This window comes from Herbaspirillum sp. NPDC087042 (assembly GCF_044745245.1).
Taxonomy (GTDB): domain Bacteria; phylum Pseudomonadota; class Gammaproteobacteria; order Burkholderiales; family Burkholderiaceae_D; genus Herbaspirillum.
Map to the genome: position 1 here is coordinate 731515 of NZ_JBIUZW010000001.1, position 57671 is coordinate 789185.

Below are 57671 nucleotides of genomic sequence, written 5' to 3' on the forward strand. Positions count from 1 at the left end.
ATCAGGGTGACCTTGTCGCCCAGGCCCACACGCAGGCCACGCGCCAGTTCGCCACCGATGACGATATTGAATTCACCGGCCTTGAGCGAATCGAAACTGCCCTGCTTGACCTGCTTGGCCACATCCGAGACCTTGGGTTCTTCCTCGGGCATGACGCCGCGCACCACCACGCCGCGCAGCGTGTCGTCGCGCGTGATCATGGCTTGTGCCGCCACGTAGGGGGCCGCGCCCAGCACTTCCTTGTTCTGGAAGGTCTGCTTGGCCACCGCCTGCCAGTCATGCATGGAGCCGGAGGCATCGAACACCTCGATATGCGCCAGCACCGAGAGCATGCGGTCACGGACTTCCTTCTGGAAGCCGTTCATGACCGACAGCACCACGATCAGCGCGGCCACGCCCAGCGCGATGCCGGCCATGGAAATGAGGGAAATGAAGGAAATGAAACTATTGCGGCCGCTGCGCTTGCCGGCCCGCGTATAGCGGATACCGACCAGCCATTCGAACGGCAGGTTTTTAATCAGACTCAAAAATTGCTCCGAGAGTGGGCCTGGAGAAGCACGGCCAATCATGTCATAGAGACAAGATCATGACCGCACGCCAACACGGGCGAAGCGCGAAGTTTGCCACAGAATGTGCAGGCGGCCCATCCCCGGCCACCACCCTCTACACCTCCTGTCAGCGGCACGCGCCCCGACGTGCAGCTAATAGATTCACTTCCCCGGCAGAGGTTCTGCATAGATACCAAGGCTTACATTCCTGCGCATTGACGCCCATTTCATCCATGAAGTTGCGCGCATGACTGGTTATATATACAGTATGCGTTTTCCCGCCTTTGCCATCTGAAGCTTCCTGCCATGCCGCCCGAACTCGCCCAGGACGATCCCCACGCCAGCAGCGCCACCGAGCAGGCGCCGGAGAAGGATCCCTTCGCCCGCCTCAATGCCGAGCAGCGTGCCGCCGTCGACCATGGCAGCGGCCTGGCGCCGGCGCAGCAGGCACCGCTCTTGATCGTGGCCGGGGCCGGTTCGGGCAAGACCAATACCCTGGCGCACCGGGTGGCGCGGTTGGTGCTGGAAGGCGCCGATCCGCAGCGCATCCTGCTGCTGACCTTTTCGCGCCGTGCCGCCGCCGACATGGGCCGGCGCGTGGGCCAGGTGATCCGCCAGGTACTGGGGCTGGCCGCTACCGACACGCCGCCGCAACTGCCCTGGTCGGGCACCTTCCACGCCATCGGGGCGCGCCTGTTACGTGAATATGCCGCCCATATCGGGCTGGAAGACGACTTCACCATCCAGGATCGCGGCGACGCCGAAGACCTGATGGGCCTGCTGCGCCATGAAATGGGCTTGTCAGCCACCGACAAGCGCTTTCCGCTCAAGGCAACCTGCCTGGCCATCTACTCGCGCGCCGTCAATACCCGCCAGGACCTGGACCAGGTGCTGCAGGGCCAGTTTCCCTGGTGCCGCGAATGGGAAAGGCAACTGGGCGAACTCTTCAGCCGCTACGTGGACGCCAAGGAGGCCCAGCACGTCCTGGATTACGACGACCTGCTGCTGTTCTGGGCCGACATGATGTCGGATGCGCAGATCGCTCAGCTGGTGGGCGCGCGTTTCGATCATGTGCTGGTCGATGAATACCAGGACACCAACCGCCTGCAGGCCGAGATCCTGCAGCGGATGAAGCCCGATGGCGCCGGCGTCACCGCCGTGGGCGACGATGCGCAATCCATCTATTCCTTCCGCGGCGCCACGGTGCGCAATATCCTCGACTTCCCGTCGCTGTTCTCGCAACCGGCGCGGCTCTTGACGCTGGAGCAGAACTACCGTTCCACGCAACCCATCCTGCAGGCTTCCAACGCGGTCATCGCCGACGCCCCCGAGCGTCACTTCAAGAACCTCTGGAGCGACCGCCCCTCCTCGCAACGGCCGCAGCTGGTGGTCATTCCCGACGAAGCCGAACAGGCGCGCTGGGTCGCCAACCGCATCCTGGCCCATCGTGAGGAAGGGCTGACGCTGAAGTCGCAGGCGGTGCTCTTCCGTACCGCCACCCACAGCGCCGCGCTGGAACTGGAACTGGTCCGCCGCAACATCCCCTTCGTCAAGTTCGGCGGGCTCAAATTCCTAGAAAGCACCCATATCAAGGACCTGCTCTCGCTGCTGCGCCTGGCGCACAACCCGAGCGGGCGCATGGCCGGGTTCCGCGCGCTGCAGCTGATCCCCGGCGTGGGGCCGGCCACGGCCAGGAAAGTGCTGGACCTGATGGGCGCCGCCAGCGACCCGGCCGATGCCCTGCTGAACTTCGGCGCACCGGCCAGCATCGCCCTGCAGTGGCAAGCCTTTGCCGATACCTATGCCCTGATGCGCCGCGCCAGTGCCGCCTGGCCGACCGATATCAATGCCGCCCGCGACTGGTACCTGCCGCAGCTGGAACAACGCTATCAAGACGCCGACGCCCGCGCCGCCGACATCGAGCAACTGGCCGCGCTGGCCAAGGGCTATGCCTCGCGCGAGAAATTCCTCACCGAGCTGACCCTGGACCCGCCCGAGTCCAGCAGCGACTATTCGGCCCCGCCCTATCGCGACGAGGATTACCTGACGCTCTCCACCATCCATTCGGCCAAGGGCCAGGAGTGGCGCTCGGTGCATGTCCTGAACGTGGTCGACGGCTGCATCCCCTCGGACCTGGCCACCGGCAGCGAAGCCGAGATCGCTGAAGAACGCCGCCTGCTCTACGTGGCCATGACACGCGCCCGCGAGCATCTGCACCTGATCGTGCCGCAGCGCTTCTACATCACCCAGCAGACGCCGCAGGGCGACCGCCATGTGAACGGCATCCGCAGCCGCTTCATCACGCCCCGCATGCTGCCGCATTTCGAGGACAGCCTGTGGCTCTCGGCCGAGACCAACGGCGCCCGCACCCCCATGCCCGACAGCGTCAGGATGCTGGTGCGGCAACGCGCCAAAAGCGCCTGGAAAAAGCCCTAAGTGAAGTTCCGGGCAGGTCGGCCGGGCCAAGCGGCCCGCCAGCCGCTAAAATATCGCCCCATGAATCAACTCGACATCCTCATTCCCTTCGCGCTGCCGCCGGCCGAACTCGCGCGCGACCTGCTGCGCCAGTGCCAGGCGCCGGCGCTGGCCATGCTGCTGGGCCGTGGCAAGGCCGCCGCCCCGCGCCAGTCCCACGACCCGTTCTCGCGCGCCCTGCCGCATGAGCACTGGCTGGCACAACGCTTCGGCCTGCCCGCCCCCGCCCAGGACAGCAGCCCTGCCGCGGCCGCCGCCCTGATGCAGCAACTGGGCCACACGCCGCAGGCCGGACACTGGTTCGTGCTGCATCCGGCCCATATCCACGTCGCCCGCGACCATCTGGTGCTCACCGACATCGGCCAGCTGCAACTGGAAGAGGACGAATCCCGGCGCCTGTTCGCGGCGGCCCTGCCGCTGTTCACCGAGATCGGCCATGAGCTGGTCTACGGCGACGCCCGCACCTGGTTCATCCGCGCCGATGCCTGGGCCGGCCTGCGCACCTCCACGCCGTCGGCCGCCAGCGGTCGCAACGTCGACATCTGGATGCCGGAAGGCCCGGGCGAACTGGCCTGGCGCAAGCTGCAAAACGAAGTGCAGATGCAGTGGTTCGCCGAGTCCCTCAACGAACAGCGTGAGATGCGCGGCCAGAAGGCCATCAATTCGATCTGGATCTGGGGCGGCGCCGGCAACGGCGCCATGGCGCAGTCGGCCTATGCCGGCAGCTTCGGCCTGCGCGGCTGGATGCGCGCCTTCGGTGCTGAGACGGGCGACACCGGTGCAGCACAGGTCGTGCAAGGCAGCGGCCAGCGCCTGCTGGTGCTCGATGCGCTGGCTGAAGCGGCCCTGGCCGAGGAATGGGGCCTGTGGCTGCAACACCTGCAACACCTGGACCGCGACTGGCTGGCGCCGCTGCTGGTGTCGCTGCGTGCCGGCTCGGTGGATGCCATCGAACTGATCCTGAGCGGCCCCGACCGCCTCACCCGGACCGCGGTCACGCGGGGCTCGCTGCGCCGCTTCTGGCGGCCCGCGTCGCTGGCGGGGCTGGCAGCATGATCCGCGTCACCACCCGCTCCTATTCGCCACAACAGGCCGACCAGCTCATCGCCGAGGGCGTGCATCCGGTACTGGCGCGTGTCTATGCCGCGCGCGGCCTGTCCAGCGCGCGCGAACTGGCCAGCGAACTCAATGCCCTCTTCGCGCCCTCGGGCCTGCTGCATATCGAAGCCGCCGCCGTCTACCTGGCCGACGCCATCGCCGCCGGCAAGAAGCTGGTCATCGTCGCCGACTATGACTGCGACGGCGCCACCGCCTGCGCCGTGGGCCTGCGCGGCCTGCGCCTCCTGGGCGCGCAGGTCGACTACATCGTCCCCAACCGCTTCGAATACGGCTATGGCTTGACGCCCGAGATCGTCGAGTTGACCGTGCGCGAAAAGAATCCCGACATCATCGTCACCGTCGACAATGGCATCGCCAGCATCGATGGCGTGGCCGAGGCCAAGCGGCGCGGCATCGATGTGGTCGTGACCGACCACCACCTGCCCGGCGACACGCTGCCCGAGGCACGCGTGATCGTCAACCCGAACCAGCCGCAATGCGGCTTCCCCAGCAAGAACCTGGCGGGCGTGGGGGTGATGTTCTATGTGCTGCTGGCCGTGCGCGCCGAAATGCGCAAGCGCGGCCTCTTCGATGCCCAGACCCAGCCGCGCCTGGATACCCTGCTGGACCTGGTGGCGCTGGGGACCGTGGCCGACGTGGTCAAGCTGGACGCCAACAACCGCATCCTGGTGGCACAGGGCTTGAAGCGCATGCGCAGCGGCAAGATGCATCCCGGCATCGCCGCGCTGTTCCGTGCCGCCGGCCGCGAGGCCCGCCGCGCCACCCCCTTCGACCTCGGCTTTGCCGTCGGCCCGCGCCTGAACGCGGCCGGCCGCCTGGCCGACATGGCCCTGGGCATCGAATGCCTGACCACCGACGACGAAGGCCGCGCCTGGGCCATCGCCCAGCAGCTCGACGCCATCAACCGCGAGCGCCGCGACATCGAGGCCGGCATGCAGGACACCGCCATGCTGCTGCTGGACGACTTCAATCCCGCCGACCGCCGCACCATTGCCGTCTTCGACCCGTCCTGGCACCAGGGCGTGATCGGCATCGTGGCCTCGCGCCTGAAGGACAAGTTCTATCGCCCCACCATCACCTTCGCTCCCGGCGACGAGGGCTTCCTCAAGGGCTCGGGCCGCTCCATCGCTGGCTTCCATTTGCGCGATGCACTGGACCTGGTCTCCAAGCATGCCCCCTCGGTGATGACCAAGTTCGGCGGCCACGCCATGGCAGCCGGCCTGACCATCCACGCCGAGGCTTTCGATGCCTTCTCGGAGGCCTTCGAGGCGGTCGGTCGTGACTGGCTCACCCAGAACCAGCTGGAGCGCGTCATCGAGACCGATGGCGTGCTGGAAGACGAGTATTACTCAGTCCCCTTCATCACCCTGATGGACCAGCAGGTCTGGGGCCAGGGCTTTGCGCCGCCGGTGTTCTGCGATCATTTCCGCGTGCTCAACCAGCGCATCCTCAAGGAGAAGCATCTCAAGCTCCAGCTGGAAAAAGAGGGCCGCAAGTTCGACGCCATCTGGTTCGGCCACACCGACTCGCTGCCGGAGCACGCCCGTGTGGCCTTCCGGCTGGACGCCAACGAGTACAACGGCAAGACCACGGTGCAGCTGATGGTGGAGCACGCCGAAGGCGCCTGACATCGCCCTGACGCACGACTGACAAGCCCATGGCAGGAAGCGACGGTGATGCGAAAAAACCGACAAATCCTTGCCACAGTGGCACAATGCCGGCTTGGAGTACCTTCCAGCCGGCAATTGCACTGTCATTGGTAGCGCTCCCGTTCCCATCAATAACAAGAAGATCAAGTCGTCGATGAAGATCAAGCGCATCAATTGCAGCCTGGTGACTCGCCTCGTCCTGTTCGGCGTCGTGCTGATCGCGGTGAGTGCTGCCCTGCGCTACACCATCCTGATCGACTTCCTGCAACGCGACCAGGCGCAAGTGGCCGCCGACCAGCAAAACACCATCGCCAGTTACCTGGCTCAGGATATCGGTTACCGGGTCCAGGAGCGCGCGCGTTACCTGGAGCGCCTGTCGGCCCACGTACCACCTGATCTGCTCAATGACCACGCCGGCCTGACCGACTGGCTGCGCGATCACCAGCAATTGCAGCCGCTGTTTTCCCAGGGCCTGTTTACGGCCGATGCAGAAGGCAACATCCTGGTCGACTACCCCCGCATCGAGGGTCGGCGCAAGCTGACGCTGGCCGACTTTCCCGATTTCAAGCGCGTGCTGCAGGGTGCCACCCTGATCTGCCCGCCCATGCACAGCCCCGCCACCGGCAAGCCCGTGCTGGTCATGCTGACTCCGCTGCGCGATGGCAGTGGCCGCATCGTGGGCATCCTCGGTGGCAGTACCGAACTGACCGCGCCGGGCTTCCTGGACCACCTGCAACAGGCCAGGCTGGGGCCTTCCGGCAGCTTCCTGCTGATTTCTCCCGGACAACGCCTCATCATCGCCTCCAGCGACGAGGTGCTGGTCTATACGCAATTGCCGCCGGTGGGCAAGGATGTATTGATGGATCAGGCCATGCATGGCCTGCGCGGCAGCGGCGTGGGCGTGGCCGCCAATGGCGTGACCGAGATCAAGGCCTTTGCCTCTGTGCCGGACACCAGCTGGCTGGTGGCGGTGACCCTGCCCCTGGCTTCGGCCCTGCCCACCGTCGAGCGCATGCGCGCGCTGATCGCACGCGGCGCCGTGATCCAGGGCAGCATGATCGTGCTGCTGGTGATACTGGCCTACCTCTGGTTCTTCCGGCCCTTGCGTCGCGCCGCCGCGCTGGCCGAGCGCATGACCCGGGGCGACCTGCCGCTTTCGCCGCTACCGGTGGAACGGCGCGATGAAGTGGGCCACCTGACCATGGCCTTCAACGGCCTGCTGGCCCGGCTCAAGCTGCACCAGGCCGAACTGCAGCACCAGGCCCATCACGACATGCTCACCGGCCTGCCCAATCGCATGATGCTGGCCGAGCGCATGCAGGCCGCCCTCACCCATGCCTGCCGCGAAGGTAGCGGCGTGGCCCTGCTGTTCCTGGACCTGGATGGCTTCAAGCCCATCAATGACTCGCTGGGCCACAAGGCCGGTGACCAGGTCCTGCAGGAAGTGACCCGGCGCCTGCGCCAGGTGGCGCGCCATGGCGATACCCTGGCGCGCGTGGGCGGCGACGAATTCGTGCTGCTGGTGACCGACCTGGCGCAACCCTTCGAGCATGGCGCCCAGGTGCTGGCCGAGAAATGCATCAAGGCCGTCTCCGAACCGCTGCACCTGCTGCAGGGCGACTTCCTGCTGGGGGTGTCGGTGGGGATTGCGGTCTGCGATGGCAGCTGCGACGCCGATAGCCTGCTGCAGGCCGCCGACAAGGCCATGTATGCCGCCAAGAACAATGGCCGCGGCTGCTACGTGATCGCGCCCGCGCGCCCGGGTTGCAACGTCACCCCGTTCAGCGTACCGGAAGGAACTGCAGGAACGACCCGCCCAGCAGGTTCTGCACATAGCTGATGCCGGCACGGCGGTAACGTTCGGTGGTGAATTCGGCCATCAGGTCCAGGCGCCCGACGATCTTGCCGAACTCCCGCTCGAAACTGAGATTGCGCACGTCCCCGCCGATCTCGTCGGAGAACAGCAGCGGCGCACCCGCCGCATTGCGGCGGCTGGACAGGATCCAGGCGGCGATTTCGACATTGCGGGCGGCGTTGTAGAGATGCTGGGCGTCCAGCCCGTCGACCAGGAAGAACTCGATCTTGTTGCCATGGGCCACGATGATCATGTCGGCCGTGGCATCGATGAAGGCCGCCACCCTATCCCCCTTGAACTCCGGTGACAAGGCCAGCGCCATGGCCAGGATATCGCGCTTGCCCTGCAGCTCCGGCCAGGTCTGGCGCTGCTCGATGGCTTGCTGCACCTTCTTTTCGGCCTCCTCGCGGCTGGCAGCGGTCTTCTTCCACTCGGCCGGATTGCGCCGGTACAGCTTGGACATCAGCAGGTACAGGCTATCCAGATTGGCCCGCATGGCCAGGGTGGCCACGCGGTTGGTATCGGACTGCCCCATCTCGCGCGAGCTGGCATCGGCGCCACGAACCTCGCCGTGCGGCGCAGGTGAGCTGGCGCAGGCCACCATCAGCGCGGCACAGGGTAGCAGGAGAGGAAGCAGCTTTCTTCTTGTCATCGGCGGGCAGGACGAAACGAGCTGATAGGACCGATCCTATCAGAATGCGTTCCGCACCGGCCCGCCGTGTGCGGCAGCGATACGCCGGACTAGGCCCGGGCGGAGTAAGGCAAGCCGGTCAGGTAGCCGACGGTCGCGCCGAAGCGGTCCTTGTAGTTGGCCCGTACCAGGGGATCGAGCTTGTCCTTGACCTTGTCGTGCAAGCCCTTTTCCCAGTCGCCGGCGTGCTGGAAGTTGCTCATCACATAGGTCCAGCCATGGATCTCGTCGACCGCATGCAGGCCGGTCGACTCCGCCCCTGCCGGGCAGGACAGCACGCGCGTGAGCGCCTTGGTATCGACGTTGTAGGCCCACAGGAAGTTGTTGACGTGCATGCCGCTGTCTTCGCCGATGAAGAGCGTACGCAGCTTTTCAGAGAACTTGATGTTGTCCGGATTGGCGATGTGCTCCTGGTCGGCCAGGTTGCCCAGGGCGTCTGGCGTCTTCAGGTCCACGCCCACCAGCGCGGCCGGCGGGGCCATGTCGACCGGGACCCACTGGCTGTCGATGGCATGGCCGTTGAGGTCACGCTGCTCGCCGCGCAGGTTCAGCGCATAGACGGCGCCCGCCTTGGGGCCCTGTACCTTGATGTGGCCTGAACCGTCCAGCATCGAGGTCTGTACGTAGGACATGGCCGAATAGGCGATCTTGTCACGCGCATTGACGGTGGTGCCTTCCATCTTGGTGAAGCCCAGGCTGCCGCCGGCCAGCGCCGCATAGCGGTGGGTTTCCAGGAAGGCTGCGGCCTTCTCCATGCCCGGCTTGATGCGCACCCAGTTGGGCTTGCCGCCGAAGGGGATGCGGGTGAAGGACGCGTCGGCCGGATCGCTGGTGCGGATATCCATGATGTCGGCCGCCTTGTAGCGCTCCGCCATGGCCTGGATTTCCGCGCTGGTGGCACTGCCCAGGCGCACCCAGGAGAGCTTGCCGGCGCCCGGGCCCACGCCCGAGACCTGCTCCCAGCGCGCCACGAAGAGGCTGCCCGAGGACAGATCGGCGGCGCGGTCGGCGATGAACATGAACAGGCCGCCATTGGTAGCATCGTCACCCATCAGCACGGTACGCTGGTCGGGCATGACCTGCACCAGTTCGTGCGAGATACGACCCAGGCAATAATGCTTCTTGATCGAGCCGGTGCCATCCGGGTTGACGGTCACCTCCGGCAGGTGGCCGTAGTGGTAGGGATTGGCGCGCGTTTCGTCGCCGTACAGGTTCTTGCTGAAGGCCTTGAATTGCGGGTTGGAGGCAATGGCCGCGGCATCCGGCTCGTACTCTTCGGAAGACAGGTGGGTGTTCCACGGCGACAGGCTGGCGCCGCAGGTGATCCACAAGCCATTGACCTGGGCGGTATCGACGTTGTGGTACTTCACCAGGGTCAGCTTGCCCGAGGACGGATCCTGGTCCAGCGTCAGCACGGCGATCGGCGAAGGCAGCTGGCCATACATGGCGGCCTGCTTCTGGTCGCGGGTGGTGTATTCGAATTGCACCACGGCAAACACCGCATTGCCCTTCACGCCGGGTACACTGGCGCCCTTCACGGTCAACAGCGAAGAGCCGTCCGGGCAGTCCGAGTAGAACTGGCGCTCGCGCCCGGCCACCGAGCGGTCGATGATGGGACGGTTGTTGATATCGACGTAGCCGCCGGCCAGGATACTGCCCCCTTTGCCGTCCGGCACCATGTCGCCGGTCATGAAGAAAGGCTGGTAGGCCAGTTTGTAGCTCTGCTTGCTGCCATCGGCAAAGGTCACCTCCAGGGCCGAGCCCACGGTGGTGCTGGCCATGGCGGCCGGATTGTCCAGCGTGGGCGCGGGCATGCCGGTGAAGCGCGCCGAGGCGAACGGCTTGCTGCTGCCCGGGGTGGCGCAGGCCGCCAGCAGGGCCGAGGCCGACAGGCCGCCGGCCAGCGGCAGCAGCGGCGCGGTGGCAAAGGCCTTGAGCAGGTTGCGGCGGCCGGCCTGCGGCAGATCGGCGTCCGATGGGAGGGGGGTGTGGGCGGGCTGTCTCATCTAGTATTCTCCGGGTTGATCAGTAGTTCGCGGTCGACGGCTGGCGTATTCGTCAGGCTTTTGTCAGCAAAACAGGCGCGCCGATGGTAACGAGCGAAAATGACAGGCCCGTGACGGAGATGAAACTCCCCCTCTCCTCTTGTATAATTCGAGGTTTGATCGCAAAAGAAACCATCATGGAAGCAGAACGCCTCAATTCCCTCCAATCCCTGCTCGACGATCTGGCCACCCGCGCCACCGAGCTACGGAGGTATCTTTGACTTCGATGTGAAGTCGGAGAAACTCGAACAAGTCAACGCCGAACTGGAAGACCCCAACGTCTGGAACGACCAGAAACGGGCCCAGGATCTCGGCAAGGAAAAGAAATCGCTGGAAGCGATCGTCCATACCCTCATCAAGATCGACAGTGAACTGACCGATGCCCGCGACCTCTTCGAGATGGCGCGCGAGGAAAAGGACGAGGACACCATCGTCGCCATCGAAGGCGATACCGAAGGTCTGAAGAAGCTGGTCGAAGACATGGAGTTCCGCCGCATGTTCAGCGGCCCCATGGATGCCAACAACTGCTTCATCGACATCCAGGCTGGCGCCGGCGGCACCGAAGCCCAGGACTGGGCCTCCATGCTGCTGCGCCAGTACCTGCGCTATTGCGAACGCAAGGGCTTCAAGGCCGAGATCATGGAACAGTCCGACGGTGAAGTGGCCGGCATCAAGACCGCCACCATCAAGGTCGAGGGCGACTACGCCTATGGCTTCCTGCGCACCGAAACCGGCGTGCACCGCCTGGTGCGCAAGTCGCCGTTCGACTCGTCCAATGGTCGCCACACCTCCTTCTCGAGCCTGTTCGTCTACCCGGAAGTGGATGAATCCTTCGAGATCGAGATCAACCCGGCCGACGTGCGCGTGGATACCTATCGCGCCTCCGGTGCCGGTGGCCAGCACATCAACAAGACCGACTCCGCAGTGCGCCTGACGCACGCACCGTCGGGCATCGTCGTGCAATGCCAGAACGACCGCAGCCAGCACCGCAACCGTGCCGAAGCCTGGGACATGCTGCGCGCCAAGCTGTTCGAACTGGAACTGCGCAAGCGCATGAGCGAGCAGCAGAAGCTGGAAGACTCCAAGACCGACGTCGGCTGGGGTCACCAGATCCGCTCCTACGTGCTGGACCAGTCCCGCATCAAGGACTTGCGCACCAACTTCGAAACCGGCAATACCAAGGCAGTGCTCGATGGCGACATCGACGACTTCATCGCTGCCTCGCTGAAACAGGGCGTCTGATCCACGCCGGCCGCGCAAGCCTTGCGTGGCCGGCAGTTGCCTGACCGACCGTTCAACACTCAAGAATTCCAACCATGACCACGCAAAACACCCCCGCCGCCCAGCCGGCAGCCGACGAGAACAGCATCATCGCCGAGCGCCGCGCCAAGCTGGCCGCCATCCGCGAACAGGGTATCGCCTTCCCCAACGATTTCCGCCCGGCCAACACCGCCGCCGACCTGCACGCCAAGTACGACGGCGTCGAGAACGAAGCCCTGGAAGCCGAACCGGTCAACGTGACCGTGGCCGGCCGCATGATGTTGAAGCGGGTCATGGGCAAGGCGGCTTTCGCCACCCTGCAGGATGCCTCGGGCGTGCGCGCCGATGGCCGCATCCAGCTCTACGTGACCCGTGACGTCACCGGCGAAGAAGCCATGGCCGCCTTCAAGCACTATGACCTGGGCGACATCCTGGGCGCCGAAGGTACCCTCTTCAAGACCAAGACCGGCGAACTGTCGGTGAAGGTCACCAAGCTGAAGCTGATCACCAAGTCGCTGCGTCCGCTGCCCGACAAGTTCCACGGCCTGGCCGACCAGGAAATGAAGTACCGCCAGCGCTACGTCGACCTGATCATGAGCGAGGAAACCCGTCGCACCTTCAAGGCCCGTACTGCCGCGATGTCGTCGATCCGCCGCTTCATGGAAACCAACGACTTCATGGAAGTCGAAACCCCGATGCTGCACCCGATCCCGGGCGGCGCCGCGGCCAAGCCCTTCATCACCCACCACAATGCGCTGGACATGCAGATGTTCATGCGTATCGCCCCCGAGCTGTACCTGAAGCGCCTGGTGGTGGGCGGCTTCGAACGCGTCTTCGAGATCAACCGCAACTTCCGTAACGAAGGCGTCTCGCCGCGTCACAATCCCGAATTCACGATGATGGAGTTCTACGCCGCCTACGTGGATTACCAGTGGCTGATGGGCTTCACCGAACAGGTGATCCGCCAGGCTGCCATCGATGCCCACGGCACCGCTGTGCTGACCTACCAGGGCCGCGAGCTGGACCTGTCCAAGCCCTTCGACCGCCTGACCATCACCGGCGCCATCCTCAAGTACGCACCGGGCTACACCGCCGAGCAACTGGCCGACATCGACTTCCTGCGCACCGAACTGAAGAAGTTCGGCGTCAAGACCGACCAGGCCCCGCTGGCTGGCGCCGGCATCGGCGCCCTGCAACTGGCCCTGTTCGAAGAGACCGCCGAGTCGCAGCTGTGGAACCCGACCTACATCATCGACTACCCGGTCGAAGTCTCGCCGCTGGCGCGCGCCTCCGACACGGTGCCGGGCATCACCGAGCGCTTCGAGCTGTTCATCACCGGCCGCGAAATCGCCAACGGCTTCTCGGAGTTGAACGACGCCGAAGACCAGGCCGCCCGCTTCCAGGCCCAGGTGGCCGCCAAGGATGCCGGCGATGAAGAAGCCATGTACTACGACGCCGACTACATCCGCGCGCTGGAGTACGGCATGCCCCCGGCCGGCGGCTGCGGCATCGGCATCGACCGCCTGATGATGCTCATCACCGACTCGCCCAACATCCGTGACGTGATCCTGTTCCCGCACCTGCGTCGCGAAGACTGATCCGGCCCGCTGTGCTGTCTTGTCCGCATCCCGCCCGGGATGCGGATTTTCCCTCCCGCCTCCCTCCCGCCCTCCGCTTTCCTCTCCCTGCCTGCCTCACCGCCAGACTTGCCGACATGGCAAGAATGCTGCTGTCGCGCTGCAAACCCGCCTCCTGCGCCGCTGCGCATGGCATTACAAGTTTTTACAACTCTCACAGAATCGGGATTTTTTTTGCCCGATGAGCACTCCATAATCCAGTCATCCACTTAGGGTGGACACCAGAACAACTAGAGAGGTCATCATGGAAACCAACATTGTCACCAAACCCAGCGCAAATCGTCTGCATCCCCTCGTTGCAGGCGCCGCTATCGCCGTCATCCTGGTCAGCCTTCTGGGCGTGGCCGCCATGACCGGCTTGCTGCCCAGCTCCAAGAGTGCCAATTCGCCGCAGCAACTGGCGTCGATGGAACAAAATGCGCAACAGCCCGGCCAGCCGATGAACCAGCAACAGCAGGCCGCACTGATGCCGTCGCAGGCTGCGCCGGCCGGCCAGCAACAGCAAGCCTATCCGGCCCAGGCCGCAGCCCCGGTGGCCCAGCGTGCAGCGGCCGTCTGCAGCAGTTGCGGTGAAGTGGTCGCCGTGCGCGCCGTGCAACATACCCCCAGCACCAGCGGCGTAGGCATTGCCGGTGGCGCCGTGGTCGGCGGCCTGCTGGGCAACCAGATCGGTGGCGGCACCGGCCGTACCCTGGCCACCATCGCCGGCGCCGTCGGTGGCGGCTATGCCGGTAACGAGGTCGAGAAGAATGTCCGCACCACCACCACCTACATGGTTGATGTGCGCATGGACAACGGCAAGTCGCGCAGCTTCCCGCAAAGCGGTGCCAACTGGCGCGTAGGCGACCAGGTGCGCGTGATCAATGGCCACCTGGAGAGCCGCGGCTGATTACCTCGCCCTCCGCTCCCTCAACACCAGCCCTTCGAGTCCGCTCGAAGGGCTTTTTGCTTTCAGGGCGACATGCCAACGACAAGCAAAAAAAATTAACTCGGGGTAATATTCATGCTTGTGCACCGATTGTTGTAATACAACATTGGAACGACACAAAACTGTCATATTCCTGTCAAATGGGGCAACATTGACTCCTGTTCCTGACCTGGCGGGACGGAATTCGATAAATGCTGGCAACATTCCTCCCGGGCAGTTAGACTTTTGTAAATTAATTCATCTGCCGGAGACAGAAGCAGAATGTTGGTTGTCGGGATACAGAACGCATCCAAGCCAATGCGTCGGCCCGCATCCTCCTGACTAACGGGGGGCGAACGATTCGCCAGTACGGGCTTACCGGCTCGAATGCGTGTTTTTGATTTATGGACTCACTGTCATCCATCGACTCCAGCGGCCTGTCTACGGCCGCCCCGGCTGAAGAGCGCCATGGCGGCCCGCACAAGGACCATGCCGTCATCCTGCTGCACGGCCTGTGCGGTTCCCAGCTTGAGATGGGCTCCATTCCCAAGCAGCTCAAGAAGGCCGGCTGTACCGTCATTCCCCTGAGCATCGAGAATTACTCGGCCGCGCTGACCAATCCCCGCGTCTCCCCCAACTGGGAAGACTGGTGTGCCGTGGTCGAAAGCCGCGTGGCGCGCCTCAAGGAAGAATTCAAGACCGTCTCCATCTGCGGCCTGTCCATGGGCGCCACGCTGGCCCTGGCGGTGGCCGCGCGCAGCAAGGAACTGCTGTCGGTGGTGCTGCTCTCGCCGGTGCTGCAATACGACGGCTGGTCGGTGCCCTGGTACTGGAAGCTGCTCACCGTGGTCTATGACCTGGGCGTGCGCAACTGGTCCTACAAGGAAAGCGAACCCTACGGCATCAAGAACTACGAGATGCGCCGGCGCGTGGCCAGCGCCCTCGAAAAGGATGGCGTGGCCGCCGTGGGCGCCGCCTCGATTCCCGCCCGTCACCTGCGGGCGGCGCTGCACATGATCGATTTCGTGCGCAAGTCGCTGCCGCTGGTACGTGCCGACACGCTGATCATCCACTCCATCGACGACGAAACCGCCTCCCCGCGCAATGCGGAGGTGATCTTGCAGCACATCAACGCCGAGGTGCGCAAGGTGATCTGGCTGGGCGATTGCTATCACATCATCACGGTGGACAACGAACGCGAGATCGTCACCAACGAAACGGTGATGTTCCTCAAGCGCAGCATCGACATCCATGGCAACGAACTGTCGCGCAAGTACCTGGCGCACTCGTCGCCGCTGAAGGATCGCCGTCACTAGCCGCGCAGACAGATACGCAAATGCAACATCATGACGCAGATGTGTTGTGCGTCAGTGTTTTGAAAGACTGCTTCCTTAACATGAGGGCATTGCGCTGCGGTGCAACGCAAGAGAAGATGGATACGACCCACAACCATTCAACAACCATCATGGGATTGATCCGACTGAAGAACGCCAAAAGCTGGCGCCCGCAGGGTTTTCGCCCCCTGTATGTGAGCGCGCTCGGCTTCATTGCCGCCTTCGGCCTGCGCTACGCGCTGGCGCCGTTCGTGGAGGATTCACTGTCGATGCTGTTCTTCGCCATCAACAGCATCGTCATCAGCTACCTGTTCGGCTACCTGTACTCGCTGGGCCTGCTGGCCATCAGCATCCCGACGGCCATGTTCTTCTTCCGCAAGCCCTACTACACGATGGACGGGCTCAACGACAAGGACATCTTCCTGATCCTGGTCTACACCACCATCGTCGCCACCGCGGCGCTGATCATCGAGTGGCTGCAACGCGAACGCTATGCTGCCGTGCTGCAACAACGGGTCTCCGAGACCCGCTATCGCCTGCTCATCGAGTCCGACCAGGCCCGTCGCGCCGAGTACAGCAAGCAATTCGAAGCCAGCGCCGCCAGCGACCAGGGCTGATCCGTCCCGATATCGCCTGATGCGTGACAGGCGCGCATCAGGAAGCGCCTGATACCCAGCCGCACTCCCATCTGCGAAGATGGCCTCAACACAGCAAGGAGGCCATCATGTCCACATCTCACGCTACCCCCCGCATCCTCGTCATCGACGCCGATCTGGACGCCATCGAAACCGCCCGCTTCGCCCTGTGGCGCAGTCATACCGCCTGCCGCTTCGAATGGTTCGACGATGCCGAGGTGGCCAATGCCTCCCTGCTGACCCAGGCCCTGTGCCGCTCGCGCGACCTGCCGGCGCTGATCCTGCTGGATCCGCGCAAGTTCCCTGGCACCGAAGGCTATGAACTGCTGCGCACCCTGTGCGTGTACCAGCAGCTGGCCCACATCCCCCTGGTGCTGTTCACCGAATCGCCCCTGTGCAGCGACTTTGCCCAGGAGCAGGACAGCCGCATCTGGTATGCCGCCAAGCCCGCACTGGCCGCCGACCATATGGACCTGGTCACCCGTTGCGTACAGAAGCGCCTGCGCCAGCCTGAATTCCATTAACGTGGCGACGGCCGCAGCAGACGTGCCAGACGCCCGATGAGGGCATCGAACTGCTCCGAGGATGTATTGCCGTAACCGATCACCAGGCCATTGTTGTCGGCCTGCCGGCGCTGTGCCGAGAACGAGGACAGCGCCCCCACATTCATGCCCGCCGCGCGCGCCGCCGTACTGATGGCAACATCCTCCAGCGCCGGCGGCAACTGCACCGTCAGGTGCAGGCCGCTCTCCCCTCCCCGTACCGCATAGGACGCCGGCAAGTGCGCTTGCAGCGCCAGCCGCAAGGCCTGCTGCCGCTCGCGATAGAGACGCCGCATGCGCCCCAGGTGACGGGCAAACTGGCCCCCGGCAATGAATTCGGCCAGGGCCAGTTGCTCCAGCCGGTGCCCCCCTCGCAATAGCTCGGCCAATGCCGGATAGGCCCCCGCCCCCGCCGACGCCGGCAAGACCAGGAAACCGATGCGCAGGGCCGGGAACATGGTCTTGCTGAAGGTCCCCACATACAGCACCGGCGCATCGGCCACCAGCCCCTGCATGGCCGGCACCGGGTGGCCGCGATGGCGGAACTCGCTGTCGTAGTCGTCCTCGATGATCCAGCTGCCGGCCTGGCGCGCCCGGGCGATCAGCTCCAGCCGACGCGACAGCGACAGCACCGCCCCGGTCGGATACTGGTGCGACGGCGTCACATGCACCAGCCGTGGCGCTTGCCGGCGCCAGGCACGTGCCGGAATCAGGATGCCCTCGCCATCGACCGGCATGGCCTGGATCTTCAAGTCCCCCGCATGAAAGGCCGCACGCACACCACCATAGCCCGGATCCTCCATCCAGGCGCGCTCGCCCGGATTGGCGAACAGGCGCACGCACAGCGACAAGGCCCCCTGCGCGCCCTCGGTCACCACCACCTGGCCAGGTGTACAGCGCACCCCGCGCGCCACCCGCAGGTATTGCGCGATGGCCTCGCGCAGGGCTGGCTCGCCCAGCGGATCGCCATAGGCCAGCACTTGCGGCGATGCCCGCTTCAAGGCCCGCTCCTGGGCGCGCAACCAGGCGTTGAGCGGAAAGCGGCTCAAGGCCGGCATGCCCGGCGTGAGCGGCAGGGTGCGGTCGCCGGCATCGCGGGTCGGTGTCATGGTGCTGACGCGGCGCGACTGGCGCGGTGCGCTGACCGTGGCGACGTCCTCGCTTGCAGCACGCTGCTGCGGTGGCGGAGCATGGGCCAGCGAGGCGACCCGCGTGCCCTGGCGATCGGCCTGGGCATAGCCCTCGGCCACCAGTTGTTCATAGACCGCCAGCACGGTATTGCGCGCCACCTGCAGCTCGGCGCACAGGCTACGGGTAGACGGCAGGCGGCTGCCCGCCGGCAGCCGGCCGTCGAGGATAGCGTGCTTGAGGCGGGACAACAGCTGCTGCTGGCGCGATGCCGCGCCGGCAGCCGATTGCAGCGGGGAAGACAGCAGGGAAACAGACATGGTCGGCGAAATTCGTGGCTCCATCAAAATGGCCATCAATGGCACTTATGATGATGCCACGAAAACGCTATCGTCACGGCATCGGCAAGCCATCCACAGTACGACCCCACCCCTTCACGACCTTACGACCTCACAACGCCATGACCGAGCAGACCCCGCAACGCTACAACGAATTCCAGCAACCCATCGGCCCCGCCCTGCCCGACTGGCAAGCCTGCCCTTACCCGTCGGGCATCAGCCTGCAGGGTCAATACTGCCGCCTGGAGCACATCGACGTCGCACGCCACGGCCAGCAGCTCTACCGTGCCTACGCCCAGGCGCAGGACGGCCGCGACTGGACCTACATGATGAGCGGCCCCTTCCCCGACGAGGCTACCTACCTGCTGCATGCCCAGAGCCTGCAGGCCAGCCAGGATCCCCTGCACTACGCCGTCATCGACCAGGCCAGCGGCCAGGCCCTGGGCACCATGTCACTCATGCGCATCAATTCGGCCGGCGGGGGCATCGAGGTCGGGCATATCGCTTTCTCGCCATTGCTCAAGCGCACCCGCATCGCCACCGAGGCGCACTACCTGCTGATGCGCCATGTCTTCGACGACCTGGGCTATCGCCGCTACGAATGGAAGTGCGACAGTCTCAATGCCCCCTCGCGGCAGGCCGCACAGCGGCTGGGCTTCCAGTTCGAGGGCATCTTCCGCCAGGCGGTGGTCTACCGTGGGCGCAGCCGCGATACGGCCTGGTTCTCCATCATCGACAGCGAATGGCCGGACCTGCGCGTGGCTTTCGAAGGCTGGCTGGACGCGTCCAACTTCGACGCCGCAGGACGCCAGCGCCAGCCGCTGGGCAAGCTCACGGCTTGAGCTGCTTCAATTCCCACAGGGCATCGAGCACATGCTGGGTGGCTGGCTCCGGCCGGCCGGCGCGGTGGGCGATGCCCAGTGGCCGCCACAATGCCGGCCGCAAGGGCCGCATGGCGATACGCGGATCCAGCGGCACGGCCTGCCCCTGGGCGCTGGCCTCGTGCGGCAGCAGCGTGGCGCCATAGCCGGCTGCCACCAGGCTCTTGATCGCGTCATTGAAATTGAGCTGGATGCGCGCGGCCGGATGCTGGCCGCCACCGGCAAACCATTCGGTGGTCAGGCGCGACAGGCGTGTCTCGGGCGCATTGAGGATCAGCGGTTGCGCCGCCAGCCAAGCCGGCGTCACCGTGCGCGGTGCCTGCCATGCCGCCGGCAGGAAAGCCACCACCGGATCGCGTCGCCACGGCTTGACCGCCAGCCCGCCCACCGGCGTCTGCGGCAGCGCCACCAGGCCGATATCGAGCGCCCCGGCAGCCAGCCGCGACAGGGTTTCCTGCGAGGTCAGCACCATCACCTGCACATCGATGCCCGGGTGGCTGGCCCCCAGCCGCGCCAATGCCTGCGGCAGCAGGTAGGCAATGGCGCCGGTGGAGGCGCCCAGCCTGACCCGCCCTTCCAGCCCCTGCACCTGGCGCCCGACTTCTTCCAGCGCCTGCTCGGCATCGGCCAGCAACTGGCGCGCGCGGGCGATGAGCGTCTCGCCGATGCCGGAGGGCCGCACCTGGCTGCGCTGGCGCAACAGCAAGGGCGCGCCGATACGCTCCTCCAGTTCGCTGATGTGCAGGCTTACCGTGGGCGGCGCCAGGTGCAGGGCGCGCGCGGCAGCGGCAAAGGACCCCAGGTCGGCAATGGCCACCAGGGTGCGCAGACGGTCCAGGCTGAGTTCACGCATGGGTGAGCGGCTCCATAGACGAGAAAGTTGATTCAGAAAAACTGAATCATCTCTTTGTGATATTCAACTTTTCCAATTATACGGTTTACCGCAATATGGCACTCCATCGGCACTACCGCGCCATGCCGGCCTTTCCTTTTTTCCAAGGCGCGATCACAGGAGTCCTACCGTGAGCAATTCTCCCCTGATCTTCATCGACGGCGACCAAGGCACCACCGGCCTGCTGATCCACGAACGCCTGCGCGGTCGCAACGACCTGCGCCTGTTGAGCTTGCCGGCCACCGAGCGCAAGGACCCGCTACGCCGCGCAGAGGCCCTCAACAGCGCCGATATCGCCGTGCTGTGCCTGCCCGATCCGGCGGCCCGCGAAGCGGTGTCGTGGATCGAGAATCCCAAGGTGCGCGTCATCGACGCCAGCTCGGCCCATCGCACCAGCCCCGGCTGGGTCTATGGCTTCCCGGAACTGGCGGCCGGCCAGGCCGAGGCCATTGCCACCGCACAGCGCGTTACCAATCCCGGCTGCTATCCCACCGGGGCCATCGCCCTGCTGCGTCCGCTGGTGCAGGCGGGCCTGGTGCCGGCCGACTATCCGCTGGCCATCCAGGCGGTCTCCGGCTACTCCGGCGGAGGCCGCGCCCAGGTGGAGCAATACGAAGGCGCCGAGGCCGCCAGCGCCGCGCCCTTCGTGGTGTATGGCCTGGGCCTGCACCACAAGCATCCGCCCGAGATGCAGCTGCACGCGGGCCTGACGCAGCGTCCCATCTTTGTCCCCTCCTACGGTGCATTCCGCCAGGGCATCGTGCTCACCATTGCACTGCAGACCCGCCTGCTGCCGCCCCAGGCCAGCCTGGACAGCCTGCGTGCCGCATTGCAGGCGCACTATGCCGGCAGCCGTTACATCAGCGTGCTCGATGCCGCGCAGAGCGCCGCCACCGATCGTCTCGATCCGACCCGCCACAACGGCAGCAACGACGTGACACTGGGTGTGTTCGGCAATGCCGACGAAGGCCATTTACTGCTGTGTGCCGTCTTCGACAATCTTGGCAAGGGTGCCTCGGGTGCCGCGGTACAGAACCTGGAACTGATGCTGGGCCAGTACTGACTCGCGTCACCGGCTGCGGCGGCATTGCAATCGCTGCCGCAGCCTGACCGGCGCAATGCGGAGGCGAACTCGTAAAATCCTGAAAAGGCTTGATCCTGCTCAGGGCAGGATCAAGCGGGCTATGGCATCATGGCACCCTGATTCGCCAACACTGTCCCGCAGGCGCGGGCCCATTGCAGAGCTTGGGCCACACGCCTCGTCCCGAAGCACATGCCCACCATCATCGGCAAGATCGCCTGCCAGTTCCGAGGCGCGACCATCAACCTGACCCCGGTCCTGCGTACCGATGGCAAATGGAGCGCGTTCGTCCATATCGCCTTTCCTGACCGCACCACCCACGACTTCGGCGATTTCAAGGCCGGCAACACCAAGATGGAAGCCCTGCAGAATGCCGTCACTGGCGCCGAGGGCTACATCGCCCATCGCATGGGCTAACCGGGCCTGGGCCGCTGTCGCATAAAAAATGGCTCGCATCGGCGCGAGCCATGTTCTTCTCAGCCGGGGACCACGCGGCGCTCAATTGACCTTCACGCCGGCGGCCTCGCTCTCCTTGTAGATGGCATCGATCAGATCCTGCCCCACCCGCCCGGCCATGCTCTTGTGTACCGGCAAGAGGGCACGGCGCCATTCGGCCTTCTCGTCTTCGCTCAGGTAGTAGACCTTGGTCTTGCCACTGGCCTTGATGGCCTCCAGCGCATCGTCGTTTTCCTTTTGCGCGATGGTGTTGGCGTAGATCGTGGCTTCCTTCATGGCGCCCTCCAGCTGGCTGCGCACATCGGCCGGCAGGCTCTCCCAGAACTTCTTGTTGACGATCACCGCGTAGCCGATATACCCATGGTCAGAGACGGTCAGGTTGGATTGCACCTCATGCATCTTCTGCGTGTACACGTTGGAAGGCGTGTTCTCGCTGCCATCGACCACCCCGGTCTGCATGGCCTGGTAGACCTCGGAGAAGGCCAGCACCTGCGGATTGGCCTTGAGCGCGCGGAACTGCTCGTCCAGCACCTTGGAAGACTGGATGCGCATCTTCAGCGCCCGGAAGTCGGCCACCTTGTGCAGCGGACGGTTGGCCGTCATCACCTTCATGCCGTTATCCCAGTAGGCCAGGCCCTTGATGCCCTTGCTCTCCAGGCGCTGGAACAGGCCCTGCCCGATCGGCCCCTCGGTGACCCGCTTCAGCACGGCCTTGTTGGGGAAGATGTAAGGCAGGTCGAACACCTCGAACTCGCGGGCGCCCAGCGGGCCGAACTTGGCCAGCGAAGGCGCCAGCATCTGCACCGACCCCAGTTGCAGCGCCTCCAGCTCTTCCTTGTCCTTGTAGAGCGTGCTGTTGGGATAGACCTCCACCTTCACGCGCCCCCGGGTCGCCTTCTCGGCCAGTTCCTTGAAGCGTTCCGCGCCCTTGCCCTTGGGCGTGTCATTGGCCACCACGTGGCTGAACTTGATGACGATGGTCTGCTGGGCCTGCGCCATCGTGGCCGATAGCGTCAGTGTGGCAAAGGCGCAGGCGGTCAGTGCCGCCCGCATGGTGATGATGGTCATGCGTGTCTCCTCCGGGTGAAGCCGGAGGCCGATGCATTCGGCCCTCCGGCGTTAAAAGACGATCAGGTCGCGCAGCCCCTCCCCGCTATGCAGGCGGTCGAAACCGCGATTGATATCGGCCAGCGCCAGGCGCTCGCCCATGAGCTTGTCCACCGGCAGGCGACCGGCCTGGAACAGGCCGATGTAGCGCGGGATATCGCGCAGCGGTACGCACGAGCCGATGTAGCTGCCCTTGACGGTGCGTTCCTCCGCCACCAGGCTGACCTGTTGCAGCGCCCAGTTCTGGTTTGGTGCCGGCAGGCCGGCCGTGACCGTCATGCCGCCCCGGCGGGTCATGCGATAGGCGGCTTCCATGGCCTGCACCGAACCGGCCATCTCGAAGGCATAGTCGACGCCGCCCTTGGTCAAGGCCTTGACCTTTTCCACCGCATCGGGGTCGCGGGCGTTGATGGTGGCGGTCGCACCCAGTGCACGCGCCACTTCCAGCTTGCTGTCGTGCAGGTCGACCGCGATGACCTCGCGCGCACCAGAGGCCAGCGCGCCCAGCATGGTGCACAGGCCCACGCCACCCAGCCCCAGCACCGCCGCCGTGGTACCGGCCTTGACCTCGGCGGTATTGACCGCCGCCCCCACACCGGTCAGCACCGCGCAACCGAACAGGGCCGCCTGCACCGGATCGATATCGGCCTCGATCTTCACGCAGGAGCGACGCGAGACCACCGCATGATCGGCAAAGGCCGATACGCCCATGTGGTGATGGACGTGCTGGGCATGATCATGCAGGCGGCGCTGGCCCGACAGCAGCTCCCCCAGGGTATTGGTGGCCGCACCCGGTTCACACAGCGCCGGTCGCCCCTCCATGCAGGGCATGCAATGGCCGCAGCTGGGCACGAAGACCAGCACCACCAGGTCGCCGGCACGCAGGTCGGTCACGCCACTGCCCACCTCCACCACTTCGGCCGAGGCTTCGTGGCCCAGCGCCATGGGCACCGGGCGCGGACGCACGCCGGTGATCACCGACAGGTCCGAATGGCACAGGCCGGCGGCCTTCATCTTGACCAGTACCTCGCCGGGGCCGGGCGGATCGAGATCGAGCTCCTCGATCTTCAGTGGCTGGCTCACGGCAAACGGATGCGCATCGGTCATCTCGCGCAGGACGGCGGCCTGGATCTTCATGTGTCTGTCTCCCTTGTGGTTGGCAAAACACCTAGATTACACGACCACCGTCGACCGGAACTTCCATCCCGGTCAAGAAATGCGAGGCATCGGTGGCCAGGAACACGGCCACATTGGCCACATCGGTAGCCTCGCACATGCGGCCCAGCGGAATGGTGGCGACGAAACGCGCGCGGTTCTCGGGGGTATCGGGTACGCCCATGAACTGTTCCAGCAAGCCGGTGGCCCCCATGACCGGGCAGATCGCGTTGACCCGGATGCGATCCGGCGCCAGCTCCACCGCCATCGACTTGGAGAGCATGTTGACCGCGCCCTTGGAGCTGTTGTACCAGGTCAGCCCCGGGCGTGGACGGATCCCCGCCACCGAGCCGACATTGAGGATCACGCCACCACGCCCCGGTTCGGCCTGGTTGCGCTCGCGCAGCAGCGGCACCACGGCATGGGTCATGTGGAAGATGGACTTGACGTTGATCGCGAAAACGCGGTCGAAGGTCTTTTCATCCACCTGCAACATGGGCTGGTTGCGATGGGTGGCGCCGGCATTGTTGACCACGATATCGGGGATACCGAAGGCCTCGACGCATTGGCGCACGGCCGCCTGGACGGCCTCGGCGCTGGTGACATCACAGAGCGCCGCGGCGGCCTTGGGGCCGAGTTCGCGCGCCAGCGCCTGCGCGCCTTCGCCATTGATGTCGGCGATCAGTACGCTGGCGCCTTCGCGCACATAGGCACGGGCGATTTCCGCGCCGAATCCTCCGGCCGCGCCGGTGACGATGGCGACCTTGCCTGCAAGTTGCGACATGACTTCTCCTGATGAGTAACCGGGTAACTACCGGTCATTATTGGTAGTGGTGGACGATGGTCTTGGTGGTGCTCATCTCTTCCAGCGCCAGCAAGCCCTTCTCGCGGCCATGGCCGCTCTTCTTGACGCCACCGAAGGGCAGTTCCACCCCGCCGCCGGCGCCATAGCAATTGATGAAGACCTGGCCCGACAGCACGCGCCGCGCCAGCCGCGCCTGGCGACCGCCGTTCTCGGTCCAGATGCCGGCGGCCAGCCCGTACTCGGTGGCATTGGCCAGGGCGATCGCATCTTCCTCATCCTTGAAGGACATGGCCGAGAGCACGGGACCAAACACCTCACGGCAGGCCAGCTTGTGATCGCGCGGCACGCGCCCGAACAGGGTCGGCCGCACGAAGTAACCTTCGCCCGGCACGTCGCTGCCCAGCCCGCCCTGCGCCAGCACCGGCACACCCGACGCCACGGCCTCGTCGATGAAGGCCTGCACGCGGTCACGCTGCTTGCGGTTGACGATGGGGCCGCAATCCAGGTCCATCTCGGGTGTCCCCACCTGCACCTGCTGGAAGCGCTCGGCCACGCGTGCCACGAAGCGCTCGTAGATGCCTTCCTGTACCAGCAGGCGGCTACCGGCCGAGCAGGTCTGGCCGGCGTTCTGGGTGATGGCCTTGACGATGATGGGCACAGCCTTGTCCATGTCGACATCATCGAAGACGATCTGCGGCGACTTGCCCCCCAGCTCCAGCACGCAGGGAATATGGTTCCTGGCGGTGGCTTCCTGCACCATCACGCCGACCTCGGGCGAGCCGGTGAAGGTGGCGAAGTCGATGCCCGGATGCGCCGTCAGCGCCGCCCCCGCTTCATGGCCATAGCCGGTGACGATGTTGAGTGCGCCCGCCGGGAAGCCCGCCTCCAGCGCCAGCTCGCCCAGCTTGATGCCGGACAGGCAGGCATCTTCCGAGGGCTTGAGCACGGTGGCATTGCCCATGGCCAGCGCCGGCGCCAGCGAACGGCCGAACATCTGGGCCGGGTAGTTCCAGGGGATGATGTGGGCGGTCACGCCATGCGGCACGCGCACCAGGCTGACGTTGTAGCCATCCAGGTAGGGAATGGTCTGGCCATGGATCTTGTCGGCCGCGCTGCCATAGAACTCGAAATAGCGCGCCACCACCTTGACGTCATTGCGTGCCACCGTGATGGGCTTGCCGGTATCGCGCGCCTCCAGTTGCGCGATGTCCTCGGCATTGGCCAGGATCAGCTCGCCCAGGCGCATGAGCAGGCGGCCGCGTTCGGTGGCGGTCAGCCGGCCCCAGTCGCCGGAAAGCGCACGCCGCGCGGCGGCCACGGCCAGGTCGATGTCGGCCTTGCCGCCGCGCGAGATCTGCGTAAATACCTTGGCATGGCTGGGATCGATGACATCGATCGCCTGCCCGTCCTGGGCCGCCTGCCAGCGGCCATCGATCAACAGGGTCTTGGGGGATTGCATGGTGTCTTCCTTTGTAGGGTCCGGTCTGGGTAGAAATGAATGCGTCAATGCGTGGCGGCGTGTTCGCCGGTGGCGGTGAGTTCGCCACGTTCCAGCGTCAGGGTGTCGTCCGGCAGGTCGCGCAGGAGGCTGCGGTTGGATTCGGTCACCACCACGCAGACCTCGCTGTCGATCTCGCGCAGGCGGCGCAGCGATTCGCCATATTGGGTGGCCAGCACCGGCGCCAGGCCCTGGAAGGGTTCGTCGAGCAGCACCAGCCGGGTGCCCGCCATCAGGGCCCGGCCCAGCGCGGCGATCTTGCCCTGCCCGCCCGAGAGTGCCGCGCCTGAGCGCGGCAGCATCTCCTTCAACTGCGGCACGACCTCCACCGCCTTCTGCAGGCGGCGGTCGATCTCGCTGCGCGGCAAACCCAGCACGTCGCAGGGCAGGCGCAGGTTTTCCTCCACCGTGAAGGTCGGGAACATGACCCGGTCCTCCGGCGCATAGCCGATGCCCAGCGCGGCGCGGCCATGGGCCGGCAGCGTGGCCAGGTCGCGGCCATCGAAGCTGATGCTGCCCTCCTGCAGCGGCAGCAAACCCATGACGGCACGCAGCAACGTGGTCTTGCCGGCGCCGTTGCGGCCCACCACGGCCAGCAGGGCGCCGGCCGGGAATTCGGTCTCGATGTGGCGCAGTACCGTGATGCCGGCGATGCGTACGCTGATGCGATTGATCTTCAGCATCTCATTCCCCTAACACGTTGCGACGGATGTCCGGATTGCCCAGCACCTCCTGCGGCTTGCCATCGGCGGCGATGCGCCCGGAGATCCAGGCCGCCACGCGGGTGGCGTAGCGGGTCACGATATCGACGTCGTGCTCCACGAAGATGGAGGTGATCTTCTGCTCGTCGAGCACGCGCATGATGATGGCCATGAGGCCATGCTTTTCTTCGGTGGAGACGCCGCTGGTGGGCTCATCCATGATCAGCAGCTTGGGCTGCAGCACCAGGGCCATGGCGATGTCGAGCAGCTTGCGCTGGCCTTCGGGCAGCAGCGCGCAAGGGTCGTCGGCGCGCTGGCGCAGGCCGACCAGTTCCAGGATGCGGTCGATCTCGCTCTCCGGCAGCACCCGCGCCAGCGGCGTCCACAGGCGCAGCACGCCGCTGCGTCCGGCGGCGGCCAGGCGGATGCAGTCACGCACCGAATGCTCCAGGAACAGCTGCGGCAGCTGGAACGAGCGCCCGATGCCACGCTGGACGATGGCACGCGGCGTCATGCGGGTGATGTCGCCGCCATCGAAATGCACGCTGCCGCCGGTGGGCCGGATGAAGCCGGTGCAGATATTGATGAAGGTGGTCTTGCCGGCGCCGTTCTGGCCGATCACGGCCAGGCGCTCGCCTGCCTGCAGTTCGAAATCGATGCTATCGGCCACCACCACCCCGCCGAAAGCCAGTTGCAGGCCCCGGGTCTGTAACAATGCACTCATGGGCGCAACTCCTTGATGACGGCGCTGGCCTGCTCGCCCTTGTCCTCGTGCTGACGACGCGGCCTGGCCTTGGGAAACAGCAGGCCCGACAAGCCGCTGGGAATGAAGAACACCAGCCCGATCAACACGAAGCCCAAGACCATCTGCCAGGCGCCGGTAAAGAGCGCGGCCGAGTAGAGCTTGACGAACTCGAACACCACCGCGCCCAGGAAGGCGCCGACCGGATGGCCCACGCCGCCCAGGATGGCGATGAAGACGATCTCGCCCGAACGCACCCAGTAGCCCATCTCGGGCGTGACCAGGCCCTGCATCAGCGCAAACATGGCACCGGACAGACCGCACAGCGCGGCCGAAAACACGTAGCCGATCCACAGTGCGTGGTTGGACGAGAGACCGATGTATTCCAGGCGCGTCTCGTTGGTCTTGACTGCCGCCAGCGCCTGGCCGGCGATGGAGCGCTGGTAGCGCTGCACCAGCGCCGCCACCAGCACCGACAGCAGCACCGCCACCACCAACAGTGCGGTCTCGAAGCCGTCGCGGTCGAGCTGCATGCCGAAGAAGCTTGAGCGCGCCAGGCGGATGCCATCGGTGCCGCCGGTCCAGCTATAGAACTTGCCGAGGATGGAGAACAACACCATCGACAGCGCCAGGTTGAGCATGCCGAAAAAGATGGCGCGATAGCGCACCACGAACAGGCCGATCACCATGCCCATGAGCGCGCCGCACAGCGCTCCGGCCAGCAGCAGCACGGCACTGTCCAGCTGCGGCACGGCACGTGCCAGGAAGGCCGCCACGTAACCGGCGGCACAGGAAAACATCGCATGGCCGAACGACAGTTGGCCGGCGCGGATCAGGATCGAGACCCCCAGGGCCGCCACGCCGAAGCTGGCGGCGATCACCACCGGCGTCTTCAGCCAGGGGAAGGCCAGCGGGGCCAGCAGTGCCAGCAAGGCCAGCACCAGGCCGGCAAGATTGGCTCGCGTCATCACACCCTCCTCGCTTGTGCCACGGAAAACAGTCCCTGCGGACGCAACAGCAGCACCAGCACCATGATCAGGTAAGGCACCAGCACCTCCAGCTCGGGTTGCAGGTAGATCGCGAAGGAGCGCGCCAGGCCGATCAGCAGCGCCGTCACCAGCGTGCCCTCGATCTGGCCCAGCCCGGCAGTCGCCACCACGGCAAAGGACAGCACGATCATCTCGGCGCCGATGCCAGGCACCAGCGAAGTCGTGGGCGAGGCCAGCGCACCGCCCAGCGCACCCAGCATGGAGCCGGCCACGAAGGTCAGCAGGCAGATGCGTTTGGCGTCGATGCCCATGGCCATCGCCACTTCGCGGTTGTGCGCCACCGCCACGATCTGGCGGCCGGTACGGCTGGACTTGAGGAACCAGCGCAGACCCACGAACACCACCAGCGCCACGCCCGGCAAGACCATCAACTGGTAGCGGGTGTAGGTGATGCCCAGGATCTCGGCCACGCCCAGGTAGTTGACGATGTCCGAGACGAAATACGGCTGGGCGCCCCAGATCATGCGCTGCAAGTCCTCGAAGATCATGAAGGCGGCAAAGGTCACCAGCAATTGCAGGATCTGCTCCTTGTCGTAGAGCCGGCGCAGCAGCAGCACTTCCATCACGCTGCCCAGCAGTGCACCGATGACCAGCGCCGCCAGCACCAGCCACAGGAAGGACCAGGCCGGCGAGAGCCCGCGCGAGACCGCCCACAACCCCAGCGTGGCGGCGAAATAACCTCCGAAGGCATACAGGCTGCCATGCGCCATGTTGAGGATGCGCATGACGCCGAACACCAGCGTCATGCCCAGCGCCACCAGGAACAGCAGCGCCGCATAGGAGATGCCGTCGAGCACCGCCAGCAGGAATAATTCCTGATTCATGATCTTCTTTCCCGAAACGTTGCCGTGCTTACTTCAGCGCGGGATAGGTCTTGATGCGGGCATCCTTGAGGATCTCGGGCTTGATCGTCTTCACCCAGTCCACCGACTTCTGGCCCACCGGGGCGATCGCCATCTCGGCCGGGTAGATCTCGATCTTGTCGAGGATAGGGAAAGGATAGGCCGCCACCTTCTTGGTCACCCCCAGCAGCTGGTCTTCCAGGCCCTGGCCATCGTCGCGGATGGTGACCTGGTCGGTCAGGCCACGGAACTTCAGGCCATGCATGGCGTCGGCCAGTTGTTCGGTGCTCGGCCACTGGCCCTTGTTGGCCTTGATGGCCTTGTCATAACCCGCCACCAGTCCATCCAGCGCCTGGATCATGTGGTACACCGAATAGATCGGATAGGCGCCGGTCTTGGCCTTGAACTTCTCGACGAAGCCCTTGAGCTTGGGATCGTCCTTCAACTCCGGATGCAGGAAGTAATGGTCGCCACGCGCGCCGATGATGACGCCATCGGGCAAGGTCGTGCCCAGCCGCTCCAGCGAGCTTTCAGCCAGTGGCAGGATGAACTGCGAGTTCTTGATCAGGCCGCGCTGGGCCGACTGCCGCACGAAGGTATCGAGGTCACCGCCCCAGGAGGTGGACAGGATCACGTCCGGACGCAAGGCCTGCAGGCGGCTGATCTCGGTCGAGAAATCGGAGGCGCCGAACTTGGGGAAGAGCTCCGCCACCACCTTGACGTCGGGTTTCAGCACCTTCAGGGTCTGGGAGAACAGTTCCCAGGAGTCACGGCCCCAGGCATAGTCCTGGTTTACCACGGCGATGGTCTTGAAGTTGGGCTTCTGGCGCAGCAGGTAGAGCACACTGGCCACCATCTCGGTGGTGGCATTGGCCTGGGTGCGCACCACGTACTTGTAGCGACGCTCTTCCAGCACCTTCTCGGTACCGCAATCCCAGAGGATGTTGAGCACCTTCAGGTCTTCAGCCACCGGCGCCAGCGTGTTGCAGCTACCACTGGAGATGGAGCCCAGCATCACGCGCACGTTCTGCTCCTGCACCACGCGGCGATACTCGGAGAGCAGCTTGTCGCCCCCCACGCCTTCATCGATGAAGGTCGGCACCACCTTCACGCCATTGATGCCGCCCCGGGCATTGAGGTCCTCAAGATACAGCTCCGCCGCCTGCTTGGCCGGCACCCCGAATACCGAGGCCGGGCCAGAGATGAAGGTGGTAATGCCGATCTTCAGTTCGGCCGGCTTGGACTGGGCCTGTGCGGCCCCCGCGAATGCCAGCGCGGACACCGCCGCCAGCATGGTGCTGATGATTTTTTTCTTGAACATATCTCCTCCTGTTGATGGGACCTCGGCGCCATGGCCTGTCCATGGCGGTCTCTGCGATGCGATTTCTTGTGTGCGCTTGTGTGCTCTTGTGTGCTCTTGCCGGCTCAGTCCACCAGCCTGCCGACCTGGTGCAGGAACTTCTCCGCCTGCAGGATCACCGGCTTGTCGATCATCCTGCCCTTCAGTGAAATGGCGCCGCCATCGCTGCGGCGTACCGCTTCCATGACTTCCTCGGCCCAGGCCAGCTCGGCCTCGCTGGGCATGAAACCCTGCCTGACCGTGGCCACCTGGCGCGGGTGGATGCACAGCTTGGCGCCGAAGCCCAGGCGCCGCGCGCGCAGCACCATGCGCGCCAGGAAGGCATCGTCATCAAAGGCCGTGGTCACGCCATCGATGGGCGGCGCGATCCCGCCCAGGCGCGAAGCCAGCACCATCTCCACACGGAAATGCGCCAGCTCCTCCTCTTCCGGTCCGCATTGCATGCCCAGGTCGACCTGTGCATCGATGGAGCCGAACGCCAGCCGCTGCACCCCCGGCACGGCGGCGATGGCGCGCATGGCGGCCAGTCCGGTGGCGCTCTCGATCAGGGCGATCAGGCCACGTCCCGTGCCCAGGCCGCGCGCAATGACCGACAAGGCCTTGGGCTCTTCCGCCTTGGGCAGCACGATGCCGGCCAAAGGCAGTGCTGAAAACGTGCTCAGGTCATCGGCATGCCAGACCGTATCGGCGGCATTGATGCGCACCCACAGGCGCGGCTGCGGCCCGCTCTCGCGCAGCCAGCGCGCCAGGGTGGCGCGTGCCTCTTCCTTCTGCGGCAGGGCCACCGCATCTTCCAGATCGACGATGACGGCATCGGCACCGCTGGCCAGGGCCTTGGCATAGCGATCGGGCCGGTTGGCCGGCACGAACAGATAACTGCTGGCCGTGGCGATCTGCGGGGCCATCACACGGCTCCCCGCTCACGCAGCGCGGCGATGCGGCTGGCGTCGTAGCCGAGATGCGCGAGGATGGCATCGGTATGCTGGCCCAGGGAGGGAATGGCCTCCATGCGATAGTCGTAGCTGTCGTTGACACCCGGCGGCAGCAAGGCCGGCAGCGGCCCCGCAGGCGAACCGATCTCGGCCCAGCGCGCACGGGCGGCCAGTTGCGGGTGGTCCCACAGGTCTTGCATGGTGTTCACACGCGAATTGGCGATCTGGGCCTGGTCCAGCCGTGCCACGACCTGCTCGGCCGTCATATCGGCAAACATGTCCAGGATCAGGCGGCGCAAGGCATCGCGGTTCTCGTGGCGGCGCGAATTGTTGGAGAAGCGCTCGTCGAGTGCCAGCGCTCCATCCTGCAGCACCACCTCGCAAAACACCTTCCACTCACGCTCGTTCTGCAGGCCCAGCATGACGGTCTTGCCATCGCCTGCGGTGAAGGGACCGTAGGGGTAGATGGTGGCGTGTTCCGCCCCGGAACGTACCGGCGCCGACGCACCCTGGTAGGCGTAGTACAGCGGGAAGCTCATCCACTCGGTCAAGGCCTCCAGCATGGACAGGTCGATGTGGCTGCCACGGCCATCACGACCACGCTTGATCAGGGCCGCCAGGATATTGGAATAGGCGTACATGCCGGCGGCGATATCGGCGATCGAGCAACCGGCCTTGACCACGTCCTCGCGGGTTCCGGTCACCGCGAGGAAACCGGCCTCGCTCTGGATCAGCAGGTCATAGGCCTTCTTGTCGCGGTAAGGCCCGTCTTCGCCATAGCCGGAGATGTCGCAGACGATCAGGCGCGGATGCTTCTGCTGCAGCACCGCTGCCGACAGGCCCAGCCCGGCGGCGGCGCCCGGTGCCAGGTTCTGCACCAGGACGTCGGCCTCCTGCAGCAACTGGTCGATGATGCGCTTGCCCTCCTCGTCCTTGAGGTTCAGGGTCAGGCTTTCCTTGGAGCGGTTGGTCCAGACGAAATGCGAGGACAGGCCGCTGACGCGGGTGTCATAGCCGCGTGCGAAGTCCCCCACGCCGGGGCGTTCGATCTTGATGACGCGCGCACCCAGGTCGGCCAGCTGGCGCGTGCAGAACGGCGCGGCAATAGCGTGTTCCAGGCTGATGACGGTAATGCCCTCCAGCGGGCGGTTGGCTTGCGACATGGTCAATCCTCGTGACGGTCAGTGCAGTCGATGGGCAATGTGGTCGGTAACTCAGAACAGCTGGTCCAGCGTCCGCTGTTCATGCAGCTGCCAGGCGCGCGCGATGATGCGGCCGACCTCCTCGTCGGTGGCCGCGCCCGAGAAGGCGATCAGCTTGGCCGCCTTGTGTTCCAGTTCGGGCCGCGACAGGGTGTTGTCGGGGTCGCCCTTGGGGACGTCCACGGCGGCCGAGAAGTGCCGGCCATCGGTGGTCTCGACCTCGACCCGTCCAAGCCAGCGCGCCGGATAGGCGCCATCGACTTCGTCATCGAGCGTCATGCGCACCTTCTGGCGAAACTGCGCCACGCGCGGATCCTGCAGGGCCTGCTGCTCGAATTCGCCCAGCCCGGCCTGCTGGTGCACGGCGATCAGTCCCAGCACGGTGCCCATGGAAAACTTGGCCTGGTGCACCGTCTGCGGATCGACCACCGGCCCCAGCACATCGATGGCGCCCTGATGCACGCGGGTATTGACGGCGGCAATCTGGTCGTGGCGCAGGCCTTCGCGCTGCATCAGCAATTGCAGGGCATCGGCGGCCGGATGCGTATGGCGGCAGGAGGCATGGAACTTGAAGGAAGTCTCGGCAGTAGCCCAGCGCGTGCCCAGGCCATCGGTCAGCCGGGTGGCATCGGCGTCCGACGACATGCCGGCGGCCATGCCCTGCGCGCCTTCCAGGATGCGCTGCGCACCGGTGAAACCATCGCGCGTCAGGTAGGCGGCCAGCAAGCCATCGGCGGCGGCCTTGCCGGTGTGCAGCTGCTTGGAGTCGGCGGCGTCGCGCAGGAACTCCCACAGACCCGCCGCCTGCGTGCCTGCCGAGCCCAGCGCATGCAGGAATTGCGACACGTCAAAATCCATCAGCTTGCCCACCGCCACGGCAGCGGCCAGCGTACCCACCGTGCCGGTGGTGTGGAAGACCCGATAGTGCGAGCGCCCCATGAATTCGCCGATGCGGATGCCTGCCTCGTAACCGGCAACGGCCGCCACCAGCAGGTCCGCGCCCGACTTGCCCAGGTCCTGGGCGGCGGCCAGCGCCGCCGGGAAGACCACGGCTGCCGGATGGAACACCGAGCCGTTATGGACATCGTCCTGCTCCACCAGATGCGAGGAGGCGCCATTGACCAGCGCCGCAAAGTAAGGCGAGGTGCTGCGCCGGCTGGTGAGGATGGTGGCGGGCCCCTGCTGCGGCCCCATGGTGGCGGCATAGCGCTCGATGATCCCGATCTGGCGCGCGCCCTTGCCGGCCAGGGCTGACGCGAACCAGTCCAGGAACAGGTCTTCGGTACGGGCGATCACCGCCGGCGGGATGTCCTGATAGCGCAGGCCCGCCAGGAAGGTGGCCAGGATGCGCGAAGGATGGTCGGCTGCGTTGACGTTTTCTGCACCACCGGGTGAGGTTTTGTGGGCTGCCTGCATGATGGGCCTCAGAAGGAACGTGGCAGGCCGAGGATGTGCTCGGCCACGTAAGAGAAAATCAGGTTGGTCGAGATCGGCGCCACCTGGTACAGGCGGGTCTCGCGGAATTTGCGCTCGACGTCGTATTCGCAGGCGAAGCCGAAACCGCCGTGGGTCTGCAGGCAGACATTGGCCGCCTCCCACGAGGCCTTGGCGGCCAGGTACTTGGCCATGTTGGCCTGGGCGCCGCAGTTCTGGTGGGCGTCGAAGAGTTCACAGGCCTTGTAGCGCATCAGGTTGGCGGCCTCGATCTCGATGTAGGCATCGGCGATGGGGAACTGCACGCCCTGGTTCATGCCGATGGGACGGTCGAACACCACCCGCTCATTGGCATAGTGCGTGGCCTTGTCGATGAACCAGTAACCGTCGCCGATGCATTCGGCGGCAATCAGGGTGCGCTCGGCATTGAGGCCGTCGAGGATGTACCTGAAGCCGCGCCCTTCCTCGCCGATCAGGTTCTCGGCCGGGATTTCCAGGTTGTCGAAGAAGAGTTCATTGGTCTCGTGGTTGACCATGTTGAGGATGGGCCGCACTTCCATGCCATGGCCGATGGCCTCCTTGAGGTCGACGATGAAGATGGACATGCCCTCGGACTTCTTCCTGACCTGGTCCAGCGGCGTGGTGCGCGCCAGCAGGATCATCAGGTCGGAATGCTGGATGCGCGAGATCCAGACCTTCTGGCCATTGACCACGTAGCGGTCGCCCTTCTTCACCGCCACCGTCTTGATGCGCGTGGTATCGGTGCCGGTGGTGGGCTCGGTCACGCCCATGGACTGCAGGCGCAATTCGCCGGTGGCGATCCTGGGAAGATAGCGCTGCTTCTGAGCCTCGGAGCCATGCCGCAACAGCGTGCCCATGTTGTACATCTGGCCGTGACAGGCGCCGGAATTGCCACCGGTGCGATTGATCTCTTCCATGATGACCGAGGCTTCGGTCAGGCCCAGGCCGGAGCCGCCATACTCCTGCGGGATCAGCGCGGCCATCCAGCCGGCGCGGGTCAGCGCATCGACAAACTGCTCGGGATAGCCGCGTGCCTCGTCGATCTTGCGCCAGTATTCGGGCGGGAAGGTATTGCACAGATCGCGCACGGCATCGCGCAGATCACCATAAGCGTCATTGGGCGCCTGGATGGACATGGATGGGTCTCCGATGAAAATGTGTTCCGGGTTTCAGGCCAGGATGGCCTCGGCCTGCATGGCCAGTTCACCGCGTTCGTTCTGCGCCCACAGTTCGGCGCTGCGACCATCGGCGGCCAGCCTGCCGCAAAGGGTGAAAGGCTCGATATCGAACAGGCTGCCGACGGCGCGGAAATTGAATTCGCGCAGCACCGCCTGCGGCAGCTCCCGCGCCAGCAGGTCGGCCAGCAGCGTGGCGATCAGCGGCCCGTGCACGATCAGGCCGGGATAGCCCTCCACAGCGGTGACGTAGCTGCGGTCGTAATGGATGCGATGGCCATTGAAGGTCAGCGCCGAATAGCGGAACAGCAGCACCGGATCGGGCTCGACACGGCGACGCCATTGCGCACCCTCCGGCGCACTCCGGGGAACGACGGCGACCGCGCCCGGCTGGGGCAGGTCGCGATAGACGATGTCGTGTTCCTCGCTCAGGCAGAGCTGGCCTTCGTGACTGATCTCGTGACGCACGGTGACAAAGGCCAGCGCACCGGTGCGCCCCTGCTTGACATCGATGCTGGTGATGCGAGAGCGCTTCTGCGCCATCGCGCCAATGGGCAGCGGCGCGGAAAAGCGCAGACGCCCTCCCGCCCACATGCGGCGCGGCAGCGGTACCGGCGGCAGGAAGCCACCACGCTGCGGGTGGCCGTCCGGCCCCACTTCGGACTGGCGGCAGATGCTCCAGAAATAAATCCAGTGCCACAGCGGTGGCAAGGCATCGCCGGCACGCGGCTGGCGCGGGCCATCCAGGGTCGCCGCCAGCGCCGCAGCGCTCACCGGGTTGATAAGGTCGTGATGGGTTTCGGTCTTGTCCAGCCACTGCCGTAACAGGGTGAGGTCGAGATCAGGGTGGGCCATGTCTCCTCGCTTGTTCTTTGTTTGTTGGCGGCAAGTCTGTCGTGCCAGGGAGACAAGAACAATCTCTCATTTTGGAAGGGGGGCTTTCGCAAAACTGAAGTCAGTCCTTGATCAGGCATGGAGGTGACATGCGGCGGCGCAGCACGCAAAGCCTGCCAGCGTCACGGGAAATCGGCGTAACATGAAGCGCGATCACGCACGCAGCCACGGCCGCCAAACGCTACGCCGCAGCATGCACCTCCCCCTCAACGACCGCCGGAATCCGCCATGCTCTTCGACCTGACCGACCTGCGCCTGTTCATCCTCATCGCCGAACTCAATAGCCTCACGCGTAGCGCCGAGCGCATGAACCTCTCGCTGGCCGCCACCAGCAACCGCATCAAGGAACTGGAAGCACGCTTCGGCACACGGCTGCTCTATCGCGAGAGCAAGGGCGTACAGCTGACGCCGGCCGGACAGACGCTGCTGCATCATGCGCAGCTGTTCATGCAGCAGGTCGAGCATCTCAAGAGCGACATGCAGCAGTACAACAATGGCATCAAGGGTTACATCCGCATCTTCGCCAACACCACCGCCGTGACCGAGTTCATGCCGGAGATCCTGGGCAAGTTCCTGGCCCGCCATCCCCAAGTCAACGTGGCGCTGGAAGAGCGTCTGAACCACGACATCATGCGCGGCATCCAGGAAGGCACGGCCGACATCGGCATCGTCGCCGGTCCCGTGCAAGGCGATGGCCTGCAGGTGATCAACTTCTCGACCGACCGGCTGGTCCTGGCCACCGCGCTGGAACACCCGCTGGCCGGCGCCGGCAGCATCCCCTTCCTCGACACACTGGAGTACGAACACATCGGCCTGCACGAAGGCAGCACCCTGCACCACTTCCTCAACCGCATCGTCTCCGAGAATGGCCAGCGTCTCAAGCTGCGCATCCAGGTGCGCAGCTTCGAAGCCATGTGCCGCATGATCGAGACCAATGTGGGCATCGGCATCGTCCCGCGTTCGGCGGCGCAGCGGCACCAGCAGACCATGCAGTTGTCGGTGGTGGAATTGAGCGATCCGTGGAGCGTGCGCGAGCGCAGCATGGTGGTGCAGAACCTGGACACCCTCTCGCCGCATGCCCGCAACCTGGTGGATTTCATCAGCGAGCAGATGGCGCAGGCGGTGCCGCTGGCCGAGGAGGACAAGGCCGCCGCCTAGTCGTGGAAGACGATGGAGCCGGGCCGCAAGGTAGGCTAGACTACGCGCTCAGTCACAGCACCTGCGCTACTGCATCTCACACGCCGTCATGTCCAGCAAATCGTCTTCACCACTGCGGCCGCTCCAGCCGACCCGGATGTCGGACCAGGTCGCCGATCACATCGTGCGCTATATCGCCGAGCATCGCCTGGAGCCAGGACAAAGCCTGCCCAGCGAAGGCGAACTGACGCGCATCCTCGGCGTGAGCCGCCCCACCGTACGCGAAGCCACCAATGCCCTGGTGGGACGCGGCCTGATCGCGGTCTCCAGCGGCAAGACGCCCATCGTACTGGGATTGTCGAAGGCGCCCTTCTCCAACCTGGTGCGCCATGGCCTGGCCACGCAGCAGGTGACGCCGACCCAGATCCTCGAGGTACGCCACAGCCTGGAACTGCAAGCAGCCGCGCTGGCCGCCCTGCATCGCAGCGAAACCGACATCGAATGCCTGAACCTGATCACCGCCCAGATGCCGGCGGCAGTGGGCGATGTCGAGAAATTCTCTCCGCTGGATGCGGCCTTCCACGAAGCCATCGCACGCGCCACCCAGAACGTGCTGCTCTCGGCCATCATCATGGGACTGGGCGAGATCACCTTCGAATCGGCCCGCTCGGGACTGGCGCGCGCACGCGACCAGGCCGAGTGGGATATCGTGCTATCCACCCACCTGGAACTGGCCGAGGCCATCATCAAGGGCAATGCCGCGCTGGCCCGCAAGCGCGTGGACGCCCACTTCAAGGCCGCCTTCGGCCGCTATACCTGAGTCAGAACGCCGCCGGCACGGGCATCAATGAGGTGCGTGGGAGGCGCCGCCACACCCCGGCTCCCAGCAGTGCCGGGTGCTGGCCTTGCCGATGCCGGGGTTGAAGGCATTGGTCGGATCCAGCTTGCGATAGAAATGCTGCACCTCCTCGGGCGCCTGATACAGGTGGCCGAAATTGTGCTCAGCCGGATAGCGCGCCCCGCGTGCCTCCAACGCCGCCAGCAGGCGGGCCTTGATGGCATCGCAATCGCCGCCCTTCCGGACCAGGTATTCCTGGTGCATCACGTGGCAGAAGAAATGCCCGCAATACATGGTGTAGTCGATCTGCGCCGCCAGGTCCTCGGGCAGGGTCTCGAACCATTGCGTGGTATTGCGCGGCAAGGCGATATCCAGGGCCACCAGGTCTTCCACGGTATCGCGATGCACGGCGCGATAGCGATTGGTGGCACTGCCCACGGCAAAGCGGTTCAGGAAAGCCGCCTCGCCTTCCTCGCTGTCGCACTCGATGAAGTCGGCCTGCGCCGTCGGCAGCCGCGCCTGCAGATAGGCGCGCGCCTCGGCGATGCCTTCGTCGCTCATCTTCAGCAGCAGGTGATGCTCATAACGGTCGCGCAGCGCATTGAGGCGACGTGGCAGGTGGTTGGGCAGCAGGTCGGCGATACGCTGCAGCACGCGGTCACCGAGGTTCTGGCCCAGTCCCAGCTTCTCGGCCAGCGTATCGAAACGGCTCTTCATGGCGAAGGCCAGCGGGATCTTCTCGGTCCCCAGCTTCCTGATGTAGAGGTACAAGTCCTTGCCATATTTGCTGGCCAGGTCGTAGGCGCCGCGATGCATGTATTCACCCGCCACCGGAAGCGACTTGAAATGGCTGAGGATGTGGCGGCGGATCTCCTGCAGATCGTCGGGATCGTTGGTGCCGATGTAGAAGACCCGGGTCTGCGTATCGGCGACGAAGGTATCGAGCCGCAGCGCAAAGACCGCCACCTTGCCGGCCGAGCCCGAGGCTTCGTACAGCCGCCGCGTATCGCCGTTGAAACGCGCCGGCACTGGCGAAGCGATGTCGCGCACGTGCTCGGCATACTCCTGGTCGGAGGCCATGCGACCCGCGATGGTCTCCACCTGCTGCGCCGTGACCTGGCCGCCATCGAGCTGCGCCAGCATCGCCTCGGGATCCGTGCCCAGTGCGATGCCCAGGTGATTGACCAGCTCCAGCTGGCCCTGCTCGTTGATGCGGGCATACAGCGCATACTGGGTAAAGGCCGGGCCGCGACGGATCAGGTAGCCACCGGAGTTGTTGCACACGCCCCCGGTGATGGAGGCGCCGATGCAGCTGGACCCGATCACCGAATGCGGCTCGCGCCCGAGGGGCTTCAGGGCGCGCTCCAGCTGATCCAGTGTCACGCCAGGATGCGAGAGTACCTGGCGGCCTCCGTCAAGCATGGTCAGGCGCGTCAGGCGCATGGTATTGACCAGCACCACGGGCCGGTCATAGCCCTCCTCGACGGGCGTCGAACCACCCGTCAGGCCCGTGTTGGCGGCCTGGCAGATCACCACCGTACCGGCCGCATGGCAGACCTTGAGTACCCGCCACAATTCCAGCAGGCTGCCCGGCCGCACCACCGCCGCGACCTCGCCACCGCCATAGCGGATACCACGGCGGAAGCGCCGCGTCTGGGCGTCGCCGGTGAGGACGTGCGGGCCGCCGACGGCCTGCTCCAGTGTCTTGATGAGATCCATGTTCGTTCTTTTGCATGAGAGATGAGACCGGCCGGCGTGATGCATCGGGGACGGCTCAAACGGCAGCGAGCCTGATCCGCAAGGGAGCAGGCCCGCCAGTCTTGCTGTCGCAGTCGCCGCCGGGTGGCTTAGCGGCTCGCGACCATGTTGGCGCCGTCAGGGCCGGATGACTTCTTGCCGGCAAAGGCCATCAGCAATCCCGACAGCAGCAACGACGCGCCCAGGATCATGAGGCCATAGCGCGGTGAACCGAACAGCGTCGTCAGCGCACCCAGCAGATAGGGACCGATGAAGCCGCCCAGGTTGCCCACCGAGTTGATGATGGCGATGCCGGCAGCCGCCGTGGCACCGGTGAAGTAGGTACCCGGGAAACCCCAGAACAGCGCGATGGCGGTCAGGCTGCCACCGACGGCGATGGCGATGCCCGCCAGCGTGAAGACCAGGTTGTGCGGGAACAGCGTGCACAGGAGCAGGCCCACGGCCGCGATGATGGACACCCACACCGCATAGGTACGATGCTTGCCCGAACGCTCGGCCTGGCGCGAGATCAGCACCATGGCCGTGGCGCCCAGGATATACGGCAGCGCTGCGATGAGGCCCACATCCAGCACCGAATTCACGCCCGCATCGCGGATGATGGTCGGCGCCCAGAAGTTGATGCCATAGATGCCGATCTGCATGAGCACATAGATCAGCGTCAGGAACCACAGCACCGGCAGCGAGTACAGGCTCTTGAGCGGCACATTGACCTTCTCGGACGAATCGGCGGCGATGCGGCGCACCAGTTCGGTCTTCTCGGCAGCGCTGAGCCACTTGGCGCTATGGATGCCATCGGACAGCACGAACAGCACCACCACGCCCAGCAGGACAGCCGGGGCCGCCTCGATGATGAACATCCACTGCCAGCCCGACAGGGTCGCGCCCTTGCCCATGAAGTACATCAGCGCACCGCTGATCGGGCCACCCAGGATGTAGGAGCAGGGATTGCCCAGCAGCACGATGGACATCACGCGGCTATGCATGGACGACGGATACCAGTAGGTCAGGTACAGGATCACGCCCGGGAAGAAGCCGGCCTCGGACACGCCCAGCAGGAAGCGCATCACATAGAAGACCGACTCGTTGCTCACGCCCAGTGCCTGGGCGATGGGGACGGTGAAGGCCATGGTTGCCGACACCAGGCCCCAGGTCACCATGATGCGGGCGATCCACATCTTGGCACCGACCTTGTGCAGCATCAGGTTGCTGGGCACCTCGAAGATGAAATAACCCACGAAGAAGATCCCCGCCCCCAGCCCGTAGGCCGCGTCGGACATGCCCAGGTCGCTGAGCATGGCCAGCTTGGCAAAGCCGATGTTGACCCGGTCGAGGTAAGCAATGATGTAACCCAGCAGAAGCCATGGAAGGATCTTCCAGGTCACTTTTTTGTACAACGCGTCGAAATGCGTGCCACCGGCCTGGCCTGTGTGCGCCATGGGCTTGTCTCCAGAAAATGTTGTCGTCGGATATGCCCGCGTCACGCCAGGCGGCATGCGCGGATCTGATAGGGGTCGAGGGTGTGGACGCAGCGCCGGCGCGATCAGTGCGTCAGCAGTGGTCAGACCAACAACCTGTCAGATAGGTTATCCGAATTATGCGAGGACAACAAGAATCCACAGCCTGGGAAACCGGTTATCGCCTGATGAAATATTTCGATCTGTATCGCAGCGTTTTCGATGCGAATATACGGAGATAGGCTCTGGCTGGGCAGGAAAGGCCGTTGCCATCCCACAGGAAAAGCACGGCCAGGCTATCAGACAGGAGAGAAAAACCGGTACAGGAAGACGTACCGGCCGCAGATCATGAGCACTGCAATGACAAAGGCGATGACTGCGTCGACGACAGCCTCAGCCGGCAATCATCATCCACAGGGACAGGAGCAGCAGCGCCCCGCAGAACAGGATGCGCAGGCGCCGCTCCGGCAGGTGATGGGCCAGCGCCACGCCCCAGGAGATGCTGAGCACACCGCCCAGCGCCATGGGCAGGCCGACCGACCAGTTGACGTGGCCGGCCTGGGCATAGGTCCACAGGGCTACCAGGGTGCCGGGCGTGACCATGGCCAGCCCCAGGCCTTGCGCCGCCGTCTGCGTGGCCCCGAAGAAGGCCGTCAGCATGGGCACCGCGACAATAGCCCCGCCCACGCTGAAGAAGCCCGCCGAGGCTCCCGCCGACATCCCCACCAGGGGAATGTACTTGCGCCCCAGCATCAGGGAAGTCTGCACGCTGCGCTTCTGGCGCAGCAGTGTCCACAGGTAGTACAGCGCCAGCAAGCCCATGAAGACCGCGAAGGAAAAATGCAGACTGCGCGCATTCATGGCAGTAGCCACGCGCGCCGACAGGTAGGTGGTGACCACGGCCGGCACGCACATCATGGCCGCCGCGCTCCACTCGATGCGATTGCGTTGCCTGTAGCGCCAGAAGGCGATCACCACGTTGGGCACGATCATGACCAGGGCCGTGCCCTGGGCCAGTTGCTGGTCCATGCCGTAGAGATAACCGAGCACCGGAATGGCGATCAGACCGCCGCCGATACCGAACAGGCCGCCCATGGCGCCAAGGAGTCCGCCTAACAGGAAGTTGAGCACGCCGGAGAAAAACAGAGAAGCCGTCATCGGTGTAAAGTGATGCCTCTGCCGCCGGCCCCAAGCCGGGTCGCGGCAGCATCGAACGATATAAACGATATATAAAAAAAGGAGACTGGCATGAGCGGCATCATCGTAGTGGCGCTGGAGATGGGTGTGGTCGCCATCATTGCGCTGGCCATCTACATGGTGGTCAAGAAGTAGCCGACACCGCCTGCCAGGCCGACAGTTTAGCGCAGGCGGCCGTTGCTGTCCCGGACGGCCGCTGCGTCACGCCACCCCTCAGACAAGGACAAAGGAAACACAATGGATTTGAGACTCAAGGGCAAGACCGCCCTGGTATGTGCATCGAGCAAGGGCCTGGGACGCGCCTGCGCGCTGTCGCTGGCGCGCGAAGGCGTGCACGTGACCATGCTGGCCCGCGGCCGTGACGCCCTGGAAGCCGCCGCCCAGGAGATCCGTGACGAGACCGCCGCCACCGGCGCCGTCATCACCACGGTCGCCTGCGACATCACCACCCCGGAAGGCCGCGCCCTGGCGCTGGCCGCCTGCCCTGCCCCGGACATCCTGGTCACCAACGCCGGCGGCCCCAAGCCGGGCGACTTCCGCGACTGGACGCGAGACGACTGGATCGCCGCCGTGGACGCCAACATGCTCACCCCCATCGAGCTCATCAAGGCCACGGTAGACGGCATGATCGCCCGCCGTTTTGGCCGCATCGTCAACATCACCTCCAGCGCGGTGCGCGCACCGATCGACATCCTGGGACTCTCCAATGGCGCGCGTTCGGGGCTGACTGGATTTGTGGCGGGCCTCTCGCGCAAGACGGTGGCGCACAACGTCACCATCAACAACCTGTTGCCCGGCCCCTTCGAAACGGATCGCCTGCGCTCCACCGCCACCGGCGCTGCGCAAGAGAGTGGCCGCAGCGTGGATGAAGTGCTGGCCGACCGTCGCAAGCTCAACCCGGCCGGCCGCTTTGGCGACCCGGCGGAATTTGGCGATGCCTGCGCCTACCTGTGCAGTGCGCAGGCCGGCTTCATCACGGGGCAGAACCTGTTGATGGATGGCGGGGCTTATCCGGGGACGTTCTGATCGGGATGGGCTCGCTGCCGCGTCGCATTGCTGTCTTGCGGACAGGAAAGAGATGGATGCAAAGCAAGTGATGTGATGTATAATGCGGGCCTCGCGCACCAGGCTGTCTAGCCTGGTGCCGCGCAAGGAGGTTTGGGTGAGCGGTTTAAACCAGCAGTCTTGAAAACTGCCGACGGGGTGACCCGTCCGTGAGTTCGAATCTCACAGCCTCCGCCAGAACACCAAATAGAACGGGCCTCATCGGCCCGTTCTTCATTTCTGCCACATACATACCCACAAATGCAATTGTGATGACGCCTGAATATCTGGCAGATATTCCCGCGCCCAAGCGAATATCAGTTGAGAGGCCGATGTACCGGCAATTTAAGAAATCCCTACAAGATAGCGCATGGCTCATCACCGCAGAGACGGCTGAAAAACAGTAAAGACAGATCGACTCTCCTCGTGCTCCCGCATCAGCTAAACTACACCCCATGAACACCACTCCCCCCTTCGACCCGCCCTACAAGACCCTCACCACGACGGAGTCGGGCACCTACGCCGTCGAAACCCTCGCAGACGGCAGCACCCGCGACCTGGGCAAGGTAGAGACTAGCGATTTCAACGCCAGCATCGCTTCTGCTTCCTCGTTCAACGAGGAAAGAAGAAAACCTTCTCCAGTCAAATCCACCTCATTGGGCAACAGCAAGGCAGCGATGTACCTGAACGTCCCGTTCGCCGACAAGGACAAGGCAAAAGCCAAGGGCGCCCGGTGGGATGCGACAAAGAAGAAATGGTATGCGCCTCATGGCGTCGACCTGAATGGATTCAAAGCGTGGTTGCCTGAGTCGGCCGAATAGACTGACGGAAAAGATCCCCCGGCTCAGCAGACACCTGCCGATGTCTTTCGCAAAAGTCCCGCACCAGCATACCGTGGGTCACCAACTACCGCGGATTTGACTTGGTCTTATACATGCGGGTATCTGCAGATTCCATCAATGCGCAAATGTCGGCTCCATCCTCAGGATAGCGAGCCGCTCCGATGCTCGCGCTCAGGCTCAGCTCTCTTCCCTCGTAGGTAAAGTGGCCGCGTATCGCCTCCCCTATCCGGCTGGCCAACTGATGCACGCCCTGGGAAGCAGCAACCGGATTGAGAATCATCGCAAACTCGTCTCCGCCGACTCTGGCGACGACATCATTCAGTCTGGCCGCAGCGCTCAGGCGCCTGGCCAGCTCACACAGGGCGGCATCGCCAGCGGCATGGCCAAACGTATCGTTGATCCGCTTCAAACCATCCATATCGATCACCAGCAGGGCGAATCCATCGTCTTTCCGCTCATGCAGGGACATCAGCGAACGCAATTTATCGGAAAGAAGATACCGGTTGACCAGCCCGGTGAGTTCATCATGCGTGGCCCGATGCAGCAATTCGTCCTTGCCGTATTCCGCGGCAAAATGCATGGCGGCGCCCACCACATCCGAGAGCAGCAGGAGCAGTTCCATGTCTTGCTCATTGAACTTCGCGACGCTTCTGGAGGTGGCCTTCAACACACCGACCACCATATCGTGATGCCGCAGCGGCACCACGATCATGGAGCGCAGTCCGGTTGCCCGGCAGGCGGCTACGTCAACGCGTGGATCCAGCTCAGAGTCACTGCATGACAGCACCGAATTACCGAGTATGCATTTCCCCGACAGGCTGGTGGCCACCGGAATCCGCAATCCCAGCGATTGCCTGGCAATCCCGGAGACCGCGCGATAGACCATCTCGCTTCCATCAATGAGCTCGATGGCCGCACCATCGGCGTTCACCAGCCCCATGGAGCGCTCGACCACCAATGTCATCAGCCCTGCCAGATCCAGTCCCTGCAGGACGATCTGTCGGTGAATGTGGATCACTTCCAGCAATTTGGAAGACGATAGTTCAGAGGACATCTTGGCACCCAATTGAGCTTCTTCAGGCATCCAGGCAAATACCCTGATCAGGTGCGCAGGCACGGAACACGATTCCTGAATCTGCCGTGCCTGGACTGCAGACTTAGGGGCCGATGGTCTCCAAGTCTCCAGCCGGTTGTTACCACACCCAATCACAGCTTAAAACTCTTCCCAGCTATCATTGGCTTTCGGCGATGCGAGCGCCTCCTTCATCTTCGGTGCGACGACGCTAGCGACGAGTCTGACCTTCGTCACCGCGGGCTGGTCGCACCGCAGCAAAATCTCGTCCCTGTCCATCAGCGCGCGCTGCCTCTACGGCGGCGATCAAGGCCAGAACATTGATGACACTGACGGTATGACGGCCCTTCTTGAAGAGTCGTTGATCGACTCCCTTTTTTCAAGCACTTGCGATACTACGGCACCGCCTTTGCTGGCCACAGCAGCAGCCACAACGGCAAGCGGAACTGAGTGTGCGCCCCCACCATGATCTAAATAATTATCGCGCGGATCTTCGCCCGCGTCACCATGGCAGCCGCCTCAGCGAAGGCTTTGCTGCACATTTCAAGGTCGCGGTCCTCGCGATCGTCCGGGGATCTCATCACCTGCGAGGGAATGATTTGAGTTTTGAATAAAAAATCACGAACAGACTGGAAAGTATCTGGTCCCCGGGGAAATCCAGGCCGGCATCCTTGCCTTGAACGACTACGCGCTTTGTAGTGCTCGCAAGGTGGCAAAGTCGTTTCAGGAACAGCGATGCCGGCCCGACAGGGGGACGTTTAGCAGCGCAGGCGCAGGCCCGAATCCGGATCGAAGATCTTCATCCTCTCGGGATTCACACCGATCCTCACGCAATCACCGAGTGTCAGGTCGAACCGGTCCCGCAAGGCGGCCGTCACCTTGTGTCCGTCCACGTCAATGAGCACATGCGTTTCGGCGCCTGTGGGTTCGATCAGCGTGATTTCTCCCTGCATCCCCGACTCGCCCAGAATGATGTGTTCCGGGCGGATGCCGATCATGACCGCTTTGCCGTCGGGGAGCCCGGCCGTCTGAGGCAACGGCCAGTCCCCTCCTCCGGGCGTTCTCAGCCTGCTGTCTTCCACCGTGGCGGGAAGCAGGTTCATCGCCGGGGATCCCAGAAATGTCGCAACGAACATATTGTCCGGGTCGTCGTAGAGCTCCAGTGGCGACCCGACCTGCTCGACCTTCCCGTCGCGCATGACCACGATACGATCAGCCATCGTCATCGCCTCGATCTGATCGTGCGTGACATAGACCATCGTCGCGCCCAGACGTTGGTGCAGGGCCTTGATTTCCGTCCGCATCTGAACTCGCAACTTGGCGTCAAGGTTCGACAGGGGCTCGTCGAACAGGAAAACCGCGGGGTCGCGCACGATGGCACGTCCCATCGCAACGCGCTGGCGCTGACCGCCCGACAGTTCGGAAGGATAACGGCCCAGCAAATGCCGGATATCCAGAATTTCAGCCGCCCGCTCAACCAGGGCATCGATCTCGGCCCGGGATTTTCCTGCGAGTTTGAGTGAGAAAGTCATGTTGTCGCGTACGCGCTTGTGCGGGTACAGCGCATAGTTCTGGAACACCATGGCGATATCGCGTTCCTTCGGCTCCAGGGTATTGACGACGCGATCGCCAATGACGATCTCCCCGCCGGAAATGTCTTCGAGCCCTGCAATCATGCGCAACAGTGTCGACTTGCCACAGCCGGACGGCCCTACCAGGACCAGGAATTCCCCGTCCCTTACTTCAAGGTTTACCCGGTGAAGAATCTCGGATGCACCATATGCCTTGACGACGTTGTTGATGTTCAAGCATGCCATGTCTCAGTTCCTTTTTATCGACCACCAAAGCCGGAGCCAATGGTGATTCCTTTGTAAATAATCCTCTGCATGACGATCGCAAGGACGACGCCTGGCACCACCGAAAGAGCGGCTCCGGCCATGATGTAGTTCCAGGAAGTCCCCTGCTGGGTCTGGAACAGCGTCAGACCGAGAGGCAGGGTGGCGTAGTCGGTCGAGTTCGCCACAATCAGCGGCCACAGGAAATTGTTCCACTGCGCAATGAACGTAAACAGCGCGAGCAGACCAATCGCTGGCAGGGACAACGGCGCAATAATTTCCAGCAATATCCTCAGCCGTGAAGCGCCGTCGATGCGGGCCGCTTCTTCCAGTTCGCAAGGAATGCTCAGGAAGAATTGCCTTAGCAGGAAAGCGCCGAAGGAGGAAAACGCCATCGGCAAGATCAGGCCCTGGTAGGTATTCATCCAGCCAACCGAGTTGACCACCAGGAAGAGCGGGATCACCAGCATGATCTGCGGAATCATCAGCGTGCCGAGATAGGCCAGCAACAGACCATCGCGCCCGGGAAAGCGCAAGCGGGCGAAGGCATAGGCGGCCAGCGCGGACACGATCACCGTAATCACCGTCACCCCGGTTGCCATCACGAAGCTGTTGATGAAAAACTGGCCGAAAGGCAGATTGGTCAGGGCCTCTGCGAAATTGCCCCACTCCCAGGTGCTCGGGAACATCCTTGGCGGAATGGCGAGCACTTCGCTATTGCGCCGGACGGCGTTCGTCAGCATCCAGAAAAATGGAAAGAGGAACAGCAATGCCACCAGGGACAGCGCGACGAGGCTGACGATATCGTGGAACTTCCAGCGCCCGCCGGAAAGATTCAATGTAGTTGGCTTATGCATCGTAATGTACCCATTTCCGTTGCAGCCAGAACTGAAAGCCGGTCAGCGCCATGATGATCACGAACATGACCCAGGCAAGCGCAGAGGCATAGCCCATCTCGTAGTTCTGGAAGCCATTGGTGTAGATCGCAAAACCGAGTGTCTGGGTCGAAGCGCCCGGACCACCTCGCGTCATCACGAAAATCTGATCGAAGACCTGCAGCGCAGTAATGGCGGTCATGACGGTGGCAAAGAATATGGTCGGCGAAATCAGCGGAATCCTGACACCCCAGAGCCGCTGCCAGGCATTGGCGCCATCGATGCGCGCTGCCTCCAGATAGGAGGGAGGAACGAGATCCAGAGCGGCATTGAACAGCAGCAGGTTGTAGCCGACATTGGCCCAGAGCGTCACGATCACGATGGCCTGCATGGCGAGGTTTTCGCTGAGCAGCAGGTTGGGAACGTCGAGGTGGACAAGGTGGGATACGTAGTCGACGAGCCCGTCGGGTGACATCATCAGCATCCAGACCATCGACACGGCAATCGCCGGCGCAAAGGTCGGAATGAAGAAGATCACGCGAAAGACCGTCTTCCCCCTCTTCAGCGATGAAATCCAGAGGGCGAGCACCATGGAGATCACGAGATTGAGAACGAGATATTCGACCGTGAACGCCAAGGTATTGACCAGCACCGTCGAGAAGGCCGGATCAGCCGTCAGCAAGCGGACGAAATTCTGAACGCCCACGAAATTGGGCTCTGCCAGCAGATTCCAATCCGTGAAACTCATCCAGAGGGATGCTGCAATGGGGAAGAGAAGAAAGACCACAAAACCCACGAAACTGGGCAGCAGAAAGGTGATCGCCGCCTGTGTCTCGCGCCGCCGTATCGGGCTGGGCGATGTCGCGGGCATGCGTGCCACCCGTCCAGCGGCGCTGGAAAGATTCGAACGTGTCATGAAACATGCTCCTGTCTTGGGGAAGCGGCACGCCACGGTCGGCGTGCCGGCAATCACCGCTTATTTATTGGCAAGGCTCTGGATCGTTGCCATGGTCTTTTCCGGCGTAGCGGATCCGGCGAAGGCAAGAGGGAAGTATTGGTCGAAGAGGTTTTCGACCGTGTTGAAGTTGGCCGTGATCTCATAGGTCCGGGAATGCGCCATCGAATAATCCAGCGCCTCACGGCCATTGACGACGTCCTTGGCAAGGGCGTACCAGGCGTTCTGTTCCGACTTGCGAGCAGGGAATGCGCGACCGTTGGAGGCCAGGTAGTTGAGCGCCTTCTCGCTGGTCAGCACCTTGATCGCCTTCCATGCTGCATCGGGATGCTTCGAGCTGCGCGCTACACCGAAGCCAGAACCCGCCGTCGCTGCCGACAGGCCGTTCGGTCCGGCGGGAAGCGTCGCAACGCCCAGTTTGAAATCGACTTTTCCCTTCTTGCTGAGAAGCGCCCAGGGACCATCAATGTACATGCCAAGATTGCCGCCATCGAAACGGCCTGAAATCATCTGCACTGGCACGCCGGCGGCAGCGACCAGTGGCGCGACTTTTTCCTTGGCCGCGAGATCGATCATCTTTCTGGCGGCATCGACCGACCCGGCATTGGCCAGATCAAGCTTGCCACCCGTGACATAGCTCGCTCCCATGGCGGCGGCAAGAACCGAGAAATTCTGTGGCGCGATGCCGATGCCGTAGGTGCCATTGCCGGTCAACGCTTTTGCCGTCTTGATCATGTCGTCATAGGTCCAGCCCGGCTTGGGATCGGCGACGCCCTTCTTGGCGAAGAGATCGTGATTATAGAAAATCACCCATGCGCCAACATCGTAGGGCATGCCGTAGAGCTTCCCGTCGGCTTTCATGCTGCCGATGATAGAGCTGTCAAAGGCCGAGAGATCCATCTTGTCGGCCGCGACATTCCCATCCAGCGGCGCGAGGATCTTGTAGAAGTTCGGCATGCGTAGCGATTGCATGCCGATGATATCGCCGGCATGGCCGGACGCCGCCAGCACCGGCAGCTTCGTCCAATAGTCGTTCCAAGGCGCGAATTCGAGCTTCAGCCGGATGTCGGGATGGGCTTCCGTGACCATGTCAGCGAGGTGCTGCCACACTTTTGTTTCCGCCTCGTTGTTGCTCCACATGCGCCATGTCAACGTGGTGTCGGCTGCCGATACGGCGCCACTGAGCATGGATGCGAACAGCATGCAGCACGCCAGAATCCTGGTGAATTTCATAGGGTCTCCTCCCTTGTATTGATAATAATTTTGAGATGGGGTGGCGGGATGCCCCCCGTTGTATTCAGCGATCCGAGAGCACGATTTCGATGACCGGCACGATGACGTTCGGCTTGCGTACTGGCAGTTCGAGCGTCATCGAGCCATCCGGAACGGCGACACCGATATTCGGATCCACTTCTTCCTCATGACTCAGCCAGCGCACCTCGCTGGCGTCATGCAGAAACTGTGCATAGGCGATCTTTCCGGCCATCCCGTCGAGATGGATATGGCGGAATGGCCAATCCATGACATGCAGATAGAGGCGATTGCCCTTCTGTGTGAATCTGCAGCCTTCCGGCGGCGAGAGCTCGCTCGGCTCGGCGCCATAGATGGCGCGCCCATGCAATTTCATCCAGTCGCCGTAGGCGCTCAAGGCGACATCGGCCCGATGATCGAAGGTCCCGCGACCTGTCGGCCCCACATTCATCAGCAAATTGCCGTTCAATGCCACGGTGTTGATCAGCAGCTTGATGAGCTGCTCCGGGCTTTTCCAGGCATCTTCGTCGCGGAAGTATCCCCACGAACCGGAGAACGTATGACAGGATTCCCACGTCACCGCCTGCTCCTTGATCAGGGGCGCCTTGCGCGGCTGATACTGTTCCGGCGTTGTGATGTCGGGGAAATAGCCCGGCTGATCGATCAGATCGAGACGGTTATTGATGATCACGTCGGGTTGCAGACTGCGAACGTGCTTCAGCAGCTCCTCGCTCTGCCAGTCGTCGCGCCCCTTGCCGGGCAGCCCCTTGTAGTCCCTGTGCGCATAGGAAAAATCGAACCACAGGATATCGATCTCGCCGTAGCGGGACAGCAGCTCGGTGACCTGATTGCGCATGTATAAGGCATAGCGCTTCATGTCGCGCCCCTCGTTGAGCCTGGCGACATCCGGGTGGTTTCGGTCAGGGTGAAACACATCGATCGTGAAATCCGGATGATGCCAGTCGATCAACGAATAGTAGAAGCCGATGCGCAGCCCTTCCGCCCGAAAGGCCTCCACGAATGGCTGCAAGAGGTCTTTTCCATAGGGCGTGTTCGTCGACTTGTAGTCGGTGTAAGCGCTATCAAACAGACAAAAGCCGTCATGGTGCTTGGCGGTCAGCACAACATATTTCATCCCGGCTTCACGCGCCTTGCGCGCCCACTCCCTGGGATCGTAGAGATCCGGATTGAAATTCTCGAAATACTTGCGGTATTCCGAGCCGGTGATCTCTTCGTAGGACTGAACCCATTCATGCCTGGCAGGCAATGCATACAGGCCGAAATGGATGAACATGCCAAATCGATCACCCACGAACCAGTCCTTGCTGGACTGCGGTAATACAAGTTCTTTCAAATTATTCGCACTCACCTGGTCTCCTCCAAACGCGTCGACGAACTCGTCCGCCCCGCTGGTTAATGTTTTTGGCAATCATCGAGGTCAAAATGTTGCCGTACGTCAATTGCGAGCACATATTGCTGCCTGGCAATCTGGCTGTCAAGTGGTAAGGCCACCGATGATGTAGATTGGTTGAAACCGGGCGAACTCGTTAAAATGTGCTGGGCAGCAAATCGGCAGGAGAAAACTTCGTGATAAAACTTCAGGCTGTAGAACAGCGAAAACTTTACGTACAGATCGCGGACCAGTTGCGCGATCTGATTCACTCAGGGGATGTAAAGCCCGGCCAACAATTGCCGGCAGAGCGCGAACTTGCGCAGAGTCTGGGGGTGTCCAGACCCACCGTGCGCGAAGCGCTGATTGCTCTCGAAGTGGTGGGCCTGGTGGAGGTCAAGGTTGGCATTGGCGCTTTCGTCCGCTCTCCAGTCCGGGAAACGCCGCCCTTGCCTGAGAATCATCCCTCCCCGACGGAGGTGATGGAGCTTCGCCTGCTTCTGGAACCGAGGGCCGCTGCGCTGGCGGCGCAGAATATCGATCCGGAGTTAAAGGCGAAACTTCGCTTGAACCTTGATTTCGTGAAAGAAAATGCGGGCAAGGAGCACTGGAATCCCTCCAATGACCGGGAGTTTCATCTGATCATTGCCGAGGCCACGGGGAATTCGGCCATGTTCGAGATCCTTGAGCAGATCTGGGAAATGCGTTCGAAACAGATCGACCTCAAATTCCACCAGCATCTCGGCGAGCTGTCGGAGGTGCGCTCCAAGCTCATCGAACACCATGATGCCATCGGCCAGGCCATTATTGACGGCGACGATGCCACGGCCTTCGACGGCATGATGCAGCACCTGAACTATGTTTCAAACGCCATGAGGAATGGCTGGGAGCAGCTTGTGTAAGCCAGCGCACACGCAACTCCCGCGCCGCTCACCCCCCTATCCCCGCATCAAAGAACGGCCGCCACCTCTCCAGCGACCGCACCAGATGCGCCTCCATCGCCTGATGGGCAGCCAGGCCGTCACCATCGATGATCGCCCGCAGGATCAAGGCATGTTCCTCCACCGCCCCCTCCGTTACCACCGAGTGGTAACGCAGGCGGAACAGGTGCATGTGCGCATAGGAGCGCGCCAGCGCTTCGGCGACCAGGGTATTGCCACTGGCGGTGGCGATCAGGTTGTGGAAGCGCGCATCCAGCAACGCAAACTGGCTATAGGCGCGCTTGGCATCCTCACTGCCCGGATCTGACATCGCCCGGTCCAGCCCTTCCAGCTGATCCCTCACCTCATCGCTCAGGTTCTCCGCCGTACGCCTTGCTGCGTAGGGTTCCAGCAGCAGGCGCAGATCGTAGATCTGCTCGAAGTGCTGGCGCGAGGGCATGGGCGCGGCGCTGTAGCCCACGTTGTGGGTCTTGACCACCAGCCCTTCGGTCTCCAGCCGGATCAATGCCGCGCGGATCGGCGTCTGCGAGACGCCCAGTTCGCGGACCAGTGCATCCACCGCGATGCGATTGCCGGGCGCGATCTTCAGCGAGATCAGTTGCGCCAGCAAGGTCTCGTAGATTTCCTCGCCCAACGATGGCCGCCGCTGCAGGGCGGGTCGATCTGGCTGCTCGGCGGCCTTGAAGAAGGCGTTCCTGTTTTCTTCGGACATGGTTGTGCGGCGCAAGGTGGAGATCTGGCTGGTGTTTTTTCTTGACGCCATCATACCGTCAAGCTACATTCCTCCAAAATATTATTTCCGATCCGATCGGATATCGCATAAAACAGACTGATTGAGACACAGCACCCGTCCTTCCCTCGTTGCCAGCGGCATTCGCCCCGATGAGCGCTGCGCACCGGCCCTGCCTTACCCCGCCCTCGCACCGGCGGATCAGTACCAAAGCAACAGCACTGGTTGAGCCCGGCATGCATGGCATGTCCGATGCAGTAAGTCGCACCACTGTCCGATTTCGCTTTTGTGCAGTTCCCCGCAGCATCGCTTTGCCCGCTTTTCCTCCGTATGACGGCGAGACCGCCCCATGGTCCCGCCTTGAGACCAGGCTGCATCCATAAAAACAATGTGCTTCACCAAGGAGACGCAATGGAGCTTTTGGCAATCAACTTCCAGGTCCTGTTCGCCGGCCTGGCGCTGGGCGCGATCTATGCGCTGGTGGCGCTGGGGTTCGTGCTGATCATCCGCGCCACCAACGTGGTCAACTTCGCCCAGGGTGACTTCGCCATGCTGGGCAGCTTCGCCCTGGTGGCCATCATGGGGGCGGGGGTGCCGTTCTGGCTGGCCATCATCGCCGCGCTGGTCCTCATGGCCGCGTTCGGCGTGGTGTTCAACCTGGGCGTGTACTACCCGCTGCGCCACCGCAATTACCTGCCGGTCATCATCAGCACGCTGGGGGCGTCGATCTTCCTGCAGAACTCCGTGCTGTTCTTCTTCGGTCCCCAGCCCAAGCCGATGCGCCGCGTGTTCGATACGCCGGGCCTGGAGATCGGCGGCGTGTTCATGGATTCGCAGTACCTGGTGATCCTGGCCGTGACCGCCATCGCGGTGGCCTTCCAGTACTTCCTGTTCGAACACACTATGCTGGGCAAGAAGCTGCAGGCCACCTCGCAGGACAAGGACATGGCGCGCCTGGTCGGCATCCCGGTGGCGGCGATGATCGCCTTCACCTTCATCTACAGCGCGGTGCTTGGCGGACTGGCGGGGATCCTGGTGTCGCCGATCCTGTTCGTCTCCATCGGCATGGGCTCGATCATCGCGCTCAAGGCCTTCTCGGCCACCATCATCGGCGGTTTCGGCGACGTCAAGGGCGCCATCGTCGGCGGCCTGCTGCTGGGCGTGGTGGAGAGCTTCGGGGCGCAGTACATCTCGGTGCCCTACAAGGATGCGTTCGCCTTCCTGCTGCTGTTCATCTTCCTGCTGTGCCGGCCGCAAGGCATCTTCGGCGAAAAGATCTCGGAGAAAGCATGAGCCACAAGATCGATCATTACAAAAAGAACCGGGCCATCCGCGTGGCGGCCTTCACCGCGATCGGCGCCTGCGTGGTGGCGGCGCCCTTCCTGTTCAGCTTCAGCCCCTACGTGCTCAACATGTTCATGCAGGCGGCGACCTACTCCATCGTCGTGCTGGGCATGATCGTGGTGCTGGGCTATACCGGCCAGATCAACCTGGCCCAGGCTACCTTCTTCGGCTTTGGTGCCTATGCGGTGGCGCTGGGCACGGTATCGCTGGGGCTGAACTTCTGGCTCACGCTATTGCTGGGCATTGGCGTGGCCGCCCTGGCCGGCTTCGTGCTGGGCATGACCACGCTGCGCCTGGGCGGCCACTATCTGGCGATGATCACCATCAGCTTCCAGCAAATCTTCGACCTGGTGGCGGTGAACTGGGCCGATGTCACGCATGGCCCCGACGGTATCGCAGGCATCGAACGCCCTGCCCTGTTCGGCCTGCCACTGGCGGACGACCGCGCCTACCTGGCGCTGTCGCTGTGCACGCTGATCGTGGCGGCCTTCCTGGTGTGGTGGTTACCGCACACGCGCCTGGGTCGCGCCATGCGTGCCGTGCGCGAGAACGAACTGGCGGCCGAGGTGACGGGCGTGCATACGCTGCGCATCAAGGTGATCGCCTTCACCATGAGCGCCGCGCTGGCTGGCCTGGGTGGCGGCTTCTATGCGGCCGGCTTTGCCTACATCAGCCCGGACAATTTCAACTTCGCACGGTCCATCGAGTTCCTCACCATGACCCTGCTGGGCGGGGCGCAATCGGCCTTCGGCGGCATCCTCGGCAGCAGCCTGCTGATCCTGTTGCCGGAGTGGCTGCGCTTTCTCAAGGAGGTCTACCTGGCCGTCTACGGGCTGGCGGTGATCCTGATCATGGTGTTCCTGCCGGCCGGCATCTGGGGCCTGATCCGCCAGCTGATGCAGCGCTGGCACAAACCGGTAGTCACGCCCGCCAGCGCCATCCCCGACCTCGACCTGACGGTCGATGCCAGCGAGCGCTCACCGATCTTCCAGATCGAGGCCATGCGCAAGCACTTCGGCGGCGTCAAGGCGGTCGACGGTGTGAGCCTGGAGGTCAGGCGCGGCACCGTGCATGCCCTGATCGGGCCCAATGGCTCGGGCAAGACCACCACGCTGAACGTCCTCAATGGCATCTACCAACCCAGCAGCGGCCGCCTGCTGCTGGACGGTGTCGACATCACCGCGCTGACACCGCACCAGCGCGCCGGCCTGGGCATGGGCCGCACCTTCCAGAACATCCGCCTGTTCCCCAACATGAGCGTGCTGGAAAACGTGATGGTGGGCGCCCAGCGCCAGAACAACCCGGTCGGCCGCAGCGATGAAGCCTTGCGCGAGCGCGCCTTGTCGGCGCTGAAGTTCGTCGGCATCAGCGACAAGGCCGAGCTGATTGCACGCAACCTGCCCTACGGCCACCAGCGGCTGGTGGAGATCGCCCGGGCGCTGGCCGGTCATCCGCGCTTCCTGCTGCTGGACGAGCCGGCCGCCGGCCTGAACCAGACCGAGAAGCGCGAACTTGGCGAGCTCCTGAAGCGCCTGCGCGGCCACGGCCTGACGGTGTTCCTGATCGAACACGACATCGGCCTGATCGAGCAGGTCTCCGACCGCATCACGGTGCTCAACTTCGGCAAGAACATCGCCGAGGGAACACCGGCCGACGTCCTGCGCAATCCCGATGTGATTGCGGCTTACCTGGGGGAATCCATCCATGCCACTGCTTGAACTGCGCAACATCCACAGCGCCTATGGCAACGTCAAGGCCTTGCGAGGCATCAGCCTGAGCGTCAATGAAGGCGAGATCGTCACCCTGCTGGGTGCCAACGGCGCCGGCAAGAGCACCACGCTGCGCAGCATCTCGCGGCTGGTCTCGGTGACCGAAGGCGAGATCCTCTTTGAGGGCAAGCCACTGGCACAGGTCAAACCCGAACACATCGTCAGGATGGGTATCGCCCATGTCCCGGAAGGACGGCGCATCTTCCCCGGCCTGACCGTGCGCGAGAACATCATGATCGGGGCCTCGGCCCGTGGCCGCCTGCCGCGTGCAGCGATGGAGTCGGAGATCGACGCCATGTTCGCCATCTTCCCCGACCTGCGCAGGCTCTCCGGCGCCTATGGCTGGAGCCTCTCCGGCGGCCAGCAGCAGATGCTGGCGGTGGCGCGCGGACTGATGTCGCGGCCGCGCCTGTTGCTGCTGGACGAGCCCTCGCTGGGACTGGCGCCGATCATCGTGCAACAGCTCTTTGCCACCATCCGCACCATCCGCGATCGCGGCGCCACCATCCTGCTGGTGGAGCAGAACGCCCACATGGCGCTGTCGGTGGCCGATCGTGGCTACGTGCTCTCGACCGGGCAATTGATCGTCGAGGGTACGCCTGGCCAGCTGCAAGACAACGCGGAAGTCCGCGCCGCCTACCTGGGAGGCGCCCATCACGTCTAGGACCGCGAGGCGCTTGCGCGGCTTGCCTCGCCCACTCACCCACACATCCACAACCAGGAGTTACGCATGGAAAAAATCGCCATCATCGGTGCCGGCCTGATCGGCTGTGCCTGGGCCACGGTGTTCAGCCGCGCCGGCTACCCGGTGGCCCTGTATGACCTCGATCCCAAGGCGCTGGAGAATGC

General features: G+C 63.9%; 51 protein-coding genes and 1 tRNA gene (2 of these 52 only partly in view). 23 read left to right on the plus strand and 29 right to left on the minus strand.

The window, feature by feature from the left end:
* A protein-coding gene (locus ACIPHN_RS03270; protein ID WP_400432644.1) for a lipoprotein-releasing ABC transporter permease subunit crosses the window boundary here: on the minus strand, window positions 1-527 show its start. Its footprint begins 739 nt before the window's first position; the window shows 527 of its 1266 coding nt (coding positions 1-527); its start codon is at window positions 525-527; its stop codon lies beyond the left edge, outside the window.
* Window positions 528-854: 327 nt separating this feature from the next.
* Between ACIPHN_RS03270 and ACIPHN_RS03275 the strand changes: the two genes are divergently transcribed.
* The 4 genes from ACIPHN_RS03275 (at window position 855) to ACIPHN_RS03290 (ending at window position 7631) form a co-directional block, all read left to right on the plus strand.
* Complete coding sequence (locus ACIPHN_RS03275) at window positions 855-2984, plus strand: ATP-dependent helicase (protein ID WP_400432647.1); 2130 nt, start codon at window positions 855-857, stop codon at window positions 2982-2984.
* Between the two features lie 60 nt (window positions 2985-3044).
* Window positions 3045-4079 (plus strand): hypothetical protein, encoded by a 1035-nt coding sequence (locus ACIPHN_RS03280; protein ID WP_400432650.1) that lies wholly within the window; start codon window positions 3045-3047, stop codon window positions 4077-4079.
* The gene (recJ, locus tag ACIPHN_RS03285; protein ID WP_400432653.1) at window positions 4076-5770 is read left to right on the plus strand and encodes a single-stranded-DNA-specific exonuclease RecJ; all 1695 of its coding nucleotides are present in this window, start codon (window positions 4076-4078) and stop codon (window positions 5768-5770) included. The genes ACIPHN_RS03280 and recJ overlap by 4 nt, the downstream gene beginning before the upstream one ends.
* A 175-nt stretch (window positions 5771-5945) precedes the next feature.
* Window positions 5946-7631 carry a diguanylate cyclase domain-containing protein gene (locus tag ACIPHN_RS03290; protein WP_400432656.1) on the plus strand — a complete coding sequence of 562 codons (1686 nt, stop codon included), beginning with the start codon at window positions 5946-5948 and terminating at the stop codon, window positions 7629-7631.
* Here ACIPHN_RS03290 and ACIPHN_RS03295 read toward each other — a convergent pair.
* On the minus strand, window positions 7573-8298 hold the full coding sequence (locus tag ACIPHN_RS03295) for a hypothetical protein (RefSeq protein WP_400432659.1): 726 nt from the start codon (window positions 8296-8298) through the stop codon (window positions 7573-7575). The genes ACIPHN_RS03290 and ACIPHN_RS03295 overlap by 59 nt on opposite strands.
* Window positions 8299-8387: 89 nt before the next feature.
* Window positions 8388-10343, minus strand: a complete 1956-nt coding sequence (locus ACIPHN_RS03300; RefSeq protein ID WP_400432662.1) for a PhoX family protein — start codon at window positions 10341-10343, stop codon at window positions 8388-8390.
* 176 nt (window positions 10344-10519) lie between these two features.
* Here ACIPHN_RS03300 and prfB point away from each other — a divergent pair.
* The 6 genes from prfB (at window position 10520) to ACIPHN_RS03330 (ending at window position 16679) form a co-directional block, all read left to right on the plus strand.
* Window positions 10520-11624 (plus strand): peptide chain release factor 2 gene (gene prfB / locus ACIPHN_RS03305; protein WP_400432665.1). Its coding sequence is split into 2 segments (ribosomal slippage): window positions 10520-10600 and window positions 10602-11624, totalling 1104 coding nucleotides; the frame shifts between segments, so codons are not numbered across the junction.
* A gap of 74 nt (window positions 11625-11698) precedes the next feature.
* The gene (gene lysS / locus ACIPHN_RS03310) at window positions 11699-13240 is read left to right on the plus strand and encodes a lysine--tRNA ligase (protein WP_400432668.1); all 1542 of its coding nucleotides are present in this window, start codon (window positions 11699-11701) and stop codon (window positions 13238-13240) included.
* Between the two features lie 283 nt (window positions 13241-13523).
* Window positions 13524-14168 carry a glycine zipper 2TM domain-containing protein gene (locus ACIPHN_RS03315; RefSeq protein WP_400432670.1) on the plus strand — a complete coding sequence of 215 codons (645 nt, stop codon included), beginning with the start codon at window positions 13524-13526 and terminating at the stop codon, window positions 14166-14168.
* 422 nt (window positions 14169-14590) lie between these two features.
* The gene (locus tag ACIPHN_RS03320; RefSeq protein WP_400432673.1) at window positions 14591-15502 is read left to right on the plus strand and encodes an alpha/beta hydrolase; all 912 of its coding nucleotides are present in this window, start codon (window positions 14591-14593) and stop codon (window positions 15500-15502) included.
* 149 nt (window positions 15503-15651) lie between these two features.
* Entirely contained in the window at window positions 15652-16137 is a 486-nt protein-coding gene (locus tag ACIPHN_RS03325) for a DUF4118 domain-containing protein (RefSeq protein WP_400432676.1), read from the plus strand.
* A gap of 107 nt (window positions 16138-16244) precedes the next feature.
* A complete protein-coding gene (locus tag ACIPHN_RS03330) occupies window positions 16245-16679 on the plus strand; it encodes a histidine kinase (protein ID WP_400432678.1) in 435 nt (144 codons plus the stop codon).
* Here the strand turns inward: ACIPHN_RS03330 and ACIPHN_RS03335 are convergent.
* Window positions 16676-18145: a PLP-dependent aminotransferase family protein gene (locus ACIPHN_RS03335; RefSeq protein ID WP_400432681.1), complete on the minus strand. Its 1470-nt coding sequence runs from the start codon at window positions 18143-18145 to the stop codon at window positions 16676-16678. The two genes, ACIPHN_RS03330 and ACIPHN_RS03335, sit on opposite strands and share 4 nt — an antisense overlap.
* A gap of 140 nt (window positions 18146-18285) precedes the next feature.
* On the opposite strand from ACIPHN_RS03335, the gene ACIPHN_RS03340 reads away from it, so the two are divergent.
* Window positions 18286-19005 carry a GNAT family N-acetyltransferase gene (locus ACIPHN_RS03340; protein WP_400432684.1) on the plus strand — a complete coding sequence of 240 codons (720 nt, stop codon included), beginning with the start codon at window positions 18286-18288 and terminating at the stop codon, window positions 19003-19005.
* On the opposite strand, the gene ACIPHN_RS03345 is transcribed toward ACIPHN_RS03340, so the two are convergent.
* Entirely contained in the window at window positions 18995-19897 is a 903-nt protein-coding gene (locus tag ACIPHN_RS03345; RefSeq protein WP_400432687.1) for a LysR family transcriptional regulator, read from the minus strand. The genes ACIPHN_RS03340 and ACIPHN_RS03345 overlap by 11 nt on opposite strands.
* A gap of 169 nt (window positions 19898-20066) precedes the next feature.
* Here ACIPHN_RS03345 and argC point away from each other — a divergent pair, with 169 nt between their 5' ends.
* Window positions 20067-20999, plus strand: coding sequence for an N-acetyl-gamma-glutamyl-phosphate reductase (argC, locus tag ACIPHN_RS03350; RefSeq protein WP_400432690.1), 933 nt, complete (start codon window positions 20067-20069; stop codon window positions 20997-20999).
* Window positions 21000-21209: 210 nt separating this feature from the next.
* Window positions 21210-21434 (plus strand): hypothetical protein, encoded by a 225-nt coding sequence (locus ACIPHN_RS03355; RefSeq protein WP_400432693.1) that lies wholly within the window; start codon window positions 21210-21212, stop codon window positions 21432-21434.
* Between the two features lie 81 nt (window positions 21435-21515).
* Here the strand turns inward: ACIPHN_RS03355 and ACIPHN_RS03360 are convergent, their stop codons facing one another.
* The 14 genes from ACIPHN_RS03360 to ACIPHN_RS03425 form a co-directional block, all read right to left on the minus strand.
* Window positions 21516-22541 (minus strand): TRAP transporter substrate-binding protein, encoded by a 1026-nt coding sequence (locus ACIPHN_RS03360; RefSeq protein WP_400432695.1) that lies wholly within the window; start codon window positions 22539-22541, stop codon window positions 21516-21518.
* A 51-nt stretch (window positions 22542-22592) separates the two neighbouring features.
* Window positions 22593-23717 (minus strand): zinc-dependent alcohol dehydrogenase family protein, encoded by a 1125-nt coding sequence (locus tag ACIPHN_RS03365; protein WP_400432698.1) that lies wholly within the window; start codon window positions 23715-23717, stop codon window positions 22593-22595.
* Between the two features lie 31 nt (window positions 23718-23748).
* Entirely contained in the window at window positions 23749-24519 is a 771-nt protein-coding gene (locus tag ACIPHN_RS03370) for an SDR family oxidoreductase (protein ID WP_400432700.1), read from the minus strand.
* 37 nt (window positions 24520-24556) lie between these two features.
* The gene (locus tag ACIPHN_RS03375) at window positions 24557-25999 is read right to left on the minus strand and encodes an aldehyde dehydrogenase family protein (protein WP_400432703.1); all 1443 of its coding nucleotides are present in this window, start codon (window positions 25997-25999) and stop codon (window positions 24557-24559) included.
* 44 nt (window positions 26000-26043) lie between these two features.
* On the minus strand, window positions 26044-26721 hold the full coding sequence (locus ACIPHN_RS03380; RefSeq protein ID WP_400432706.1) for an ABC transporter ATP-binding protein: 678 nt from the start codon (window positions 26719-26721) through the stop codon (window positions 26044-26046).
* Between the two features lies 1 nt (window position 26722).
* A complete protein-coding gene (locus ACIPHN_RS03385; RefSeq protein WP_400432709.1) occupies window positions 26723-27463 on the minus strand; it encodes an ABC transporter ATP-binding protein in 741 nt (246 codons plus the stop codon).
* On the minus strand, window positions 27460-28449 hold the full coding sequence (locus ACIPHN_RS03390; protein WP_400432712.1) for a branched-chain amino acid ABC transporter permease: 990 nt from the start codon (window positions 28447-28449) through the stop codon (window positions 27460-27462). Before ACIPHN_RS03390 ends, ACIPHN_RS03385 begins: the two co-directional genes overlap by 4 nt.
* Entirely contained in the window at window positions 28449-29354 is a 906-nt protein-coding gene (locus tag ACIPHN_RS03395; RefSeq protein WP_400432715.1) for a branched-chain amino acid ABC transporter permease, read from the minus strand. The genes ACIPHN_RS03390 and ACIPHN_RS03395 overlap by 1 nt, the downstream gene beginning before the upstream one ends.
* A 28-nt stretch (window positions 29355-29382) precedes the next feature.
* Window positions 29383-30693, minus strand: a complete 1311-nt coding sequence (locus tag ACIPHN_RS03400; RefSeq protein WP_400432718.1) for an ABC transporter substrate-binding protein — start codon at window positions 30691-30693, stop codon at window positions 29383-29385.
* A 104-nt stretch (window positions 30694-30797) separates the two neighbouring features.
* Window positions 30798-31637, minus strand: a complete 840-nt coding sequence (locus ACIPHN_RS03405) for an HpcH/HpaI aldolase/citrate lyase family protein (RefSeq protein ID WP_400432721.1) — start codon at window positions 31635-31637, stop codon at window positions 30798-30800.
* Window positions 31637-32827 carry a CaiB/BaiF CoA transferase family protein gene (locus ACIPHN_RS03410; RefSeq protein WP_400432724.1) on the minus strand — a complete coding sequence of 397 codons (1191 nt, stop codon included), beginning with the start codon at window positions 32825-32827 and terminating at the stop codon, window positions 31637-31639. Before ACIPHN_RS03410 ends, ACIPHN_RS03405 begins: the two co-directional genes overlap by 1 nt.
* Before the next feature lie 51 nt (window positions 32828-32878).
* Window positions 32879-34282 carry an MmgE/PrpD family protein gene (locus ACIPHN_RS03415; RefSeq protein WP_400432727.1) on the minus strand — a complete coding sequence of 468 codons (1404 nt, stop codon included), beginning with the start codon at window positions 34280-34282 and terminating at the stop codon, window positions 32879-32881.
* An 8-nt stretch (window positions 34283-34290) separates the two neighbouring features.
* On the minus strand, window positions 34291-35457 hold the full coding sequence (locus ACIPHN_RS03420) for an acyl-CoA dehydrogenase family protein (protein WP_400432730.1): 1167 nt from the start codon (window positions 35455-35457) through the stop codon (window positions 34291-34293).
* A 33-nt stretch (window positions 35458-35490) separates the two neighbouring features.
* Window positions 35491-36351: a MaoC family dehydratase N-terminal domain-containing protein gene (locus ACIPHN_RS03425; protein ID WP_400432733.1), complete on the minus strand. Its 861-nt coding sequence runs from the start codon at window positions 36349-36351 to the stop codon at window positions 35491-35493.
* A 267-nt stretch (window positions 36352-36618) separates the two neighbouring features.
* Between ACIPHN_RS03425 and ACIPHN_RS03430 the strand changes: the two genes are divergently transcribed.
* Window positions 36619-37548: a LysR family transcriptional regulator gene (locus ACIPHN_RS03430; protein WP_400432736.1), complete on the plus strand. Its 930-nt coding sequence runs from the start codon at window positions 36619-36621 to the stop codon at window positions 37546-37548.
* Between the two features lie 136 nt (window positions 37549-37684).
* On the plus strand, window positions 37685-38347 hold the full coding sequence (locus ACIPHN_RS03435) for a FadR/GntR family transcriptional regulator (RefSeq protein WP_400432739.1): 663 nt from the start codon (window positions 37685-37687) through the stop codon (window positions 38345-38347).
* A 24-nt stretch (window positions 38348-38371) separates the two neighbouring features.
* On the opposite strand, the gene dld is transcribed toward ACIPHN_RS03435, so the two are convergent.
* The 3 genes from dld to ACIPHN_RS03450 form a co-directional block, all read right to left on the minus strand.
* A complete protein-coding gene (dld, locus tag ACIPHN_RS03440) occupies window positions 38372-40084 on the minus strand; it encodes a D-lactate dehydrogenase (RefSeq protein WP_400432742.1) in 1713 nt (570 codons plus the stop codon).
* A 128-nt stretch (window positions 40085-40212) separates the two neighbouring features.
* Window positions 40213-41559: an MFS transporter gene (locus tag ACIPHN_RS03445; RefSeq protein WP_400432745.1), complete on the minus strand. Its 1347-nt coding sequence runs from the start codon at window positions 41557-41559 to the stop codon at window positions 40213-40215.
* A gap of 411 nt (window positions 41560-41970) precedes the next feature.
* On the minus strand, window positions 41971-42735 hold the full coding sequence (locus ACIPHN_RS03450; protein WP_400432748.1) for a sulfite exporter TauE/SafE family protein: 765 nt from the start codon (window positions 42733-42735) through the stop codon (window positions 41971-41973).
* 276 nt (window positions 42736-43011) lie between these two features.
* Between ACIPHN_RS03450 and ACIPHN_RS03455 the strand changes: the two genes are divergently transcribed.
* From ACIPHN_RS03455 to ACIPHN_RS03465, 3 genes are all read left to right on the plus strand, one after another.
* Window positions 43012-43800: an SDR family oxidoreductase gene (locus ACIPHN_RS03455; RefSeq protein ID WP_400432751.1), complete on the plus strand. Its 789-nt coding sequence runs from the start codon at window positions 43012-43014 to the stop codon at window positions 43798-43800.
* A 126-nt stretch (window positions 43801-43926) separates the two neighbouring features.
* Window positions 43927-44016, plus strand: a tRNA-Ser gene (locus tag ACIPHN_RS03460).
* A 257-nt stretch (window positions 44017-44273) separates the two neighbouring features.
* A complete protein-coding gene (locus ACIPHN_RS03465) occupies window positions 44274-44639 on the plus strand; it encodes a DUF5710 domain-containing protein (RefSeq protein ID WP_400432754.1) in 366 nt (121 codons plus the stop codon).
* Between the two features lie 85 nt (window positions 44640-44724).
* Here the strand turns inward: ACIPHN_RS03465 and ACIPHN_RS03470 are convergent, their stop codons facing one another.
* From ACIPHN_RS03470 to ACIPHN_RS03495, 6 genes are all read right to left on the minus strand, one after another.
* Window positions 44725-45777: a diguanylate cyclase domain-containing protein gene (locus ACIPHN_RS03470; RefSeq protein ID WP_400432757.1), complete on the minus strand. Its 1053-nt coding sequence runs from the start codon at window positions 45775-45777 to the stop codon at window positions 44725-44727.
* A 713-nt stretch (window positions 45778-46490) separates the two neighbouring features.
* The gene (locus ACIPHN_RS03475) at window positions 46491-47549 is read right to left on the minus strand and encodes an ABC transporter ATP-binding protein (protein WP_400432760.1); all 1059 of its coding nucleotides are present in this window, start codon (window positions 47547-47549) and stop codon (window positions 46491-46493) included.
* Window positions 47550-47563: 14 nt separating this feature from the next.
* Window positions 47564-48424, minus strand: a complete 861-nt coding sequence (locus ACIPHN_RS03480; protein WP_400432763.1) for a carbohydrate ABC transporter permease — start codon at window positions 48422-48424, stop codon at window positions 47564-47566.
* Window positions 48417-49358, minus strand: coding sequence for a carbohydrate ABC transporter permease (locus tag ACIPHN_RS03485; RefSeq protein WP_400432766.1), 942 nt, complete (start codon window positions 49356-49358; stop codon window positions 48417-48419). The genes ACIPHN_RS03480 and ACIPHN_RS03485 overlap by 8 nt, the downstream gene beginning before the upstream one ends.
* Window positions 49359-49418: 60 nt before the next feature.
* On the minus strand, window positions 49419-50630 hold the full coding sequence (locus ACIPHN_RS03490; RefSeq protein WP_400432769.1) for an ABC transporter substrate-binding protein: 1212 nt from the start codon (window positions 50628-50630) through the stop codon (window positions 49419-49421).
* Window positions 50631-50694: 64 nt separating this feature from the next.
* A complete protein-coding gene (locus ACIPHN_RS03495) occupies window positions 50695-52017 on the minus strand; it encodes an alpha-L-fucosidase (RefSeq protein ID WP_400432772.1) in 1323 nt (440 codons plus the stop codon).
* A 218-nt stretch (window positions 52018-52235) separates the two neighbouring features.
* On the opposite strand from ACIPHN_RS03495, the gene ACIPHN_RS03500 reads away from it, so the two are divergent.
* Window positions 52236-52940, plus strand: a complete 705-nt coding sequence (locus ACIPHN_RS03500; protein ID WP_400432775.1) for a FadR/GntR family transcriptional regulator — start codon at window positions 52236-52238, stop codon at window positions 52938-52940.
* A gap of 28 nt (window positions 52941-52968) precedes the next feature.
* Here the strand turns inward: ACIPHN_RS03500 and ACIPHN_RS03505 are convergent, their stop codons facing one another.
* The gene (locus ACIPHN_RS03505; protein ID WP_400432778.1) at window positions 52969-53691 is read right to left on the minus strand and encodes a GntR family transcriptional regulator; all 723 of its coding nucleotides are present in this window, start codon (window positions 53689-53691) and stop codon (window positions 52969-52971) included.
* 429 nt (window positions 53692-54120) lie between these two features.
* On the opposite strand from ACIPHN_RS03505, the gene ACIPHN_RS03510 reads away from it, so the two are divergent.
* From ACIPHN_RS03510 to ACIPHN_RS03525, 4 genes are all read left to right on the plus strand, one after another.
* Window positions 54121-55002 carry a branched-chain amino acid ABC transporter permease gene (locus tag ACIPHN_RS03510; RefSeq protein ID WP_400432781.1) on the plus strand — a complete coding sequence of 294 codons (882 nt, stop codon included), beginning with the start codon at window positions 54121-54123 and terminating at the stop codon, window positions 55000-55002.
* Window positions 54999-56771, plus strand: coding sequence for an ATP-binding cassette domain-containing protein (locus ACIPHN_RS03515; protein ID WP_400432783.1), 1773 nt, complete (start codon window positions 54999-55001; stop codon window positions 56769-56771). The genes ACIPHN_RS03510 and ACIPHN_RS03515 overlap by 4 nt, the downstream gene beginning before the upstream one ends.
* Entirely contained in the window at window positions 56764-57486 is a 723-nt protein-coding gene (locus tag ACIPHN_RS03520; RefSeq protein WP_400433175.1) for an ABC transporter ATP-binding protein, read from the plus strand. Before ACIPHN_RS03515 ends, ACIPHN_RS03520 begins: the two co-directional genes overlap by 8 nt.
* A 66-nt stretch (window positions 57487-57552) precedes the next feature.
* On the plus strand, window positions 57553-57671 hold the beginning of the coding sequence (locus tag ACIPHN_RS03525; RefSeq protein WP_400432786.1) for a 3-hydroxyacyl-CoA dehydrogenase. Its footprint extends 817 nt past the window's final position; the window shows 119 of its 936 coding nt (coding positions 1-119); it begins with the start codon at window positions 57553-57555; its stop codon lies beyond the right edge, outside the window.

Coding starts and splice junctions, on each gene's coding strand:
- ACIPHN_RS03275 (WP_400432647.1), top strand. CDS start 855: ATGCCGCCCGAACTCGCCCAGGACGATCCCCACGCCAGCAGCGCCACC.
- ACIPHN_RS03280 (WP_400432650.1), top strand. CDS start 3,045: ATGAATCAACTCGACATCCTCATTCCCTTCGCGCTGCCGCCGGCCGAA.
- recJ (WP_400432653.1), top strand. CDS start 4,076: ATGATCCGCGTCACCACCCGCTCCTATTCGCCACAACAGGCCGACCAG.
- ACIPHN_RS03290 (WP_400432656.1), top strand. CDS start 5,946: ATGAAGATCAAGCGCATCAATTGCAGCCTGGTGACTCGCCTCGTCCTG.
- ACIPHN_RS03295 (WP_400432659.1), bottom strand. CDS start 8,298: ATGACAAGAAGAAAGCTGCTTCCTCTCCTGCTACCCTGTGCCGCGCTG.
- ACIPHN_RS03300 (WP_400432662.1), bottom strand. CDS start 10,343: ATGAGACAGCCCGCCCACACCCCCCTCCCATCGGACGCCGATCTGCCG.
- lysS (WP_400432668.1), top strand. CDS start 11,699: ATGACCACGCAAAACACCCCCGCCGCCCAGCCGGCAGCCGACGAGAAC.
- ACIPHN_RS03315 (WP_400432670.1), top strand. CDS start 13,524: ATGGAAACCAACATTGTCACCAAACCCAGCGCAAATCGTCTGCATCCC.
- ACIPHN_RS03320 (WP_400432673.1), top strand. CDS start 14,591: ATGGACTCACTGTCATCCATCGACTCCAGCGGCCTGTCTACGGCCGCC.
- ACIPHN_RS03325 (WP_400432676.1), top strand. CDS start 15,652: ATGGGATTGATCCGACTGAAGAACGCCAAAAGCTGGCGCCCGCAGGGT.
- ACIPHN_RS03330 (WP_400432678.1), top strand. CDS start 16,245: ATGTCCACATCTCACGCTACCCCCCGCATCCTCGTCATCGACGCCGAT.
- ACIPHN_RS03335 (WP_400432681.1), bottom strand. CDS start 18,145: ATGTCTGTTTCCCTGCTGTCTTCCCCGCTGCAATCGGCTGCCGGCGCG.
- ACIPHN_RS03340 (WP_400432684.1), top strand. CDS start 18,286: ATGACCGAGCAGACCCCGCAACGCTACAACGAATTCCAGCAACCCATC.
- ACIPHN_RS03345 (WP_400432687.1), bottom strand. CDS start 19,897: ATGCGTGAACTCAGCCTGGACCGTCTGCGCACCCTGGTGGCCATTGCC.
- ACIPHN_RS03355 (WP_400432693.1), top strand. CDS start 21,210: ATGCCCACCATCATCGGCAAGATCGCCTGCCAGTTCCGAGGCGCGACC.
- ACIPHN_RS03360 (WP_400432695.1), bottom strand. CDS start 22,541: ATGACCATCATCACCATGCGGGCGGCACTGACCGCCTGCGCCTTTGCC.
- ACIPHN_RS03365 (WP_400432698.1), bottom strand. CDS start 23,717: ATGAAGATCCAGGCCGCCGTCCTGCGCGAGATGACCGATGCGCATCCG.
- ACIPHN_RS03370 (WP_400432700.1), bottom strand. CDS start 24,519: ATGTCGCAACTTGCAGGCAAGGTCGCCATCGTCACCGGCGCGGCCGGA.
- ACIPHN_RS03375 (WP_400432703.1), bottom strand. CDS start 25,999: ATGCAATCCCCCAAGACCCTGTTGATCGATGGCCGCTGGCAGGCGGCC.
- ACIPHN_RS03380 (WP_400432706.1), bottom strand. CDS start 26,721: ATGCTGAAGATCAATCGCATCAGCGTACGCATCGCCGGCATCACGGTA.
- ACIPHN_RS03385 (WP_400432709.1), bottom strand. CDS start 27,463: ATGAGTGCATTGTTACAGACCCGGGGCCTGCAACTGGCTTTCGGCGGG.
- ACIPHN_RS03390 (WP_400432712.1), bottom strand. CDS start 28,449: ATGACGCGAGCCAATCTTGCCGGCCTGGTGCTGGCCTTGCTGGCACTG.
- ACIPHN_RS03395 (WP_400432715.1), bottom strand. CDS start 29,354: ATGAATCAGGAATTATTCCTGCTGGCGGTGCTCGACGGCATCTCCTAT.
- ACIPHN_RS03400 (WP_400432718.1), bottom strand. CDS start 30,693: ATGTTCAAGAAAAAAATCATCAGCACCATGCTGGCGGCGGTGTCCGCG.
- ACIPHN_RS03405 (WP_400432721.1), bottom strand. CDS start 31,637: ATGGCCCCGCAGATCGCCACGGCCAGCAGTTATCTGTTCGTGCCGGCC.
- ACIPHN_RS03410 (WP_400432724.1), bottom strand. CDS start 32,827: ATGTCGCAAGCCAACCGCCCGCTGGAGGGCATTACCGTCATCAGCCTG.
- ACIPHN_RS03415 (WP_400432727.1), bottom strand. CDS start 34,282: ATGCAGGCAGCCCACAAAACCTCACCCGGTGGTGCAGAAAACGTCAAC.
- ACIPHN_RS03420 (WP_400432730.1), bottom strand. CDS start 35,457: ATGTCCATCCAGGCGCCCAATGACGCTTATGGTGATCTGCGCGATGCC.
- ACIPHN_RS03425 (WP_400432733.1), bottom strand. CDS start 36,351: ATGGCCCACCCTGATCTCGACCTCACCCTGTTACGGCAGTGGCTGGAC.
- ACIPHN_RS03430 (WP_400432736.1), top strand. CDS start 36,619: ATGCTCTTCGACCTGACCGACCTGCGCCTGTTCATCCTCATCGCCGAA.
- ACIPHN_RS03435 (WP_400432739.1), top strand. CDS start 37,685: ATGTCGGACCAGGTCGCCGATCACATCGTGCGCTATATCGCCGAGCAT.
- dld (WP_400432742.1), bottom strand. CDS start 40,084: ATGGATCTCATCAAGACACTGGAGCAGGCCGTCGGCGGCCCGCACGTC.
- ACIPHN_RS03445 (WP_400432745.1), bottom strand. CDS start 41,559: ATGGCGCACACAGGCCAGGCCGGTGGCACGCATTTCGACGCGTTGTAC.
- ACIPHN_RS03450 (WP_400432748.1), bottom strand. CDS start 42,735: ATGACGGCTTCTCTGTTTTTCTCCGGCGTGCTCAACTTCCTGTTAGGC.
- ACIPHN_RS03455 (WP_400432751.1), top strand. CDS start 43,012: ATGGATTTGAGACTCAAGGGCAAGACCGCCCTGGTATGTGCATCGAGC.
- ACIPHN_RS03465 (WP_400432754.1), top strand. CDS start 44,274: ATGAACACCACTCCCCCCTTCGACCCGCCCTACAAGACCCTCACCACG.
- ACIPHN_RS03475 (WP_400432760.1), bottom strand. CDS start 47,549: ATGGCATGCTTGAACATCAACAACGTCGTCAAGGCATATGGTGCATCC.
- ACIPHN_RS03480 (WP_400432763.1), bottom strand. CDS start 48,424: ATGCATAAGCCAACTACATTGAATCTTTCCGGCGGGCGCTGGAAGTTC.
- ACIPHN_RS03485 (WP_400432766.1), bottom strand. CDS start 49,358: ATGACACGTTCGAATCTTTCCAGCGCCGCTGGACGGGTGGCACGCATG.
- ACIPHN_RS03490 (WP_400432769.1), bottom strand. CDS start 50,630: ATGAAATTCACCAGGATTCTGGCGTGCTGCATGCTGTTCGCATCCATG.
- ACIPHN_RS03505 (WP_400432778.1), bottom strand. CDS start 53,691: ATGTCCGAAGAAAACAGGAACGCCTTCTTCAAGGCCGCCGAGCAGCCA.
- ACIPHN_RS03510 (WP_400432781.1), top strand. CDS start 54,121: ATGGAGCTTTTGGCAATCAACTTCCAGGTCCTGTTCGCCGGCCTGGCG.
- ACIPHN_RS03515 (WP_400432783.1), top strand. CDS start 54,999: ATGAGCCACAAGATCGATCATTACAAAAAGAACCGGGCCATCCGCGTG.